We start from the raw sequence: 57227 nt of genomic DNA, 5'->3' as shown, positions 1-57227 counted from the left end.
CCTTCTGGAGCGGAACATCCACGCCGCGCGCATCCACGAAGGCGTGCCGACCCGCTTTGCCCTGATTCCTCGCCGCGGTCGGCCGGAGGATATCCGCTGGTTCGAAGCCTCGCCCACCTATGTGCTCCACTGGACCAACGCTTGGGAAGAGGGCGACGAGGTGATCTTGGAAGGATACTACCAAGACAAGCCCATGCCCGACCCGATCGAGGAAGCGGGCCAATACAGCCACATGATGGCCTATGTGGACGAGCATTCTTTCCAGAGCCGCCTGCACCGCTGGCGCTTTAACCTGAAGACGGGCGAGACGCGCGAAGAGCGCCTGTCCGACCGGATTGTCGAATTCGGCATGATCAATCCGGCCTATCTGATGGGGAAAAGCCGCTATATCTGGTCAACCACGACGCGGCCCGGCTGGTTCCTGTTCAACGGCTATGTCCGCCACGACACCGAAACGGGCGAGGAACAGGTGTTTGAGCTGCCCGAGGGCGTCTATGCCAGCGAAAGCCCGATGGTGCCGCGCAAAGGAAGTTTGTCCGAAGATGATGGTTACCTCGTCACCTTCCTGATCGACGACAATGCCGGAACATCTGAACTGGCCATTCTCGATGCCAGCGATGTCACCAAAGGCCCGATCTGCCGAGCGCGCCTGCCGCACAAGATCTCAAGCGGAGTGCACACCACCTGGGTCGAGCACGCACAGCTCAAAGCCGATGCGGCGTTCAAACGGGCGGAACTGGCGGCTTAGGTTTCGGCCTAGATCAAGCGCCGGACAAAGCGCCCCAGCACCGCCTCGCGCGGCACTTTGCCCGAAGGTTCGTCGCCGGTCGCGCTGCTCGACATGCCTTTGAGATGGACATTGCCCTTGCGCCCGACGGCGGTGACTTTCTTGACGATCCTGCCAAGATCAGGGTGATCCACAAGAACCACATCACCGCGCCGTATCGCTTTGGTCTTGCGGCGACGAAACAGGGCTATGCTACCCTCGGGCAGATTGAGCTCGATGCCTTTCCCGCGCACCCGGGCGATGCTGAAACCGAACAATGAAAAACTCCCCCCACCGAGCCTGTTTCAGCCCTTGAGTGCACGCATGCCAAAAACTCGCGCGCTCATCAATATTCTGCGTTCGACAATTTGACCCGAAATGCGATATTCTTGTCCGCGCCCTTTCCTTACGCCCGCACAGCCCCTATCCGCGCGGGGCGTCATTTATTCAAACGACCTGTTCAGACCAAAGAGAAGGACACTCACATGGCTTTCAACCTAATCGATCTTCCCTATGCCGATAGCGCGCTCGAACCGGCGATCTCGGCCAACACGCTTTCTTTCCATCACGGCAAGCATCACAAGGCTTACGTCGATAAGATGAACGCAGCGATTGCGGGCACCGATCACGACAATGCTTCGCTCGAAACCGTCGTTGCGGCTGCACGCGGATCGAATGCGGGCCTGTTCAACAACGCCGCGCAGACGTGGAACCACGCCTTTTACTGGCATTCGATGGCCGCGTCGGAAACCGCGCCCTCGGCAGACCTTGCTGCGAAGATCGATGCCGCTTTCGGTTCGATGGACGAGCTTAAGGCACAGCTCAAAGCACGCGGCGCAGGCCACTTCGCCAGTGGCTGGGTGTGGCTGGCTGAAAAGGACGGAGCGCTCAGCATCGAGGAAACCCACGACGGCGACACGCTGGCTGACAGCGGCTTCAACCCGCTGCTGACCATCGATGTGTGGGAGCACGCCTATTACCTCGACCACCAGAATGCGCGTCCGGCCTATCTCGACGCGGTTGTCGATGGAAAGATCAACTGGGCCTTCGCCAGCGAGAACCTCGCGCGCGGCAGCGCCTGGACCTATCCGGCCTGATCCTGACCGGACTTTGTTTGAAAGGCCCCGCCCCGCTCCATGCGCGGCGGGGCTTTTTCGTATCAGGCGCGCATATCCTTCGATGAACCCAGCGAGATATGCGAGGTGATGCTGGCGACCTGCGGCAATGTGCCCAGCGTGTCTGCGTGGAACGTCTTGTACTGGGCGAGGTCTGAGACTTCGACGCGCAGCAGATATTCGACCGAGCCGGTGATGTTGTGGCATTCGCGCACTTCGGGCGCTGCATCCATCGCCGCTTCGAAATTGCGCGCATCCTTGGCGAGCTGCGCGGCGAGGCCCACCATCACGAAGATCGTCACCGCCCCGCCCAGCTGGCTGCGATCCAGCACCGCGCGATAGCCGCGAATCAGGCCTGAGCGCTCCAGCTCCTGCACCCGTCTGAGACACGCCGATGGCGACAGACCAACCTTGCCTGCAAGGCTGGTGTTGGAGAGTCGCCCGTCGCGCTCAAGCTCATGCAATATCTTGCTGTCAATCCGGTCCATTTCCGCACGATATTGCAATAGAGCGCGCCGAACAACGCATTTTGCAAGGATATTCGCCGCAATTGGCCGTAGAATTGTGCACAACCAACAAATCAACGCAGAAAGCTCTCGCAAATGGCCACTCTCGCACCTTCCGACCATTCTGTTCTCAAGCCGCTCGCCGATTACGACATGTCGCAGGAACGCGGCTTTCTGTGCCGCTACGATGCAGGCAAGGTGACGTTTGACGGCGCTTGGGCCGACGCTGCGCGGGTTGCGCTGCAATTGCCGCAGGTGATGCCGTCGGGCGAAATCCGCGCTTTCCTGCGCGCCCACCTGCCCGATCCGCGTGAACTTGCCGATGTCTCGACGCTCAGCAACGAGCAGCTGCGCATGGCGACGGTGCATTACAGCTTTATGATCCAGGCCTATGTCTGGGGTGAGGCCGAGGTCGACAACCGCATCCCGGCCTGCATCGCAGTGCCGATGGTCGCGCTCGCCGACGCATTGGGACAGCAGCCGCTGCTGACCTATTCGACCTATGTGCTCGACAATTGGACGCTGATCGATCCGGCAAAGCCGCTCGCGCTCGACAATATCCGCATGATCCAGAACTTCCTCGGCGGAATGGATGAGGCGTGGTTCGTGCTGGTCCACGTCGCCATCGAAGCGCAGGCAGGCGCAGCGCTCGCGCGGTTCGAAGATGTGTGCGAAGCCGCTCACAATGATGATCCCGAGGCCGCCCAGCTTCAGCTCGAAGCCATGGCGGGCACCTGGAAACACATCAACGCCCTGTTCGACCGCATGCCCGAACGCTGCGATCCCTATATCTATTTCGAGCGTGTGCGCCCCTATATTCACGGCTGGCGCGACAATCCCGCGCTGCCCGACGGCGTGATCTACGAAGGCGTCGAGCGCTTCGGCGACGAGGCGCGCTCCTATCGCGGACAGACCGGCTCACAGAGCTCCATCGTGCCCAGCATGGACGCGCTGATGAATGTCGGTCACGCAAGCGATCCCTTGCGCGAATTCCTCGACCAGCTGCACGAATACCGCCCCGTCGGCCACCGCACTTTCGTCGACGACGCCCGCCGGTCGAGCGGGCTGCGCGGTTTCGTCCAAACCGTCGGCGCATCGGGCCTCACCGACGCCTACAACGCCAATATTCAGGCCGTTGCAGACTTCCGCACGCGCCACCTCGAATATGCGGCGAGCTACATCAACAAGCAGGGCAAGAAATCAGCCGGCAACGACACCGATGTCGGCACCGGAGGCACGCCCTTCATGCGCTATCTGAAAAAGCACCGCGACGAGACGGCAGCGAATTTGCTCTGATTCCCTTCGGGTCGCACCGAAGGCTCTAGGCCACGCGGCCTAGCTCCCATAGAGGAACATATTGACTGTCAGACGGCCCGCTTTCGGGTCGTCTGACAGCGCGGCTGCGTCGGGGATGATCCCCGAATGCAGCTGGCGGCCGCGATAGAGCGCTAGGCGGTCCGGCTGTGCCTCGACCGCGCCGATTTGCTCGAAACCGGGGGTGTCGGGGCCGGGATAGGCCAGCGGCGGCTCACCATACTCACGCGAATCCGCCTCCAGCGCGGCGGCATAGGTGGCCTCACGCTCGGACGTGATCGCTTCAAAGCCGGTGCGTTTGTGGCGGTAGAACGCTGTGCCCCCGCTCTCTGGCCCATCGAGATAATGCATGATCGCCACGCGGCCCGGATCGGAGTGGTCGTGATGCGGGATGCGCTGACGGGGTGAGAGCGCTTCGGGCGCGAGCGTCACCACCGAGAACGCCGCAACCTCGCACTGGATTGACTGGCGCAGACCAAAGACCTCGCCCATCACCTGCATCATCAGATCGCGGCGGATGTCGAGATAGGACGGGTCGGCGGGTGCACGAATGCCGGGGTAATCGACGCCTGCGGGATAATATCGCGACCGAACCCCCAGATCGCGCAGCCGCTCGGGCTGGCCGGTGAAATTGTCGATAATGACCAGCGGCTCGCCTTCATTGCCGATCCGCTGGACCGTGACTTTGGGTTCGGGTGGGTTCATTGCGGCCCCGCCCTATCCGCTCGCATGGTAAAAGTCATAGATTTTGCGCGCGACCGTATCGCTGACGCCGGGCGCGCGTTGCAGGTCTTCGAACGAGGCAGCGCGGACTTTGCCGGCGGTTCCGAAATGGAGCAGCAGCGCGCGCTTGCGGGCCGGGCCGATGCCGGGGATCTCGTCCAGCGGGCTCGCGGTGATCGCCTTGGAGCGCTTTGCCCGGTGCGCGCCGATGACATAGCGGTGAACCTCGTCGCGCAGCCGCTGGGCGTAGAACAGCACCGGCGAATTGGTCGGCAGCGTCTTTTCGCGGCCATCGGGGAAGTGGAAGACTTCGCGTCCCTCGCGTCCGTGATGCGGACCCTTGGCGATGCCGATGACGGGCAGGTCCTCGATGCCGAGTTCACCGAGCACTTCCATCACGCTCGACAGCTGGCCCTTGCCGCCATCGACCAGCACGAGATCGGGCCAGACGCCTTCTCGCGCTCGATCGGGATCGTCCTTCATCGCGCGGGTAAAGCGGCGCTCCATAACCTCGCGCATCATCGCGTAATCGTCATTGGTCTGCGCGGTCTTGATGTTGAACTTGCGATATTGCGACTTCTCGAAGCCTTCGGGGCTGGCGACCACCATCGCGCCCACAGCTTTCGCGCCCTGAATGTGGCTGTTGTCATAGACCTCGATCCGCTGGGGAGGCTCGCCCAGTTCAAGGAAGTCGGCCAGCTCGCGGTGGGTCTTCGCCTTGGTGCCGGTTTCGGCTAGCCGCCTCTCAAGCGCTTCGATGGCATTGCGGCTCGCCTGCTCCATCAGCTTGCGACGGTCGCCGCGCTGGGGGACGGAGAGCTTCACAATCCGGCCCACCACTTCGCTGAGCGCTGCCTCGACCAGCTCGCTTTCGGGCAGCATCCGGTCGACCAGGATGTTGGGCGGCGGGGGCACTTCTTCGTAGAATTGCAGGATCACATTGGAGAGCACCTGATCCTCCTCTACATCCTTTGTGTGGGTGGGGAAGAAGGCGCGGTGGCCCCAGTTTTGCCCGCCGCGAATGAAGAAGGCCTGCACCCCGATCTGGCCACCTTTTGACGCGAGCGCGAAGACATCGGCATCGCCCACGCCGCTGGCATTGATGGCTTGGCTGCCCTGAATAAAGGTCGCAGCCCTCAACCGGTCGCGCAGGATCGCAGCGGTTTCAAAGTCGAGCTCCTCCGCCGCTTTCGCCATCTGTTTTTCGAGATCGGCCTGCACCTGCCCTGATTTGCCCGCGAGGAAATCCTTCGCCTGATCGACCAGCGCGTCGTAATCACCCTCGCTGATCCGGCCCACACAAGGCCCCGAGCACCGCTTGATCTGATAGAGCAGGCAGGGCCGGTCGCGATTGTTGAAAAAGCTGTCTGTGCAAGACCTTAGCAGAAACAGTTTCTGAAGTGCATTAAGTGTGGTGTTGACGCTCCCGGCGCTCGCGAACGGCCCGTAATAGTTCCCCTTCGCCCGCCGCGCGCCGCGATGTTTGTGGATGCGCGGAAAGGCGTGGTCGGAGCGCAGCAGGATGAAAGGAAAGCTCTTATCATCGCGGAGCAACACGTTGAAAGCCGGGCGAAACCGCTTGATCAGCTGCGCTTCGAGCAGCAGCGCCTCGGCCTCTGAATTGGTGGTGATGATCTCCATGCTGCGGCATTGCGAGACCATCCGCTGAAGCCGTCCGGAAAGCTGCGCAACGTTGGTGTAATTCGCCACCCGCGCCTTCAGGCTTCGCGCCTTGCCGACATACAGAACGTCCCCGCGCGCATCACACATGCGGTAGACGCCGGGGATCGGCTTCAGGGTTTTCTGCACTTCGCGGATCGCAGTCACACCTGCCTCAAGGTTCGGCTGCGCGCTCGCGACAGTGTAGGCCGCGCGCTCCTCATTGAAGCGCTCGGCTCCTCTGGGGTCATGGGGAGTGCCGGCCGGGGTCTTGGACATGGTCAACAGATAGGGAGTGAACCGCGCGATTGGCAATGCAGGCGCACACGCCTATCGGCAGCAAAGTGGAACATTATGATGGAATAATTCTCGGCGGCGGCGCGGCTGGCCTGATGTGTGCGGCGCGTGCGGGCCAGCGCGGCCTGCGTGTAGTCGTGCTTGAGAAAGCCGAGAAGCCGGGCAAGAAGATCCTGATTTCGGGCGGCGGGCGGTGCAACTTCACCAATGTGCACACCAGCCCGGCGAACTTCCTCTCCGCCAATCCGCATTTCGCCAAGTCGGCGCTCGCCCGCTACACGCCGAAGGACTTCCTCGCGCTGGTCGAGAAACACGGGATCGAGTGGCATGAGAAGACGCTGGGCCAGCTATTTTGCGACGGGCGCGCGACGCAGATTGTCGAGATGCTGCTGGCTGAGTGCCCCGACACTGTCGATGTGATCTGCGGCGCGGAAGTCAGCGCGGTGATCAAGGAAGGCGACAGCTTTGCCGTCTCCGCCAGAGGTCGCCACTTCGCCGCGCCCGCTCTGGTGATCGCCACGGGCGGCCCCTCGATCCCGCAAATGGGCGCGACCGGATACGCCTACGACCTCGCGCGGCAATTCGGGCTGAAAGTGGTCGAGCCGCGCCCTGCCCTCGTACCCTTCACGCTGGGCGGAGAGGATGTGCTGTTCCGCGAGCTGTCAGGCGTTTCGGCACCCGTCCGCGCCGGAACCGGCAAGAGCAAGGCGAGCTTTGCAGAAGCGGCTTTATTCACCCATAAAGGCCTGTCCGGTCCCGCAATCCTGCAAGTGTCCTCCTATTGGCGCTCGGGCGAAGAGGTCGCGATCACCTTCCTCCCCGACGCCAGCGCTGACTGGCTTATCGACCTCAAACGCGCCAATCCCCGCGCCACTCTGCGCTCTGCCTTGCGCGACGTCCTGCCCGACCGGCTGGCGGACGCGCTGGCCGAACGCATCGGTATCGAGCGCGAATTTGGCAATGTGCCCGACAAGGTTCTTCGCGCCGCGGCAGAGCGGCTGGCCGACTGGCGCTTCACCCCCAACGGGACCGAGGGCTTTGCCAAGGCCGAAGTCACAATCGGCGGCATCTCGACAGCCGAGTTGTCGAGCCGGACGATGGAGGCGAAGAACGTCCGCGGCCTCTACGCAATTGGCGAAGCGGTGGACGTAACCGGCTGGCTGGGCGGCTACAATTTCCAATGGGCCTGGGCGAGCGGCGTCGCGGCCGGAGACTCGATCGCCGCGTAACAAAGTTGCGCATTATTACGGGACAAGTGCAACACTTACGCTTGCGTCAGGTTGTCACGCATTTGAAACATGCTTACGTCCCGATTGCAGAGCTCGAAAACGGGCCGAAGCTGTTGATCCTCAGCAGTCCTGCGGGAGAATACCTTGCGACAATTGCAAGGCATGGATTCCTCGTTCGTAGCGTTGGAATCGAAGAATTCGCCGATGCATATCGGCAGTGTGCTGATCTACAATCCGGCAACGGCACCGGGCGGTTTCGTCCGCTTTAAAGACATTCTCGATTTCATCGGATCACGCATGCAATTGTCCAAGACAATGCGGCAGCGTCTGGTGCGCGTTCCGTTCGACCTCGATTATCCGTATTGGATCGAGGATCCGGATTTCGATCTCGAATATCACGTCCGCCATGTTGCCTTGCCCAAACCGGGCGATTGGCGGCAATTGTGCATCCAGGCCGCGCGCATTCATGCCCGGCCGCTCGATCTCGAACGGCCGCCATGGGAGTTCACCGTGGTTGAGGGGCTGGACAATGTCCGCGGCTATCCAAAGGGCTGCTTTGCATTCGTCACCAAGGTCCACCACGCTGCGATCGACGGGATGAGCGGGATCGACCTGATGGAGGCGCTGCACACGCTCGCGTCCGACACGCCGCCGCCGAGCAAGCCTGACAATTGGAAGCCCGAGAAAGTGCCGAACCCGGTCGAGCTGCTGGGCAAGAGCTATGTCAACGCGCTGCTCAACCCGCTCAAACAGGCGCAAGTGGCCGCGCAAGCTGTCCCCGGCATCGCCAATGCGATCAAGGGGCTGGTGACCAAGCAGTTCAAGGTCAGCAGCGACATGGTGCCGCCGCGCACCCGCTTTAACCGCTCGATTTCCTCGCATCGCGTGATCGAAGGGCGCACATTCGACCTCAAAGAATTCAAGTCGATCCGCGCGCTTGTGCCAGAGGCGAAGGTCAATGACGTCGCGATTGCGGTGATCGGCGGCGCACTCAACAAATATCTCACCGCCAAGGACGACCTGCCCAAAGGCACGATGACCGCGATGGCTCCGATCTCGGTCCGATCGGGCGATGAAAAGGGCGATATGGGCAACCAGGTTTCGGCCATGGTCGCACCGCTCGGCTCGCATATCGCCGATCCGAAAGAGCGGCTGGCCTATGTCTACGGCCAGACGAGCAATTCCAAGGCGATGACAGGCGCAATCGGCGCGCGCACCATGACCGAGGTGAGCAAGGTCAATCCGGCGCTCTACATGGCACTGGGCGCACAATTGTTCAGCCGCGTCAGCCTTGCCCACAGGGTGATGCCGTTCAACACGGTCGTGACCAATGTTCCCGGCCCGCCGGTCCATATCTATTCGAGCGGCGCGCGGCTTGAAAGCATGGCGCTCTCGCTGATCTGTCTGACCGACGGATTGGGCCTCGCCCATGTCGTGCAGTCCTATGTCGGGGAAGCCTATATCAGCTTCACCGCCTGCCGCGACATCATGCCCGACCCGGAATTCTACGCGGAATGCTTGCAGGAGAGTTTCGACGAGCTGCTGGCAGCCGCAAAGGCGCAGGGAACGAAAGCGCCTGCAGGAAAGGCGGCTCCGAAGAAAGCGGCTCCGAAAAAGGCTGCGGCCAAGAAAGCGCTAGCCAAGAAAGCGCCAGCCAAGAAGGCACCGGCGAAGAAGGCACCGGCGAAGAAAGCTCCGGCCAAGAAGCCGGCAGCCAAGAAAACCAGAACCAAAACAAAAACCCCGAGGGAGAGCAAATAGTGGCGAGTATCGCAGCAGAGGCAGGACCGGATATGTCAGAATCTGGCAGAGCCCCCATGCGCGGACCAAGGCGCATCTTCACCCTCACTGAAGGGCGCGCCATGTTCGAGCTGGGTGCGTTTTTTGCGACGCGTCCGCTGCTCGGCACCCTCCCCAAGGGTGACGGCCACTCGGTCCTGTGCCTGCCCGGTTTCATGGCCACCAACAGCTCGACTGCGCCGATGCGCGGCCTGCTCAATCAGCTGGGATATGACGCCCACGGCTGGGATTCAGGCCGCAACCTGCGGGTCGATAACGAGCTGGTGGAGCGGCTCGAAAGCCAGATCACCCGCCTTTACGAGGCCAGTGGCCGCAAGGTCTCGCTGGTCGGCTGGAGCCTTGGCGGTGTGATCGCGCGCGAGCTGGCAAAGCTCCATCCTGACAAGGCGCGGCTTGTCATCAGCCTCGGCAGCCCGATCACCAATGATCGCAACGTGTCCAATGCGCGCAAATTGTTCGAGATGCTCAACGGCGCGCAGCCTGAGCCGCAACGCGAGGGCCGCTTCCTTGCGCTAGGCGAAGCGCCGCCTGTGCCAACCACTTCGGTGCTGACCAAGACTGACGGGATCGTCCATTGGCGCGGCAGTGTGCAAGAGGACACGCATGATGAATGCGAGAACATCCTCGTCCATGCGAGCCATTGCGGCCTCGGCGTGAACCCCAGCGTGATGGTGGCACTGGCAGACCGGCTGGCGCAGGATGAAGGCGCATGGAAGCCCTTCAAAGCGAAGGCTTCGCACCGCTGGATGTTCCCGCGCTTTACGCCGGATTGACGCTCAGAACAGCTTGCGCAGTTCAATCCCGACATAGCGCCCGACCGGATCGATCAGGAACGGTTGGTAGGGGATCGGCGTGTCGCCGCTCTCATCCGTCACGCGGCGGCGCGCGTCGAAAATATTGTCCGCGCGCAGCGAGATTCGGGTGTTCTTCAGCGCGCCCTCATTCGATCCGATGAGCTGCCCCAGTTCGGAAAACACGCGCAGGTTGAAGGTCGCCAGATCGTCAATGAACAGGTCGCTTGCCCCCGGCTGACCCGACCCGTCGAGCCGCGCTTCGCCGACATATTGCGCCGACAAACGCGCGCCTATCCCCGAACCGAAAATCCCCGCACTGAGCCGCGAAGAGTGCCGCGCGAGCCCGAAGGCTCCCGTCCCCTGCCCGTCCAGCTGGTCGAGCGGCGCAAGGCCCGGCGCGATCAGGATCTGGTTATCCAGCTCGATCGCGTGGTTTAGCGAGATGAAATAGCGGAAGCCGCGAAAATTGCGCCGTTGCAAAGGGTTAAAGCCAGGTGGCGGGCTGCCCGATGCTGGGCTCGTTCCTTGCTCGCCGCCTCGACCAGCCCCGCCCCTGCTGGCAGGATCACGGCTGCAAATCCGCTCACGCGCCTGCTCCAGCCGCTCGGGATCGACACTGCCATCTTCACCGCGCACACGGTTGAGCAACCGCTCGATCCGCGAGGGATCCATGCCGGGGATGATCGCGCTCACATCCTCGCCATTCTGCACCGCTTCGACGAGACGCGTGAGCACCTCCATCCCGTCATCGGCGCAGACCTGTTCGCGCAATTGCTGGAACGCGGCGCGTTGTTCTGGGCTTGGTGGGCCGCCCGGTCTGCCGCCTGCGCGAGGTCCACTGCGCGTCGGTCGATCTGCTCGCGCTACACCTCCACGCGCGCCTTGTTCCTGAGGGTTGCCCGCACCGATCGACCCGCGAATGAACAACCCGATATTGAGCCGCTCGGCGCGCGTCTCGGCAAAAGTTACCGAGCGCTGGTCAATCGCGACCAGAGTCCCGCTCGCATTGCGCGTGACTCGATCGGGAAATGCCGCCTCGATCTCGGGCGTGATCTGGGGAAAGCCGCTGGTCACATCGTCAGAGCGATTGCGGACATATTCGAAATTTACCCGCGCGCGGCTCCAGAACGGCAGCTGCCAGTTGGCGGCAAATTTCCAGTCGCGCTGCGTCTCGGCCAGCAGGCTCGGATTGCCGCCGCTCGTCACCGTAGCCAGCACCGTCTCGCCATTGGTGAAGTCGAAAACGGGGGTGTTCAGCGTGACGATTTCAGGACTGCCGAGCGCGCTGAGACCGGGAGCGACCTCCCGCATGATATAGGTCGCGGACAGGTTCAGGCTATCGAATGGCGACCAGTTCAGGCCGATTGTGTAGTCGCCCAAAGTCCCGAAGTCGGAAAGCCGTTGCAAGCCGACCTGTGTGCTCAGCGAAAAGCTGCCCAGCGCATCGGCAAAGCCTGTGCGTCGGCTGGTGATCGGGATGACGAGGTTCACGCCCGTAGACAGGTCGCCGCGCGTCAGATCGACCGGCAAGGGGTTGCGCGTGTCCGAACTGCGAATGTTCGACCAGTCATAGCCCAGATCGAACGTGGCAAGCAGCTCGCCAGCAGGCAGCCGTGCAATCGGCCCCCTGAGCGTCGTGAGCGTCTGCGCGCTCAGCCCGCGCTGGCTCGCAATGTCGACCCCGGCATCGACGGTTTGAGGCAGCGCCCCGTCCAGCGGCAGCGTTCCCGCTAGTGCTTGCGCCTGCAAGTCAGCCGTGTCGAAACGGCGGTCGATGGTCTGCGTGTTCTCTGAAAGCCCAGCGTTGAACGTGCTGGTGAGACGGAAGGCGTTGACCACTCTGGTCAGTGATCCGGAAGTGTTGAAGATGTCCTCTGCGGTGCGCTGTTCCAGTGGAGACTGCTCGCCAATTGTCCTGAGCACGCTGTCACCCGCGGGATCGGTCAACACCACCGTATTTAGGCCTCGCAGGCTCAGGCGGTCTGTGCGCGTGTAATTGGCATTGGCCGACACGGACGTGCCGCTGTCGATGAAAGCTTTGGCCCAGCTGATATTGGCCTCGAGCGAGCGCGCATCGGCGACGAGGCTGCGGAATTCGGCCTGATCGGGGTCGCCCGCGACGTCCGAAACCGAAACGGGGGTCTGGATGATATCGCGCTCATCCTCGGTCAGCAGCGAATTGTCCGACGCCTCCAAGTTGACGTTGATCCGCGCGCCATCGGCGATCTGGAGGAAACCCAGCTCTTGCTCGCTGCGGTAGAACCCGCCGCGCGACGGACCTTCCAATGCCAGCTCCACCTCGGCATTGCGGTAATTGTCTTTCAGAATCAGGTTCATCACGCGGCGATCGGGCGGAAATCCGAAACGCTGGGCGACTTCCTCGGGAAACACCTCGACCCTCTCGAGAGCCTCGGGAGGATAATTGGAAAATTCGCGGAAAGAGCCGACGCGAATGCCGTTTATCAGGATCACCGGCCGGCCACCGCCGCCGCGACCTCGCGCAGAACCGGATTGCTCGGTCAGCTGGGTGACAAGGTCGGCAATCGAAGTGACGCCTTCAGCCGCAATATCCTCTGCGCCAAGCTCCAGCAACGGGGCCTGCTCCACATCGAGCTGCCCGCGAAGCCGCTCTCCGCGCACAACGATTGTGCCTTCGCTAGTGTCGGATTGGACGTCCTCGGCCTCGCCCGTCCCTTGCGCAAAAGCGGGCTGCCCGCCGATTGCGGCGGCGCAGACGCTGACCAAAAGCGCGATCCGGGGGAGGAGGTGGCGGGGCATTCAATCCCCTTTCGGGGCTAGTGATTGGATGTGCAAGCGCCTGAATTGTATCGCTTTGCACCGCAATGGGTTTAAGTGGCAAAGTGTGGGATAGGTGCGACGGTCCGATCCCGAGTGCGTGCATGCTCTCTCAGCGCCCTTTCCTTTTCCTCTCGCCATCGCTAAACGGCGCGCCCAGAGCGATAAATATATGCGGTGCAATACCTAATCACCGCGCGAAATTTTAAAGGAAATACATGGCCAAGGAAGAACTTCTCGAAATGCGCGGGCGCGTCGTCGAGCTGCTGCCCAATGCGATGTTCCGGGTAGAGCTTGAAAACGGCCACGAAGTGCTGGGTCACACAGCGGGCAAGATGCGCAAAAACCGCATCCGCGTGCTGGTCGGTGACGAAGTGTTGTGCGAGCTGACGCCGTATGACCTGACCAAGGCACGCATCACCTACCGCTTTATGCCCGGCCGTGGCGGACCCGGTCAGGGCCCCGGCCCTTCATAAGCTGACGCGCCGATGAGCGCGCTTCATCTCACCCTTGCTTCTGCCAGCCCGCGTCGCCGCGACCTGCTCGCGCGTCTGGGTGTGGAGCCCGATGCCGTCACCCCTGCTGATATTGACGAGAGCCCGCTCAAGGACGAGCGCCCGCGCGACTATGCGCTGCGGATGGGGCGTGAGAAAGCGCTGGCGGTAGAGGCTTCGGGCTTTGTGCTCGCGGGCGACACCGTGGTCGCCGCCGGACGCCGCATCCTGCCCAAGACCGAGGACGAGGCCGAAGCGCGCGCCTGCCTCAAGCTGCTGTCCGGACGCCGCCACACCGTCCTGACCAGCGTAGTCCTGCGCGCTCCCGATGGCACTGTGCGCGAGCGGCTCAACGAGAACACCGTGCGTTTCAAGAACCTCTCCGAAGAGGAAATCGCTGCCTATCTCGCCAGCGGCGAATGGCGCGGCAAGGCTGGCGGCTATGCGATCCAAGGCGCAGCCGAAGGCCTCGTCCAGTGGATCAAGGGCAGCCATTCGGGCGTAATGGGCCTGCCGCTGTTTGAAACACGGGCGCTGCTGAAATCGGCGGGGTTCGACATTGGCTGAGTGGGTCTACGAGGAAAGCTTCGGAGAAAAGCGCGCACTGCTGATCGAAAATGATCAGGTGCTTGCCGCGAGAATGCATTGGCTCAGTTCGATCACAGCCGGTGCGATCATCATGGCGCGGGTGATCACCCGCCGACAGGGCTCACCGCGCGGCCTTTGCCGTTCGCCAGACGGTTTCGAGATCAATGTGAGCGACCTGCCCCCCGAAGCGAGCGAAGGCCGTGATGTCCGCATCATCATTCACCGTGAACCGATGGCGGAACGAGGGCGATTGAAACGGGCACAGGGGCGGCACTTTCACGAGAATGCACCGCCTTTGCCGCCAGCATCGGTCCTGGGCGAAGGCAAGGTTGTCAGAAAACTGCCGGACGGGCTTTGGGAAGACGTGTGGGCCGTCGCCAGCGAAGGCGAGCTGGCATTTGACGGCGGCAGTCTGGTCTTGAGCGTAACACCGGCAATGACGCTGATCGATATTGACGGGCAGGGTTCACCGCGCGAGCTTGCGCTTTCTGCGATCCCGGCAATCGCAAAAGCGCTGCGCTGGCTGAATATCGGCGGCTCTATCGGAGTGGATTTTCCGACGATTGCCGACAAAGCTGGCCGAAAAGAGGTCGATCAGGCGCTCGCGGCGGCACTGGCCGACTGGCGGCACGAGCGCACCGCGATGAACGGTTTTGGCTTTGTGCAGATCGTGTCGCGCATGGAAATGCCGTCGCTCCTGCACCGCTTGGAGAATTCTCGTGCCGAGGCGTGCGCGCGTTATCTTTTGCGGCAGGCGTCTCAGTTGGAAGGCGCGGGGAATATCCATATTTCGTGCAATCCCGCCGTGCGAAACGCGATGCCTGATGATTGGCTGATCGAACTGGGCGAGCTGGCCGGTCGCAATCCGGATGCGATCATGTTCGAAACCAATCGCACCCTTGCCCTTGACGCCGGACATGCCCAGTTAGTCGCTGCATGACAAAGCGTACAAAACCCTGTCCCATCTGCAAGAAACCGCGTGAGGAGGACTTTGCGCCGTTCTGCTCGCAAAGGTGCAAAGACCGCGATCTCGCGCAGTGGTTTGGCGATGGCTATTCGCTGCCCGGTGAGCGGGTAAACCCCGAGGAGATCGCGCAGCAGGAATGGGATCAGCTCGATTAGCGCCCAAATCGCGCTTTCCCCGGGTTTCACCCCCATTTCCCTCTTGCCAAGCGGAGCGCGCTTCGCCATAGCGCCGCTCTCATTTGCTCGCCGGAGTTGCTAAAAGCTCCGTCGCCGCAGCGAATGCCCGGGTAGCTCAGGGGTAGAGCAGCGGATTGAAAATCCGCGTGTCGGTGGTTCGATTCCGCCCCCGGGCACCATTCGCTGACATGCAAATCCTTATTGGGGTAAATCGACGCATGACCCGCCGCACCAAAATCTACGAAGGCAAGGCCAAGGTTCTTTACGAAGGCCCTGAACCCGGCACGATCATTCAATATTTCAAGGATGACGCCACCGCCTTCAACGCGGAGAAAAAGGGCACGATCAACGGCAAGGGCGTGATCAACAATCGCATCAGCGAGCATGTGTTCACCCGCCTTTCGCATATCGGCATCCCAACGCACTTCATCCGCCGCCTGAATATGCGCGAGCAGTTGGTCCGGCAGGTCGAGATCATCCCAATCGAAGTGGTCGTGCGCAATGTCGCGGCAGGTTCGATTTGCAAGCGGCTGGGCCTGGAAGAAGGTGAACCGCTGCCGCACACTCTGATCGAGTATTATTACAAGGACGACGCGCTGGGCGACCCGCTGATCTCCGAAGAACACATCGCCTGCTTCAACTGGGCGAGCCATGAGGAAATGCACGACATTTCGAGCATGGCGATCCGCGTCAACGATTTCATGTGCGGCATGTTTGCAGGCATCGGCATCCGTCTGGTGGACTTCAAGCTGGAGTTCGGCCGCCTGTTCGATGGCGATTACAGCCGCGTGATATTGGCGGACGAGATCAGCCCCGATGGCTGCCGTTTGTGGGACATGGAATCGGGCGAAAAGCTCGACAAGGACCGCTTCCGCCGCGATCTGGGCGGCGAAGAGGAGGCCTACCGCGAAGTCGCCCGCCGCCTCGGCCTGCTGCAGGGCGAGGACAATGGCCCCGGCGAAGTGCTCGACATGTCGAGCCACCGGTCACGCCTGCGCGGCACTCCGCCCAAGAAGTAATCCGCTCTGCAGGTTGTTCAAGCGCATCCAGTTAGTTCTGGACCTGCGCGCAGCTTTGCCTATCCTCGAATTCTCGGGCTTCGGGGGGACAGCCAATGATGCGAGCGGTGCGAGTATGGGCGGTTTTTGCCGCGCTGCTGCTCGCCCTGCCCTCTGCAGTCTCGGCGCAGAAGGTCGCGCTGGTCATCGCCAATTCGGATTACGAACACACCTCGCAGCTTGCCAACCCTTCAGGCGATGCGGCGCTGGTCGCGGGTGCCTTGCGCGAGGCCGGGTTCGATACGGTTGAAATCGCCGAAAACCTCGCGCGCGGCGAGTTCATGGAGCGCCTGCGCGCCTTTCGCGATCTGGCTGACGGCGCGGATGCAGCGCTGGTCTATTATGCCGGTCACGGTGTCGAGAGCGACGGGCGCAACTGGTTGGTGCCCACTGACGCGGCGCTGCAAGCAGAGCGCGACATGCCGTTCGAAGCGGTCGAGCTCGAACGTATTCTCGATACGCTTTATGGCGCGAGCCTGCGGATCGTGGTGCTCGATGCATGCCGCAACAACCCGTTCGCCAATCGCTGGCAAGGCGAAAACCGTGATGTCGCGCGCGGTCTCGCCCCGTTTGAAACCGACGATATGCTGGTGATCTATGCTGCCGCACCGGGTGCGTTTGCCTTTGACGGAGCGGATGGCAATTCGCCCTTCGCGCTCGCACTGGCACGGCGGATCGTGCAGCCGGGACTGCCGGTGCAGATGCTGGGCGGGATGGTGCGCGACGATGTGCTGGCCGCAACCGATGGCGACCAGCGCCCGTTTATCTCGGCCTCGATGACAGGCCGCCCGCTCTTTCTGGTCGATGGCCCTGACACGCAGCTGGCGTGGCTGACCAGCCTCTATGCCGAGGGAGGCGAGACCGCAGGCGATGCTCCTGCGCTAGTCGATTACAGTGAGATGGTTGCCTCACTCGATACCACGCGCAGCGTTGCGGCCGAAGACAGCGCATCGCTCGACGAGCATGTCTGGTTGGAAACGCTCAAACTCGACAATGTGGAGGCCTATCGCGCCTATCTCGCCGAGTTCCCGCAAGGCGCCTATGCCCGCTTTGCCGAGGCGAATATCGCGCAATTGCTCGACCCGACCGCGACCGGCGGAGAGATCAACAGCGAGACGCCGTGGATCATCTCGCTCGGGGCCGCCCTGCCCGATCGCTATGCCGTGGATCTCGGCGCCTCCATGCCGATCGACGGGGTGTGGCGCATTTCGACCAATGATCGCCGCCTGAGGATCGAGCGCGGGCGCGCCTTTGCCGTCGATGGCTGGAACCATGCGCTGCTGTTCCGCGTCGAGCCCGAGCAGGTCACGATGGTCGATATTCGGCGCGACGAGCCGGGGCTCTATCTGGGCCGCGACATCCTGCTTAATGGCGATGCGCGGATGAGCCTGCGCGCCGATGGCAATCTGGATGTGCGCGTGGGCACTTTCCCCTTTCCGGTGCATTTCGTGCTGATCCGCGAGGCGCTCGACGATCCGCAGGCGCTCAGCGCTGAAATGCCCGATTAAGCGGCTTCGCCACCTTGTTCTCACCGCGTTCCTAGGGCAGCAATGATGGTTATGGATTTCCCGAAAATGCGGCTGACCGCCGGTCTTCTCTTCGCCATTTCGTGCCTTGCATCCTGTGCGACGCTCGACGCTGGCGGCGCTCCCGATCAAGTCGTTGAGGTTGCGGCCGCGCCAGCCGAACAGCCGGTCTGGTATTTCGAGCAAAGCGATCTGCCCGTTGATCCGGATTATACATTTGGCCAGCTCGACAACGGAATGCGCTACATCCTGCGCCAGAATGCCACCCCCGAAGGAACTGCTCTGGTGCGGATGCGGATCCATTCGGGATCGCTTGCCGAGACGGAAGAAGAGCGCGGATTGTCGCACTTCCTCGAACATATGGCCTTCAACGGATCGACCAACATTCCCGAAGGCGAAATGGTCAAACTGCTCGAGCGCGAAGGGCTGGCCTTTGGCGCGGACACCAATGCCTCAACCGGCTTTGAAACAATCACCTACATGCTCAACTTGCCGCGCAATGAAGAGGAATTGCTCGATACCGCGCTGATGCTGATGCGCGAAACCGCCAGCGAGTTGACCATTGCCGAAGATGCAGTCGAGCGCGAGCGCGGTGTGGTGCTGGCCGAACGGCGCGACCGCCGCAATTTTGCGCAGGCCGCGCGCGAGGACGGTTTCGCGTTCACGACTCCGGGCGCGCGATACGTTGATCGCCTGCCGATCGGCACGCTCGAAGCGCTCGAAAACGCCTCGGCTGCCCAATTGCGAGCGCTTTACGAGCGGACCTACACCCCTTCCAACACCGTGCTGGTGATCGTCGGCGACTTTCCGGTCGAGGTGATGGAGGCGGCCTTGCGTGAGCGGTTCACTGACTGGCAGGCCGCTCACGCCCCTGCCGAGCCTGCAACCGGCCCGGTCGACATCACTCGCAGCGGGCTGACCGACATCTACACCGACCCGGCTTTGTCGGAGAGTGTAACGATCACCGTGCTCGGCCCATGGACCGACCGTCCAGACAGTAGCGCCAATCGCCGCCGCAACCTGGAGCGCTCGATTGCCTACAGCATCATCTCGCGCCGCCTCACCCGGCTTGCCCGCGCAGAAGATGCGCCTTTCCGTCAGGCTAGATATGGCAGAGGTGACATTTTCGAGGACGCGAGCACCAACTCGATCACGATTGCCAGCGAAGACGGCGAATGGCGCAAAGGGCTGCTCGCCGCAGTGCGCGAGGTCAACCAGGCGCTGACCTATGGCTTCACACAGGCCGAATTGGACGAACAGCTCGCCAACACCCGCACAGCGCTTGAGAACCGCGTCTCGGGGGCCGAAACCCGCAGCAATACGGCGTTTGCCGGTAGCGCGCTGCGGCTTGCATCGGATGATGTCGTGCCGACGACGCCGCAATACACGCTTGAACAATTTGAATCCTATGCAGGCGAGATAACGCCGGCGTCGATCTTTGCTCTGCTGCGCGAAGAGGCCTTGCCGCTCAACGCACCGCTGATCCGTTTTCAGGGCCGCAATGCTCCCGAAGGCGGAGAGGAAGCTTTGCGCAGCGCTTTCACAGAAGCCATGGCGCTGCCGATTGCGCCGCCGCAAGACACCGGCGCAGTCGAATTTGCATACGCCGATTTCGGCGAGCCGGGCGAAGTGGTGTCGGACACGCGCGAGGAGCGGCTTGGCCTGCGCCTCATCACCTTTGCCAACGGCGTGCGGCTGACACTCAAGCAGACGGATATTCGCGAAGACCGTGTGAGTTTCCGCGTGCTTGTCGATGGCGGCAATCTCCTGAATACGCGTGAGAACCCGCTCAATACCTATCTGGTTGGATCGCTTTCTGCGGGAGGTCTAGGCCAGCACAGCCTCGACGAATTGCAGAGCATCATGGCCGGGCGCAGTGTCGCGCTGCGCGTTTCGAACACTTCCGATGCGTTCAGCTTTGCCGGAGGCACGACCCCGCGCGATCTCAATTTGCAGTTGCAGCTCATCACCGCCGGCCTGACCGATCCGGGTTATCGTCCCGAAGGGGTCGAGCAGTTCCGGCGGGGAATCGAGAACTTCTTTATGTCGATGGGCTCAACTCCCGCGAGCGCCTATGGCACGCAGCAGGGAGCAATCCTGTCAGACAATGATCCGCGTTTCAGCCTGCAAAGCAAGGATGCTTTCTTCGCGCTCGACTATGGGCAATTGCGCGATGTGATCGCGGACCGCTTCGCAAGCGGAGCCATCGAAGTGGCGCTGGTGGGCGACATTGACGAAGACACCGCGATTTCCGCAGTCGCCGCAACGCTCGGCGCTCTAGACATGCGCGAAGCCGATTTCCTGCCGCGTGAAGAGGCTCGCACCCGCTCCTTCACCCAGACACGCGGTGAACGCATCATCCGTCACACGGGCGAGGCGGATCAGGCATGGGTGCGCATGGTCTGGCCAACCCGCGATGACAGTGACTTCACCGAAACGATGGAGCTGGCGCTGCTGGGCCGAGTCGTCCGGCTCGAACTGACCGAAAGGCTGCGCGAAGATCTGGGCCAGGCCTATTCGACGCAAGCGAGCAATTCATCGAGCCGGACCTATCCCGGCTACGGGGTGTTCACTATTTCCGCTCCGGTTGCGACCGAAGAGGTCGAGACGGTGCGCGGCGTTATGCGCGATCTCATCGAGGAATTGCGCAGCGAACCGGTCGATCCCGATCTTATCGATCGCGCGCGCCAGCCGATGCTCGAAGCCTATGACAATTCGCTCAAATCGCTGGGCGGGTGGATGAGCCTTGCCACGCGGGCGCAAAGCCAGCCTGAACGGCTCGACCGGTGGTTTGCCGGTCCTGACACGCTGCGCGCGGTGACGCCGGAAGACCTGCTCGACGCAGCTCGCCGCTACCTTGAACCCGATTCCGCAGTCGAGTTTCTGGTGTTGCCTGAGGAAGAAACCGAGGAAGATGACGGTTGATTGTCGCAGGGCAGCGATTGCACCTTGGCGCAACCACGCTATAGGCTCGCGCTAATCCAACACAAAGCAGGACCAAAGCGCCCATGAAAGTTCGCATCCTAGTCCGTCTCAAACCCGGCGTGCTCGATCCGCAGGGCCGCGCGGTGCATCACTCGCTCGGCAGCCTCGGTTTCGAAGGGGTCGAGGATGTGCGCATTGGCCGCATGATCGAGATGGATGTCGCTGACGGAACAAGCGACGAGGCTCTCACCAAAATGTGCGAGCAACTGCTCGCCAATATGGTGATCGAGGATTACGCCATCGAAAAAATGGACGGCGTGAAGGAGCACGCCTGATGGGTTTTAACGCCGCTGTCGTCACCTTCCCCGGCTCCAATTGCGACCGCGACATGGCGGTGGCGATAGAGGCGGTAACAGGCACTCCCGCTCTCAGGGTCTGGCACGGCGATGCAGACCTGCCCGACCGGCTCGACTTCATCGCGCTGCCGGGCGGGTTCTCCTACGGTGACTATCTACGCTCTGGCGCGATGGCAGCCAAAAGCCCGATCCTGCGCGCAGTTGTTTCCGCAGCCGAGCGCGGCGTTCCGGTTCTCGGCGTGTGCAACGGCTTTCAGGTGCTCACGGAAAGCGGGTTGCTGCCCGGCGCGCTGATGCGCAATGCGGGGCAGACCTTTGTGTGCCGCACGGTCGAACTCGAAGTCGCCAACACGACCTCACCCTTCACCAGCACGTTCGACGCCGATACGCGCCTGCGCATTCCGGTCGCGCATCATGATGGCAATTACTTCGCGGACGAGGCGACATTGGACCAGCTTGAGAGCGAAGACCGCGTGGCCTTCCGCTATGCTGAAAACCCCAATGGATCGCGCCGCGACATTGCCGGTGTGCTCAGCGCCAATGGCCGCGTTCTTGGCATGATGCCGCACCCCGAACGCGCAATGGAACCTGCCGCGCACAGCAATATGGGCGGCGCAGACGGACGCGCGATATTCGAGAATGTCGTGAAGAGCCTGGTCGCAGCCTAAAGCAGCCGATCAGGCGCGCAAGCGATTGGCTTCCTCGCTGAACAGGCGGATTGCTTCCTCATTCGACATCGGGCGGCCGAAATAGAAGCCCTGAATCTTGTCGCAACCCAGATTGCGGATCAGTTCAGCCTCATCCGCATCCTCGACCCCTTCGGCGGTCGTGGTCATGTTCATGCTCTTCGCCATCGCCACAACGGCGTTGATGATCGCCAGGCTCTCATTCGAGCCCTGCGCGGCCCCTTGGACAAAGGTTCGGTCGACCTTGATCGTGGAGAAGCGCAGCTTGCGCAGGTAGCCGAGCGAGGAATAGCCGGTGCCGAAATCATCGAGAGCGATCGAACAGCCCAGCGCCATCGCCTGTTCAAGCGCATTACGCGCCACACTGGCATCGCGTAGGAAGATGCTTTCGGTCACCTCGATCTCAAGCCGGTCTGGCCGCAGACCGCTGGCCGAGAGCGATTCGACGACGTCCTGATGGAAATCGGGTTCGAGCAGCTGCTCAGGTGAGACGTTGACATTGACCTTGACGTGGTCAGGCCAGTTGCGCGCCTCGAAGCAGGCCTGACGCAGCACCCATTTGCCAATCGGCACAATCAGGCGCGTGTCTTCCGCTAGCGGAATGAACTTGCCCGGGCTGACAAAGCCGTGGTCCGAACTGTTCCAGCGAACAAGCGCTTCAAAGCTGACAATGCTCTCGCTTCGCGCATCGACGACCGGCTGATAATGCAGCACGAATTCATCGAGGCCGAGCGCCTTGCGCAGCGAAACCTCGAGCTGGCGACGTTCCTCTGCCGATGCGTGAAGCACAGGTTCGAACCGGCAATGTTCACCGCCCCCTGCATCTTTGGCGCGATACAGCGCGAGGTCGGCGTTGCGCATCAGTTCTTCGACGGTCTTGCCATCTCGCGGACCGATTGCCGAGCCGACGCTGGCACCGACATAGAGCGTGTGCTGTTCGACCTGATAGGATTCTGACAGCGTATTGATGACTTTCTGCGCAAGCGACTGCATCACGCCCAGATCGCTGGCATCGCGGATGACAATCGCAAATTCGTCTCCGCCAAGACGCCCGACCAGCGCGTTCTCGCCCATCAGCGCCTGAAGCCGTGCAGAAACCTGCGCGAGCAATTTGTCGCCGGTTACATGGCCGAGCGAATCGTTCACCGATTTGAAGCGGTCGAGATCGACCATCAGCAACGCGCAGCGCGTGCGCCACTTCGCCGAATATTCGAGCGCCTCGCCCAATGCCTCGGTCAGCATCAAGCGGTTTGGCAGCGAAGTGAGCGTGTCGTAACGCGCGAGATAGGCGATCTTTTCAGAGGAGGCGCGCTGCTCGGTTACATCCGAACCGACACCGCGGAATCCGGTAAACTTGCCGCGCTCGTCTCGAATGGGAGTGCCAGAAAGCTCCCACCAGCGCTCTTCGCCCTTGATTGAAACCTGGACGAACAGGTTGGAGAAATTCTCGCGGTTGCGCAGCCGCTCGGCAAGCTCGTGCAGGCTCGTTGGCAGTGTACCGTCCTTCCAGCCGGGACCGGCAATGCATTCGAGCAGCGGGCGACCTTCGATCTCGGCTTCGTGATCGCCAAGCGCAAAAGCGAAACGGGGACTGACCGAGCGCATCCGGCGCTGCGTGTCGACCTCCCACAGCCAGTCAGCCTCGTTCTCTTCAAACTCGCGCAGCAGGAGCGAGACGACCTCTTCCTTTTCGGTGATCGCCTCTTCGGCAATCCGCGCGGCGAGGAATGCACGGCCAACCTCGATTGTTCCCAGCATAGTCATGACAGTGAAGATCAGCATGGAACCGGCAATCGCCCAGCTCTCATGCAGCATGAAATGCGTGGCAGAGCCGCCTCCGACAATTCCCGCAAAAATCATAATGCTAAGCGGTGATGTCGTGTAGAAATAGATCGAACCAGCGATCACCGTCAGGAGGATGATCAGTAACGCCATCGCCTCTTCACCGGTGCCAAGGGCAGAAAACTGTAGGACTGCCAGCGTCCAAAGAACACCAGACAAGACCGCCGTGCTCAGATGGTTGGCAAACTCGCGATTGGTGATCTTTCTGCTTTCAGCATCGGCAAGTTTGCGATCAATCATAGTGCCGCGAAAGTGGACAGATGCGAGCGCCAGCAACCAGAGGCCAACCCAGATCGGCCCGACGCTGTCGAGATACATATAGGCGACGATGAGGCCCATAATCGCATGGGCATAGGCGCGGTAGAATGTCAGCCTTGCGACCGCTGCATATTGCAATCCGCGCAGGCGCGACCATTCGAGATCGCCCTTGTCTGAAAAGCCAAGGACGGTCGCGATCGGCAATTGCTGGCTGATTGCCGCAGGAGTATTGGATTTTCTATCGCTCACAACGGCGCAGATTAACCGCGAAAGGTTAGCTCGCGGTAAAGTTCTGACACAAAATTTCGCGTTCCGGCAGGCGCATTTTACCTCGGGAAAAGCCGATTATTCAACCGTTACCGATTTGGCCAGATTTCGCGGTTGATCCACATCTGTGCCCTTAACCACTGCGACGTGGTAAGCCAGCAATTGCACAGGGATCGCATAGACCAACGGCGCGATCAGCGGGTGGACAACCGGCATTTCGATTGTGGCGAGGCAGCCCTCGCCCGCATCGGCGATACCCTGAGCGTCGGAAATCAGCACAACTTTGCCGCCGCGCGCGCGCACTTCTTCCATGTTGGAGACGGTCTTTTCAAACAGCGGCCCCGAAGGCGCGATCACCACCACAGGCACATCGTCATCGATCAGTGCAATCGGGCCGTGCTTCATCTCGCCAGAGGCATAGCCTTCGGCATGGATATAGCTGATTTCCTTGAGCTTTAAGGCGCCCTCTAGCGCCAGCGGAAAGTCCTGACCGCGCCCCAGGTAGAGCACATCACGCGCCGGAGCGATGAGCGGCGCGATTTCAGCGATGTCGTCATCATGGTTGAGCGCTTCGTTCAAAGCGGCAGGCGCTTCGAGAAGGTGAGCGACCACTTCCTTCTCTTCCTCGCGCGAAAGTCTGCCCTTTTTCACCGCCATATGCGCCGCCAGAGCGGCCAGAACGGCCAGCTGGCAGGTGAAGGCCTTGGTCGAGGCAACTCCAATTTCGGGGCCCGCATGGGTGGGCAAGAGCAGATCCGCCTCGCGCGCCATCGAGCTGGTCGGAACATTGACGACAACGCCGATAACCTGCCCCGCTTCCTTGCAATGGCGCAAGGCGGCGAGTGTGTCTGCCGTCTCTCCGCTTTGCGAGATGAACAGCGCAAGGCCGCCCTCCTCGAGCACAGGATCGCGGTAACGGAACTCCGATGCGACATCGATATCGACCGGCACGCGCGCAAATTGCTCAAACCAGTATTTTGCAACGAGGCCAGCGTAATAGGACGTTCCGCAGGCGACGATGGTCAGGCGCTTGATCGCCGAAATGTCGAAATCGAATTGGGGGAGAGCAACCGAATTATCCTCACGCCGCAGATAGGAGCCGAGCGTTTGCGCAACCACGGTTGGCTGCTCGAATATCTCTTTCTGCATGAAGTGGCGGTAATTGCCCTTCTCCACCGCCGCTGCCGAAGCGCCCGAGGGCTGGATCGGGCGTGTGACCGGGTTGTTTTGCGCGTCAAAGACCTGCGCCTTTGTCCGCCCGACAACCACCCAGTCGCCCTCTTCGAGATAGGTGATGCGCTGTGTCAGCGGGGCCAATGCAAGCGCGTCGGACCCCAGGAACATCTCGTCCTCGCCGTAACCCACCACCAAAGGCGAGCCGAGCCGAGCGCCGACCAGCAGATCGGGATATTGGCGGAACGTGATCGCCAATGCGAAGGCACCGCGAAGGCGCGGCAGCACTTCTTGCACAGCGTCGAGCGGGTCTAGTCCGCGCTCGATCTGGGCCGAAACCATATGCGCGACGACTTCGCTGTCGGTTTCGCTTTCGAATGTGCGCCCATTTGCGGCCAGTTCGGCGCGCAATTCCTTGAAGTTTTCGATGATGCCATTGTGAACGATGGCAACCTCGCCGGTGGCATGGGGGTGCGCATTCGCGGCGGTGGGGGCGCCATGCGTGGCCCAGCGCGTATGCGCGATGCCAACCGTGCCGGGCGCGGGATCATTCTCCAGCACGCCCACGAGGTTAAGCAGCTTGCCCTCCGCGCGGCGGCGCACCAACTCGCCATCGTGCATGGTGCAGATGCCGGCGCTGTCATAGCCGCGATATTCCATCCGCCGTAGGCCATCGACCAACCGGTCGGACACAGCGTTCGAGCTAACAATGCCGATAATGCCGCACATATTTAAGCAAATTCCCTCTGTTTCACTCGCCAGCCGTTAACCGTGAAAAGTTGAATAAGACTTGAAGCGCTTGCTGTCGCCTATCGTCAGCTCCGTTCTGGCACTGGTGACGGTTTGGCCTGCGGTTTCAGCCCGTCGCGCCATAGGTAAAGTCCGGCGGCAATAATCAAACCTGCGCCCAGCAATGTGAGCCCGTCCGGCACCTCGTCGAAGAATATCCAGCCCAGAATGACCACCACCAGCATCTGGACATAGATCGCCGGAGCGACCTGCGCCGCGCCTGCCCGGCTGGTGCCGATATAGGCAAGCCAGTGCGCGGTGCTGGCAGTTGCAGCGACAATTGCGCATCGCAGGACCACGTCCCAGCTTGGCCAGTCAAAATCGAGCGCGGTGATGCCCGACAGTTTCGCTCCTGACGAAATCAGGATCAGGATCGGCGCGCAGAATGCCGCCACAAAGACCTGCATCGACAGCGCGCTGCCTTGCCCCGCACTGGCGCGATTGGAGATCATCAGCAGCGCAAAGAACACCGCCGAGACAAGCGGCAAGAGCGCTCCCCAGCCGAGCAGTGCGAGATTGGGCCGCAAGATGATCGCCACCCCGGCGAGCGCCACCAGCGAGATCAGATAGACCTTGCCGCGCACTTTCTCTCCCAGCAGCGGGCCTGCCAGGATTTGCGTGAGGATGGGCGAAAGGAACGCTATCGCCATCGCCTCTGCCATGGGCATGATGTAGAGCGCCGAGAAGAAGCAGACTGACGCAAAAGCAAGGCAGGCCCCGCGTGCAATCTGCAACGGCCAGTTGCGTGCGACAAAGGCTCCGCGCCCCTCCTGCCGCCACAACAGCGCCGATAAAACCAGCGCGCCGATGCTGAACCGCAGGGCGGCAACCGCATAAGCAGGCCACTCGCCCGCCATGCTCTTTACCACCGCATCGCCGCAAGAAAGCACGGCAAATCCGGTCACCGCATAGGCAACACCGCTGCGTTCACTCGGGGTCATCGAAGCAGGCTCACAATCGCAATCATGCGCGCGCCGTGGGCCAAGCTTTTGCAAAAGGCAAGCCACCTCGCTCACGCCCTCACTCACTCGCCAGAATTCATGGTTTACGATTGCTTAAGAGCCTCTGGCTAACACCGCTTTCAAAGGGCGTCACTTTGCGCGTCCGAGGGGCCCTTACGATCTAATGACAAAACTCATCATCCAGATACCCTGCCTCAACGAGGCCGAAGTGCTGCCTGCGACGCTGGCCAAGCTGCCGCGCAGCCTGCCGGGGATCGACGTAATCGAATATTGCATCATTGATGATGGCAGCTCTGACGACACTTCGGGCGTAGCCAAGCGTTGGGGTGTGCATCACATCGTGCGCCACCGCCGCAATCGCGGCCTTGCCGAAGCATTCCGCAACGGGGTCGACAGATGCCTTGCCGAAGGCGCGGACATCATCGTCAACACCGATGCGGACGGCCAATATGAAGGCGAGGACATCGCCAAGATCGTCGCGCCTGTCGCAGCGGGTGAAGCAGATATCTGCATCGGCGACCGTTCCGTCAGCAACAACGCGCATTTCGGCGCAGGCAAGCGCATGCTCCAGCGTCTCGGCAGCTATGTCGTGCGCACGCTCTCAGCTACCGACATCACCGATGCCGTCAGCGGTTTCCGCGCAATCAGCCGCGATGCTGCCCAGCGCATCAATATCACCACCGACTTCAGCTACACGACCGACATGCTGATCCAGGCGGGGCGCAAGCGGCTTGCGATCACATCGGTGCCAATCCGCACCCATGCCGCAACGCGCCCCTCGCGCCTGTTCAAGTCGATCCCGCGCTTTATTCAGCAAACCGGCGTGACGATCCTGCGCGCCTATACGACTTTCAATTCGCTGCGGGTCTTTGTCGGCCTCGGCATGCTGGCGACTCTGATCGGGCTCGTTCCGATTGGCCGTTTCCTGTGGTTCTATGTGACCGGTGACGGCGATGGGCATATCCAGTCGCTGGTGATCGGCGGCGCTCTTCTGACAGTCGGCGTGCTAGTCGCGACTTTGGGCATTCTGGCGGATCTGATCGCGACAAACCGCAAACTGCTCGAAGCCAATATGCTCAAGCTGCGCCGGATCGAGGAAAAGCTGGCGGAGCGCGATGCCGTGCAAGCGGCCGCCGAACCGGAACAACCTGACGAGCCTGCCCGCAAGGCTGGCTGAGGCAAAAGATGAGCCGCATGGACGCCATCGAAGTCCCCCTGACAAACACCACCGCCAAAGACCATTCGCGTCTGGCGATCATCGCGCTCGCGGTGATTGCGGTGCTGCAAGTGCTGTTTGCACTCGACCGCACGATCAACTGGGACGAGTTTTATTTCTACGGCCAGATCGCCGATTTTACCCAAGGCGAGGCGCTCAAGCCGCTTCAGACACTCCACGTCCAGCTTTTCGCCTGGCTCCCCGGATCGGCGACCACCGGCGTCGACGGGATCGTTATCGGGCGGCTCGTCATGCTCGCCTGCGCCTTTGCCACGGCGGGCTGCGTTGCCCTGATCGCGGGTAAGTTTGCACGGCGTGAATATGCGCTCACCGCAGCGCTTGTGTGGCTTGCGGCGGGTTTCACCATGCAGCACGGCTGGTCATTCCGCACTGATCCGCTCGCCGCCATTGGAGTCGCAGCTTCGCTCGCGGTTCTGGCGCGCGCGAGGCTCTCACCCCTTTGGATCGTGCTGGGTGGAGCGTTGATCGGCGTCGCGGGGATGTTCAGCCTCAAGGCGATCCTGTTCGCTCCGGCCTTTGCAGGATTGGCATGGCTGCGCTGGTCCGAAGCCCGCTTCAGCACCGGCTACGCAATGCGCATAGCGGCGATCCCGCTCGCTGGGATCGCCACTTTCGCCGCGCTCTATCTGTGGCATGGCTCAGCGCTCGGCAATGGCGATGCATCAACCGGCACTGCCTATGCGAGCAGCGTCGGCGGTGACATGCTGTTTGCCGGTTGGCCGATCTATCTCCACTTCGCGATCAAGGCCGCGATCCTTTCGATCGCCGCTCTGGGCGCGATCATTGTCACCATCTCGACCTTGGGCACGCGCCGCCGGGACGAGGCGATTGCGCTGGTGGGTCTCATCGCCCCGCTCGCCGCTTTGCTGATCTACCGCAACACTTTGCCCTATTTCTATCCCATGATGCTCGCTCCGGTAATCGCCGCCAGCGTTGTCGGTATCGCCGCAATTGCCGAGCGTTATGGCTTGCGCCTGTTCATTCTCTACACCGCGATCAGCGGCTGCGTTGTGTGGATCGTTGACGGTTCGAGCCGTCAGGACGAGCAGCGCGAGATCCAGCTCGCAGCGGACGCAATTTTCGATGAACCGGTCGGCTATTTTGATTTTCCCGACATGCTCCCGCAGCACCGCAAGGCCAACGGATTCCTCACCAGTTGGGGGATCGAAAGCCTCTATCGCGGCGGGCCCGGCTATTATCGAGCCATCCTTGAGAACGAGACAGTGCCGCTGGTCCTCACCGCCGATCCCGAGCAGAATGCGAACCTGCTTGCGATCATGGAGGAAGGCGAGAACCAGCGCTTTTTCCACGCCGAAGAACGCGACGTGTTGCGCGCGACCTATCGCCATTTCTGGGGGCCGTTCTGGCTGGCAGGCCGCGAGGTTGCGGCGGGCCACTCTGAGCGGGTGGAGGTGTTGGTGCCCGGACCCTACACCGTAACGGGCGGCCCGATTTTGATCGATGGAAACGAGCGCCCCCAAGGTATGGTGATCACGCTGAGGCGCGGCTTTATCGAGCTTGCCAATCCGGGCGAGGCGCCGGCGGGCATCATCTGGGGCGAGCGGCTGGAGCGACCCGACATGCCAGTGCCAGAGCGCCCATACTGGCGCGGATTCTGATAGATGACCGCGATGCCAACCGATCTTCCCACGCGCTCTGCCGACAGAGACACAAACGTGCGGGTGCTGTTCATCACCCGCAAATGGGGGCCTGCCGTGGGCGGGATGGAGACCTATTGCGAGCGCCTTACCGAAGAGCTTGCCAAGCATCGCCCGGTTGATGTGATCGCGCTTGAAGGCCGCGCCAATGGTCAGCCGCCGAGCGCCGCGTCATTGCTCTTCTTTCCTTTTACAGTGCTTCGCCGCCTGATCGGGCAAAGCGAAAAGCCTGGAATCGTCCATATTGGCGATATGGCGATCTGGCCGCTGGCGCTGATGGCGTGGCTGTTCTTTCCCGCGGCGAAAATGGTGATCTCCGCCCATGGGACCGATGTGTCCTATGGAGCGCGCGGAGGCATTCGCGGCTCGCTCTACAATCTATATCTCGCTTTGGGTGCGCGGCTGCTCGCAAAGGCGCGCGTCATCGCCAATTCGCGCGCAACCCGCAATCGGCTCAAACAGATCAACTGGAACTGTTCGGCCGTGGTCCCGCTTGCGACCGATCTACGCGGCGAGCCATCGGCCGACTACGACGCCAGGCAGCTTGTGTTTGCTGGCCGCCTGATCCGCCAAAAGGGGCTGAGCTGGTTCGTTGCCGAGGTGCTCCCACTGCTACCCGCAGACATCCGCCTGACCGTGATCGGCACGCGCTGGGACAGCAGCGAAGAGTCCGCGCTCGAACATCCCGGAGTCGAGTTTCTCGGGCCTCTCCCGCAAGCCGAACTCGCGCGCCACTTTGCGCAGGCTGCCTGCGTTGTGATCCCCAATGTTGAGCGCTCCAATGGCGAGTTTGAGGGTTTTGGCCTGATCGCTCCCGAAGCGGCGAGCGCAGGCGGCGTCGTTCTCGCCGCGGCGACGGGAGGCCTCAAGGATGCGGTGATCGACGGTGAAACCGGCTTTCAAATCGCTCCGGGCGATCCGCAAAGCTGGGTGAGCAAGATCACCGAAGTGCTTGATTGGAGCGCTAAAAAGCGCAGCACCTTCCTCGCCCGATCTCAAACCAAGGCGCAAAGTCACTATACCTGGAGCCGTGTCGCGGCTGAGACTGCCGAGGCCTATTCCAGCTAACCGCGCTTGCGATTGCGCAGCGACTTTAGCGCCGTCCCCGGATCGCTCAGCACAGCGCGCGCGAGATAGGGCAAGTGCCTCCGCGCGTGCCAAGCAAACGCCGTAATGGCCTTTGGTGAAGACAGAGCTCCACCGCGCGACAAAGCAGCATCAGCGAGCAGGCCTGCCGTGGTTTTGCGCAGCCAATCGTAATGCGAGCCTATCTCGTCATGCTCGACCATGGCGTCCGCTCCCGCAATGGCAGCTTGGATTGTCGGCACATCGGCTTTCGCGTTGTAGGAGAAGAGCGCGATCAACGGTTCAAGCTTGGCGGCGACATCAGAGGGCAACCTTGCGACAAGGTTCGCCCGTCCGATCTGTGCACAATTCTGCGCCTGCTCATGCCGCTTTGCATGCGTGATCGCGCCGACGTGACGACGATATTGGATCAGGACATCAGGCAGTCGCCGCGTCGGTCCGATCTTCGCCAGCCTGCTCCACAGATCGAAGTCCTGCGCAGTTCGATAGGTCTCATCATAGCGGATTGGCACTCGGCCATCAGGGCAGCGCCTGAAGAAATAGGTGGGATGCGGCGCGGGCGGGTTCCAGCCAAGCAGCCAGCGCACTTGCCAATCATCCAGCGGATCATCGACCGTACCGATTTCGCGGCCCTCCCCGTCAATCATGGCCCAGCCGGACGTGATGCCAACATATTCTGGATGCTCGCGCATACAAGCGAGCTGCACTTCGAGCCGGTTAGGAAAACACACATCATCGGCGTCGATCCGCGCGATGTATTCACCCTTTGCCTCAGCAAGCCCGAGATTGAGCGATTTTGTGAGGCCAATATTGCTCGCATTGGTGAGGATACGAATGCGCGGATCGGCCTTGGTAGCCGCCGCCAGCATAGCCGCCGATCCATCGCTCGACGCGTCATCGACAATCAGAAATTCGTAATCGGCAAAGGTCTGCGCTGCGACGCTCGCCAAAGTCTCTGCCAGAAACTGCTCGCCATTATGGACGGCCATCAAAACGGTGACGGCAGGCATTACTGGGCCTCGACCTCGACCAGATAGAGCGCGCGGTAGCCTTCATGGGTGGAATCGATCACCACTTTCGAGCCATCGCGCGACCAGCGCGGGTGCAGGTCGCAGCGCCATTCGTCCTGATAGCTCTTGTCAGCCCAAAGCCGCCCCAATTCGCGCCGTTCGTCTGCGTCCTTGTCGAGCACGAACAGCGTCTGCTCGCCATAGAGATCGGGGTATGTGTCTGTGACCCACGTGCCGCTTTCATGGTGGAGGCTGGGATGCCCATCAACGCCGGGCATGGCCTGCGATAACGCGCTCAAAGACCCATCACGGCAATCGAAGACGACATAGTTCGACGCGATGCCCTTGTTCGATGTGTAGGCGATCCGGTCTTCGTCCAGCCACCAATAATGCGACGCGCGCCCGTCAAGCGGCACGCGGATCAAACCGCTGCCATCGCAATTGCCGACAAAGGCATCGACCGTCCATGTGTGCGCATCCAAGGGGTCAGGCAAACGCTTGTAAAGAACAGTAAAACGGGTGGCTCTAGGACTCAGCAAAGCGGCGTTGAGATAGTGATATTGACCAAGGTTTGCGCCTTCCACTTCCCGCGCGAAGCGGGGCAGCGAATAGGCCAGTTCAGCCTTGCCTGATGCAAGATCCACCAGCGTCACTCCATCGCCATCCGGCATGTTTTCGCGGCGATAAGGATCATCGAGCAGCGGGTAGCCATAGCCCGGCCGGCAATTCGCCAGCCGTCCGAAATTGAGCGATAACCCGACGCCTTGCTGCTCATTCGCATCGAAAAGCGGCACATCGCTTTGCTTGCGAATGCCCCCGCCCTCATCAACGAGGCAGTGCGCAGGCGCACCTTCGAACATCGCGTTAAAGGCGAGTGTGCGCGGCCCTGCACTGTCCCACCATCGCAGCCGCGCGCCCATCTGCCAGCACCAGAGATGCGTTTCGGCCAGCGCGTTCCAATCGCCCGTTTCAATATCGAACCAGCCTATCGCGGCTGCTTCTTTACCCGTCAGAGCCGTTCGCGCAGCGCCTGAGGCATGGGCGAGAACCGCCTTGCCATCTTGGGAAACCGGCTGGATTTCATAATATCCTGCAAAGGTCTCATGCCCTGCCACGCGATATTCGCGCGCATCGGGCGCTTTGGGCAGTTTACCGCGTGCTGCCCGCGCCGCGCGCAGCACCGGCGGCAGTATCTGCGTTTTCAATCCCCGACGCACTGGTCGCGGGATCATCATTGCAATTGTAGAGAGCATCGCTTGGGCCATGGGCCTCTTTAACTCGCCATTTACCAAGATTTCCTAAATGCTGCTGACGCATACAAAGGACCCGGTCGAACCAACATGTCGAGCACAGCCAAATCCCCCGATTCCCTATACGGAACCGACTTTCATGCAGACCGCGATGCGCGCACCCGCGCTTCGGCTCGTCTGGTCCTTGGCAAACTCAAAGAGTGGATCGATCCGGAAAGCGCCTGCGACGTGGGCTGCGGCGTGGGCACGTGGCTCGCCGCTGCGCAAGAGGTCGGGATCGAACATGTTCAGGGCTTTGAAGGGCCATGGGCCAAGACCGCGAACCTCGTCCTCGCAGAAGAGCAGGTGAGCTTTCAGAACCTTGAAGACAAGGTTGCAATGGATCGCCGATATGACCTCGTGATCTCGCTCGAAGTGGCCGAACATCTCGCACCCAACCGCGCAGCCGCCTTTGTCGCCGATTTGTGCGCGCTGGGCGACTGCGTGCTGTTTTCTGCCGCGATCCCGATGCAAGGCGGCACTGGCCACATCAACGAACAATGGCAGAGCTATTGGGCCGAGCATTTCGGCGCGCAGGGCTTTACCGCCTTCGATCCGCTGCGCCCGATGATCTGGGCCGATGGGGACATCGCGTTCTGGTATCGCCAGAACATGCTGGTCTATGCGCGCGAAGGTTCCGATGCGGCTGCCAAACTTGCTGCGCAGGGATTTGGTGCACCTGCCATGCTCGACCTGGTCCATCCCGACCAATATCTGCACGCAGAGGCCGCCCAACCCGCGCGGGCAATCTCGCGCAAGGTAAAGCAGGTCTTTGGCCGCGCCTAAGCGCCTTCCTGCTGCGAGACGATCCGGGCTGTAACCCAGCCATAGGCTGACCAGACCAGCTCGAAAGCGATATGGGCAAAGCCGATCCCGATCAGGCCCCAGCTCCCGATCGTCGATCCCAGAACGATAAAGAACGCGGCTGTTCCCGCAATAACAGACCCCAAGAAGCGCCCCCCTTGCCCATAGGCAATCAGCAGGGGCATCAGGGTTACGCCTGAAAGATAGAGCCCGCGCGCGGCGAACAGGATGATCGTGATGGTCGCCGCCGCGGCGAATTCGCTACCAAAAGCGATTGTGAGGACAGGCTCTGCCAGCACATACATGATCGCCGCCAGCGCCAGACCCGCAGCGCAAGCCAGCCCGGCAATCTTCGCGGCATAGGACAGGGCCTGCTGCCTCTCTCCTCTTGCGGCAAAGCGTGAGATCGGTGCGCTTGCCACTTGCTGAAGCGGCCGCCCCAGCTGACCGACCAGATTGGCGAGGTTCTTGGCGGCGCGCAGCAGGCCAGCGGCTGCCGGGCCGAGCACCGCGCCAGCCACGATGACATCACCCTCTTGGCTCAACATACGAATTCCGAAAGTCGCATTGGTCTGCCAAAGGATCGGCCAGAAACCCTGCGAGGACGCGATGGCCTCGCGCGCATTGGCCGAGCGGATTTCTCCCACCCCGTCCGCTCGCAGCGAAACAATCGCCCAGAGGAGAAAGACGATATTGGCAAGCGCCTCTCCAATCAGCCACGCCCACAGAAACATCTGCGCATCGCCTCCGCTTACCCACGCAAACAGCGAGCCGGCCAGAATTGCCAAGGAAGTCACCACAGGCCGAAGGCCGATTGCGCCGAACCGGTCAAAGCAGCGCAGGCTTGCCTCGATCGCTCCGAAAGCGCGGGTGGAAATGACGAGGCAATAGGCCGCTGCTAGCGGCAGCCAAGCGTCCTCAATCCCGATAATCGGGGCGATCAGTGGTAAGCCGAGCACGGCAACAATCACCGCCAGCACCGCCGTGCCAAAATCAATGCTCAGCCCGGCTTTCACCAATCCGCGCAGCTTTGCGTCGTCACCCGCTTCCTGCGCTTCGGCAAGGAAACGGGTGAGCACATTGACCGACTGAAAGTTGAACACGCCGTCGACCACACGGACATAGGCTTGAATCAAAATGAGAATCCCGAGCGCTGCGAGCTCAAGCGCCTGCGCGGCAATCGCAAAAATTGCCAGCTGCAACACCCCGTTGGCTGCGTTGCCGCTGACCAGTTTGCTCCAAGCGCCAAACAGTTTGTGCATTGGTGTGCTCGATCTTCCCCAAAGCGGCGCCAATCCGCTTGCGCTGCGTTCCAGCCGGTGAGGGCCTGCCGCAGCCCTAGCAGGCCGATCTGGCCAGCGCGATTGAGGGTGAGAAAAGTTTCCACTCGCAAGTTTCGCAGCCCTCGCCCGGCCCAGTTCGCGCTCGAAACACCCGTCCAATCACCGATACAACAGTTTACATAATGATTATCGCAGCTTGCTAAGGTGCGTAAGCGCGCTCTTGCGGCGAGATCATGCCATTTCGCCCACCCGATTTTGGGGAAAAATTAAGGTTTCCGATTTATTCACCAAACTTCGAGAGGCGCCGTTCGCGATAAAGCGCGATCAGGTGCATGGATTTTGATACGGCCTTGGGGGCTTGGTAATGAGCGCATTCGGTAAAAAGGGTGGCGCCGGCGGAATGAGGCCGGGCGCAAAGCCCGCTTTCGGCGTAGCTCGACCGATGAAGGGTGGCTCGCCTAAGGGCGAGGATGAAACCGGCGGCGAACAATTCCCGCCGCTGCCCGCAGACGGTGCAAAAGATTCTCCCAGCCCTGCTCCCGCTAAGAAGAAGTCGAGCAACTCGACCTCGGATGCGATGGACCGGCTGACCGAACGCATGAACTCGACCAATGCCGCCGAAGCGGAAGCTGGCGGGTTCGAGGCAAGTGTCCACAAGATCAAAGAACAGGTGCTCCCGCGCCTGCTCGAACGGGTCGATCCCGAAGCCGCTGCAACGCTGACCAAGGATGAGCTGTCGGAAGAATTCCGTCCGATCATCATGGAAGTGTTGGCCGAGCTGAAAGTCACGCTCAACCGCCGCGAGCAATTCGCGCTGGAAAAAGTGCTGATCGACGAGCTGCTGGGCTTTGGTCCGCTCGAAGAACTGCTCAACGATCCGGACGTGTCGGACATCATGGTCAACGGCCCGGACCAGACCTATATCGAGAAAAAGGGTAAGCTCACCATCGCACCAATCCGGTTCCGCGATGAACAGCACCTCTTCCAGATCGCCCAGCGCATCGTGAACCAGGTCGGTCGCCGCGTTGACCAGACCACGCCGCTTGCCGATGCCCGTTTGAAAGACGGCTCTCGTGTGAACGTCATCGTGCCCCCGCTTTCGCTGCGCGGCACTGCGATCTCCATTCGTAAGTTCTCCGAAAAACCGATCACGCTCGACATGCTCAAAGAGTTTGGCTCGATGAGCGAGAAGATGTGTACCGCGCTAAAGATCGCGGGCGCATGCCGGATGAACGTCGTTATTTCTGGCGGTACAGGTTCGGGTAAAACGACCATGCTCAACGCCCTGTCGAAAATGATCGACCCGGGCGAGCGTGTGCTGACAATCGAGGACGCCGCGGAACTTCGCCTGCAACAGCCGCACTGGCTGCCACTTGAAACGCGTCCGCCTAACCTTGAAGGGCAAGGCGCGATTACGATTGGCGACCTTGTGAAGAACGCCCTGCGTATGCGTCCCGACCGGATCATCCTGGGTGAGATTCGCGGCGCCGAATGTTTCGACCTTCTCGCCGCGATGAACACGGGCCACGATGGTTCGATGTGTACGCTTCACGCCAACAGCCCGCGCGAGTGCCTTGGCCGTATGGAAAACATGATCCTGATGGGCGACATCAAGATCCCGAAGGAAGCTATTTCGCGCCAGATCGCAGAATCGGTCGACCTGATCGTTCAGGTGAAACGTCTGCGCGACGGCTCACGCCGCACCACCGACATCACCGAGGTGATCGGGATGGAAGGCGATGTGATCGTGACCCAGAACCTGTTCAAGTTCGAATATCTCGACGAGAGCGAAGACGGCAAGATCATGGGCGAATTCCGCTCATCGGGTCTGCGTCCCTATACGCTGGAGAAAGCTCGCCAATTTGGCTTTGATCAGGCGTATCTTGAGGCGTGCTTGTAGCTTTGTGATTTCCTGCGAAAGCAGGAAACCAGATCGCGACAGTCCCAACTGGACTCCTGCTTTCGCAGGAGATCAGCGGATCACAAATTCCCCAATACAACTGGCAGGCTCGTCACGAGGAAGCCGCCTCCGATAACCGCGCTCGCCAAGAATAGCGGCGTCCATGGCACCCAGCCGACCTTCTCAAGCCGTTCGACCGAGCGGCGGTGATTGCGCAGGCGCTCCATCACCAGACAAAACCCGGCGAAAAGCCAACAGGAAAGGCCTGCAATAGCAAGCCACACAGCGTCGCTGGCAAAGGCAAGTTGGCGGAGCAATTCCATGATGCGCCACCATGTAGTGCGCAGTCGGGCTTGCGCAAACCCGCATCGCCTCTAAAGCCCGCCAAATGGATGGCTCCGTCGCCCGCCCCCGCCCATTTTTGGCACTCGCCATTCGGCTCATGACAGCCGTGGTTTTTGCGACAATGTCCATGCTTGTGAAACTCGCGGGCGAGCGCGGCGTACATCTGGCCGAATTGGTGTTCTGGCGGCAGGCCATAACGCTCGCTCTCGTCGTCTTGACGCTTGCAATCCTAGGTAAGCTGGCAAGCGTGCGGACACAGCGGGTGGGTGCGCATGCCCGCCGCGCAATATTCGGCATCGCAGGCATGTTTTTCGTATACGGGGCAGTCATGTTGTTGCCGCTGGCTGAGGCAACCGCAATCAGTTTCACCGCGCCGTTCTTCGCAGTGCTGCTTTCCGTAATCCTGTTCGGTGAGAAAATCGGCAAATACCGCTGGGGCGCGGTCGCGCTTGGCTTTGCCGGAGTGCTGTTTCTGACACAGCCTGCCTTCGGATTGGGCGATGCAGGCTCAATCAATCCGTTCGGGGCGGCAGTGGGGCTCGTTGCCGCTTTTCTGGTCTCCGTCATCAGCTTTCAGGTTCAGGATCTGAACAAGACCGAGACGCCTTGGTCGATCGTTTTCTGGTTCGTGCTGCTGACAACGCCAGTCATGGCGCTTGCACTACCCTTCGTCATCCAGCCGCATGACGCCGAGACATGGGCGATCATCATCGCAATAGCGGTTGCCGGTGCGCTTGCCCAAATTTTGCTCACATCATCGCTTAGATTCGGGTCAGCGGGAGTGATTCTGCTGATGGATTACACCAGCCTGCTCTGGGCGACATGGTATGGCTGGACCATTTTTGATCGCACGCCGCCCGCGACTTTGTGGATCGGCGCTCCGCTTATCATCGGTGCGGGGCTGCTCATCGCATGGCGCGAGCGTCAACTGGCGGTGGCGCGCCAAAAGACAGAGACTGTTCAGCCTTAAATGCGCTATGTGCGTAATATGCAGAAAGGAAACACCATGATCCGCAAGACGATTTTCGTGAGCGCTCTGGCCGCTCTCACGCTGAGCGCCACTGCGTGCAACACCGTTCAGGGGCTAGGCCGCGACATTGAATCGGTGGGCCGCGAAGGCGAGGAAGTCATCAGCTACGCGCCTGAAACGGGCGAACAGGACGCTCAGGCTGTCCGGTAAACCAGCATCAGGTTGTTAGCAGGCATTTCGTACCGGGCGCTGCGGGTGAAACCGTGCTCGCTTGCGAGCGTGTCCACTTTTTCAGCATCGCGGATTCCCCAGCGCGGATCGCGAGCGCGAAGGCTGGCGTCGAATTGCAAGTTTGACGGTGCGGGCTCAACCTGTTGCTCAAAATACGGGCCGTAAAGCACAAGCGGCAAATTCTTGCCGCTCAGGATTTGAGCAGCGCCGCGGAAGAGCCCGGCAGTCGCCTCCCAAGGGCTGATATGGACCATGTTGATGCACAAAATTGCATCAGCACGCTCCACCGGCCAGTTTGGCGAGGCTGCATCCAACTGCAGCGGCTTGCGCAGATTTACGCCCCCGCCTTCTCCATTATAATCAGCGTGATACGCCGCAATAGAGGCAAGCGCCTGCGGGTCAGGATCGCTCGGCTGCCATTCCAGCCCGCGCATATGCTCGGCAAAATAGAGCGCATGCTCGCCCGATCCGCTCGCCAATTCTAGAACCAACCCCCATTCGGGCAATTCTTGCTTCAGAATGCCAAGAATGGGCTCGCGATTGCGCAGAGCAGCAGGTGCGTGCCTCTTCGCGCCTTTGGCTTCCTCAAGATAGGCCATGGATTAGTTGCAGCCAGCAAGGTTCCCTATCAGGAAACCTGCCGGTCCTGCCCTTCCCAATAGGGTGCGCGCAATTGACGCCGCAGGATCTTGCCGGATGCATTGCGCGGCATTTCGGGGATCAGATCGACGCTCTTGGGAACCTTGAACGGCGCAATCCGCTCGCGCGTATAGGCGATCAATTCACCCGCATCGATTGTCTCACCCGGCTTGCACACGATGCAGGCCTTGACCTCTTCACCCCAGCGCTCGGACGGGATGCCAATGACTGCCACCTCGGCGACTGCCGGATGACCGAAAATCGCGTTCTCGACTTCAGCGGGATAGACGTTCTCGCCGCCCGAGATGATCATGTCCTTGATGCGGTCCTGGATATAGACATAGCCGTCTGCATCCATGATCCCCGCATCGCCGGTATGGAGCCAGCCATCTGCGTCAATCGTGCTCGAAGTTGCCTCGGGCAGTTTCCAGTAACCCGCTGTGTTCGAGGGTGATTTGATGCAAATCTCACCAATCTCGCCGCGCGGGCATTCGCTGTTGTCGGAGCCGCGAATTTCGATCTCGACCCCCGGAACCGCCTTACCCGCAGAGCGCATTCGCTCATTGCCGGCAAGGTCGTGATCTTCGGGTGGGAGGAGCGATACGGTGCCCGTTGTCTCGGTCATTCCATAAACCTGCAGGAAGCCGGTTTGCGGCATGGTGCCGACCGCTTGCTTGAGCAGTTCCAACGGCATCGGAGCAGCGCCGTACATCATGTAGCGCAGGTTGGAGAAGTCCGTCTCAGCCGCGCGTGGGTGCTGCACCACCATCTGGATCGCAGCGGGGACAAGGAACAGGATCGTCGCCCCACCCTCGATCGCTTCAAGCACACCAACGGGAGTAAATTCGGGTTGGATCAGAATGCGAATGCCGTTGGCGACGCCGTTGGGCGCGGAGCCGGTGCCGCCAATATGCGCGCAGGGCATGACCATCAGGATGCAATCGTCGGCATCAAGATTTTGCCAAGGCATCTGCTCGTCCAGCCCCGGCTTGCGCAGGCTAAAGAGGTTGCGATTGGACAGCTGCACGCCCTTGGGATTGCCAGTCGTGCCTGAGGTATAAAGCTGCAAAACTGGCGCGTCGGGATCAACAGCTTCGTAGGCGGCAGGCTCAAGCGCACTCACTTCGCCCATCATTGCATCGGCTGTGACGATATGCGGGCCGTTATCCATAGCATCCGCAACACCGCGTGCCGTGTCGTAAAATTCATCGCCGGTTACGACCAGCTTCGCGCCGGTATCGCCAATGATGTAGCCGATCTCGGGCGGGGCAAGCCTCCACCCGATTGGCGCCATCACCGCGCCCATCCGCGCCGCGGCATAGAGCAGCAGGAAGTAGCGGTCCGAATTCTTGCCCAGCCACGCAATCCTGTCACCACTGGCGACCCCATGAGATTGCAGGAAGGCGATGATCTGGCGGCTTAGCCGTTCCGCATCGGCATAGGAGGTGCGGCGTCCGCCCTCTTCCAGAGCAATCCCGCCGGGCCGCTCGCGTGCCCAATGCGGCAGGAATTCGTCAAATGTGACAAAGTCGTGATGCGCCAGTTTCGCCATATTCGCGGCCCCTATTGCCAACCTGTAATTGGGTGCAGGTTAAGCACGCGAGCAAGTTGCCGTCTAGAGAATTGCGTTTACGAGAAACGCCCCTGACGCCGCGCCGCCGGCTCACGGACCAACAGCCAGATCCCCAGCCCGACCGGTCCGAAAAGGAAGGTTGCCAGCAGGATAGGCGCCTGAAGAATCCTCGAGAAGTCCTTGGAATCGGCATCTCGCGCGATCCAAAGGCCGACAAACAGGTCAAAGGCAAGATAATGCACCCAGCCGAGCGTCAGGCCGGGATCGCTGGAGAAAAGAGTGCGCACACCGTCAATGCTCGAAAAATCCCCGCCTTCGCTGCCGGGAATGATGCCGCTCAGCAGACCGCCAATGATGAATGTGTAGAGCAGGCACAACAATCCCACGCCAAGGTAGAGCAGCGCAGAAAGCAGCGCTGGCCATCGGGGAAGCAGTATCAGCGCGGCCCACGCCGCAATGGCAAACATGTTTGCCGCGCTAAAAACGATATTCCAGTCCATCGCAGTCACTCCACAGGATCGTGTGCCTTGGCCCGCCATTCGCGCGCGGCTCGCTTCATCGCCTCGTTATCATGGGTGAAGCGTCCGGCAGCCTTGCGCAAGGCAAGACCCAGCGCGGCCTCGGCCACCATATCGGCATCGACCGACCGGTACATGCCCCACTTTTCAGGGATCAGCGGATCGATAAGCGGGCTTGCAATGCGCGCGAGAGCTTCCATCGGCCGCATATCATCCTCACGCCGTCCGCGAAGCAGGCCGGGGCGCAGGATATCGAGCCGTTTGAATCCGAGTTTCGAAAGCTCGTTTTCAGTTTCGCCTTTGACGCGCAGGTAGAAGTTCTTGGAGCTCGCATCTGCGCCCGCCGAGCTGATCAGCACCAGATTGGCGATCCCGGCTTCGCGCGCAGCCTTCGCAGTTGCCAGCACCAGATCGTGATCGACTGCCCGAAAAGCCGCCTCATCACGGCCTGCTTTCTTCCATGTCGTGCCCAGCGCGCAGATCAGCGAAGGTGGGCGGACCGCTTCGAGCACTTCGCCCCATTTTGCAGGTTCGGCGACAAACATCTCGACCCGCGCTCCCTTGGGCATGGTCATTTCGCGCCGTGCGATCCCGACAATGCGGGCTTCATCGCCTGCGCTGGAGACTTCGATCAGACGCCTGCCGATAAGGCCGGTCGCCCCGACCAAACCGATACGCACAGGGGGTTTTGGCGAGCCGGCATAATCAGACATTAGTCAATCCCATTGGCCGTTCGCCATAGATCGCCTCGCACGATTGGATCGCGTAGGAATCGCTCATTCCCGCGATGAAATCGGCGATCACGCGGGCGCGGCCAGGGTCGCTTTCGGGCAAGCGCGCGCGCCATTCGTCAGGCATCAGCGAGGCATCTTGTGAATAGGCTGCATAAAGCCGCGCGATCACGTCGCGGGCGCGCTCCGCCGCGCTGACCTGTTCGGGGTGGTAGTAAAGTTTGTCATACATGAAACGCTTGAGCGTCCGCTCATGTTCAGTCATTTCCAGCGAAAATCCCGCCAGTTGCCGCCCCGCATCGCGAACTTCGCTGACACTTGAAAAGCCCTTGATATTGGCGCGTGTTTGTTCAAGCACATCATTCACCATCAGCCCGATCTGCCCACGCACCAACTCGCGCAGCTGGCGGTCACGCGGGGCATTGGGAAAGCGCTTTTCGACGGCGCGCCACTGATCTGCGAGAAAATCGAGCTGGAGCAGATCGTCAGGCTCGAGAAAACCTGCGCGCAATCCATCATCGATGTCGTGATTGTCATAGGCGATATCGTCAGACACAGCGGCAATCTGCGCTTCGAGCGAGGGCCACGTGCCAAGATTGAGCGGAAAGGCATCGTCCAGCTCTGCCAGTGCCCAATTGGGAGCGCTGACCGGCCCGTTATGCTTGGCCAGCCCCTCAAGCAGGTCCCATGTCAGGTTTAGGCCTTCGTGATCGGGATAGGGGCTTTCCAGCCGCATCACCGTGCGAAGGGCCTGCGCGTTATGATCAAAGCCGCCATGGCGCTGCATCGCCTCTGACAGGGCCGCCTCTCCGGCATGACCGAAGGGTGGATGGCCAAGGTCATGCGCGAGGCAGAGCGCTTCGGTGAGGTCTTCATCCAGACCGAGCGCGCGGGCCAGCACACGGCCGATCTGCGCGACTTCGAGGCTGTGGGTTAGCCGCGTGCGGTAATGGTCGCCATCGGGCGCAATAAAGACCTGCGTTTTGGATTTGAGCCGCCGGAAGCTCATCGAATGGATAATGCGGTCACGGTCGCGCTGGAAATCGCTGCGCGGCCCGCGCGTTTCGCCCGAACCAGCAGAAGGCGCGCCTGCAAGCGGCGAAACAGCTCCCGCATTGGCAAACTCACGCCCGCCATGGGCATCCGGGTCGGCGGCGTATGGGGCGCGGTTGGTCACGGCTCCCCGCTTAGGTCAGCACACACATGCGCTCAACGGGAACAGAACGGCAACCGATGCGGATTGCAGTGGACAGAGGGCAAACCGGCGCAAGCTGCGTCCGCGACCATGCAAAGGGAGAGAAAAAATGGGACCGCTTACCGGGTGCAATGGGGGGGTGGTAAGCGGTCCCAAGAGCCAATGGCTCCTGGGTCATCGGTGCGACCCGAAGACCCGGAATTTGCCGGTTACTTTTAAGTGGCAAATCCTTGGCGGCTAATTAAGTGGATCGAAGTTAAGTTGCACCCCGTGCAATTCGGCCATGCGGTAAGGCGTTCCGGTAAAGGGGCGAGTTGCAGACTAACCCACCAACTCCTGTTCAAGGATCCAGTCAGCCGCCGCCTCGCAATGGATGCGGGTTGAGTCAAACACCGGCAGAACATTGGCATCGACGTCGACGACGAGGTCGAGTTCTGTGCATGCGAGGACAATTGAATCAGCCCCCTCCTGCGCCTTGTTGGTGATGATCGTCTTCATCGCGCGCTGGGCATCGCGGGTGACTTTGCCAACCATCAGCTCGTCATAGATGATGCGGTCGAGCGTCTCGACATTGACTATGTTGGGCGGAAGCAGATCAATCCCGTGAGCGACCAGACGCTTGCGGTAAAAGCTCTCCGTCATAACGTTGCGCGTGCCGATAAGAGCCGCGTTCTTGGAGCCCGCCCGCTTAAGCGCGCGCCCGACATATTCGGCGATGTGCAGGATCGGTATTCCGACCGCATCGGCGACATCGTCATAGAGCTTGTGCATCGAATTGGCGCCGATAATCAGCGCCTCGGCCCCTGCCCCTTCGAGCCGCTTGGCGCTTTCGGAAAGGATGCCACTGGCACGCTGCCAGTCCTTGTCCTCGCGCAAAGCGTAAAGCTGACAGAAATCGAGGCTCTCGATCAGCATGGGCGCGCTGGCCATCGGGGCCGCGCGGCGTTGCACGATGCGGTTGATCCGATCGTAATAGATGCCGGTCGAAACCCAGCTCATTCCGCCGATCAGTCCCAGTTTCCGCAAGTTCTGCCCCTTGTTTTCAAGAAATCGCTGCACGCAATATGTAGCGATGATGCCGTCCGCACGTCCATAGGGCGCGAACAACCAATCTAATTAGCCGCTTGCCTAGTAAATTCCGGGTTAAAGCGCAGGCCCTGACCCCGCCGGTTCGTCCGCTGTTTGGAACGCTTCGGCGAGCCAGCCATCGACATCGGCAATACTGGCCTCTGGAGCCTCTTCCTGCGGCAAGTGACCGATGCCGGAATAGATCACCAAAGTGCTTGCCGGCAGATGCGTGTCAAACCAGGTCGCCGCGTCGACAGAGATCAGCGCATCCTCATCGCCCCACATCACCAATGTCGGTGCAGTGATGCCTGCGACATCCTCTGCCGAAAACGGTGTCCGGTCGCCCGTGAATCGATGCAAAGTCGCGGTGCGGTTGCCCGGATAGCGCAGCAATTCCCAATAGCGATCAATCGCCTCGTCCGTCACAACATCCTGATTGCTGACGCTTTGCTCAAGCGACTGCGCGACCAGCGAGCGCGGGGTGATATGTTCCATCACGCGGTTGAGCACCGGCGTGCGCGCAATAGTGAAGCCGATATTGCCCTTGCTCTCGCGCTGGATATCAGCGCCGCCCGCATCGACAAGGATCAAGCCATCGACCCGATCAGGATGAGCCAAGGCATAAGCCACGGTGTGAGCGCCACCCATCGAATTGCCGCCAAGGATAAAGCTCTCAAGCCCCAGCGCATCGGCCACTTCGTCTATGTCCGAAACGAAATTGCCGAGCGAATAGTCATGCTCCGGGTCAGGGCCAGTAAGACCGTGTCCGACCTGATCAAAGCGAATGAGCCGGTGCGTGTCGGATAGGCCATCGACCCAGGGCTGCCAGGTGTGAAGGTCCGCCGACGAACCATGCAGCAGGATAATCGGTTGCGCGTCCCTTGGCCCTTCATCGCGAAGATGCACAATCACGCCGTCCCCGATCTCGACAAATTGCGAAGGCTCGCCGCCATACTTGGAGCGCATTTCATCCGGGTCAGTGTCGGGCACGCGGAAGACAAAGAATGCGACAACCAGCAGCGCGACAAGCACGCCAAGAATGCGCCAGACCCACTTCATTGATCCATCTCCCTGATCCAGTCGCGCATCAATTCGACTGCTTCTCCGTCAACGGTCGAACGCCCCAATTCGGGCATCGCCACACCCGGCTCGGTCGAATTCATCCGGTGGACGAGGATCGATTGGTCGGGATCGCCCGGTGCGATGGAGACGAGAAAACCGCCCGCCCCACGTCCGGCAGCCACCGGCGGTTTGCGCACACCGATCGCGAAAGCATCGTCCTGCTCCCACCGCAAGTCGAGTCCGGAGTTCGAAGCCCCTGCGCCGGGCCTGTGGCAATGCGCGCAATTCACATCGAGATAGGCGCGCGCCAATGCATCGGTGCTGGCTTCGGCATCACCCCAAACCGGCATGATCCGAGAGACTTCGGGCGCATGGTCGAGCTGTCCCCGCTCAACCAATTGCGCCAGCAAAGTGGGAGAGAGATTGCGCGCCTTGGGGCCGATTGGCACCACTGCATCATCAAGGCCGTGGCAGGATTTGCACTGGTTCTTGTTCGGAATGCGGTAGCTGATTTCTTCGCCATCCGCGGTTGTGATCGGCAGCCGCCCACCGGCAAGTGCCAGCCGGGCTTCGCTCTGCTCGTCGTTCCAGCGATAGGGCAGCGCGATCCAGCCATCGGCGCGGTGCAGCAGAACGCGGGTTTCGATATAGCGCTGCTCATCGCCCTCGCCGAAAGCGAAGGTCTTTATGATCGCACTGCCAACCGGAAATTGCAGCAGGCCGTCGCCGTCAGTTCCGATCCGCGCGCCCTCGGGCACGTAGAGGAAACGCAACTTGTCCGCCCCGTCCGAATAGAGCGGAGTGTTGAGCTCATAGGGGATGACACCGGGAGTGGGCGTGCGGGCGTTGCTGTCCTGAAAGAACTGGAATTCGTCCAGTGTTCTCGGGAACCCGCTTTCCAGAACAGCACCGTCGTGCACCGGCATCGGCTCGATGACATTTGCGTGCGCGCTCAGCGAAAGGGCCAATGCCCCCGCTGCCAGCCCCAGAAAGGCGAACGAACGCCTCACCTGATCCGGTCATCCAGTTCTGCCGGAGCGCCAATGCCGCTGCGGTCAAATTCACCCTCCGGCGCGGGCACATCTAGTGGTGCAGGCCGTGCAGCGGTTTCAGCAGTGCCCGGCTCGGTCAGGTTGAGCGACCAGCCGGGAGTGCCGGCAATCGCGTAGAGACTGCCCAGCCCATCCCACATGACCGGCGGAAGCGAGCCGCCAAACGCCGCGACCAGCATCTCGCCGCCGTCAAGCTGCGGATCATCTCCGCCGCGGCCATAAATGTTGTCGCCCACCACCACGTTGAGCGGGAACGGCTGGTAGCGCTCGTCCTCCCATGGCTGCGTGTAAGCAATCACCATGATCGGCGCGGTCGGGTTCTCGTCGATGATATTGTTCTCGATCAACACACCGTCATTGGCCATCACCATAATCCCCGTGCCGCGCCGTACACCGGCGACGATATTGCCGGGAGGGGCAAAGTTTGCGGTGTCATTGGCGACCACAAGATTGTTCGCCACGATGACATTGCCCCCGCCCATCACCGGAAGGCCGGGAAGGTCAAAGACAAGAATGCCACCAGTATTGCGGGTGGCGATATTGTGCTCGACCAGCGCATTGCGGCTGTTCTCGATCTCGATACCGGCGACATTCGCCTCGGCAATCGAGTTGCGCACGGTGATCTGGTCCGACTGTCCGACATAAATGCCCGCATCAGAGGCTCCGGTGACTTTGGCCCCGTCGACCAGCACGCCGGTGCTTTCGACCGGATAGATCCCATAAGCGCCATTGGTCGGGTCAGGCCCGTTGGTCCATGTCACGCGGATGCGGTAATAAACGATGTTGTCCGCACCCTTGGACTTTATCCCGTCGCCTTTAGGATTCTCGAGCGCAAAATCGCGCAATGTCACGTTGTCGGAGGTGACGAGCAGGCCCTCGCCCGATCCCTCTTGCGCGGTGAAATCGAGCACGGTGCCGTCCATGCCAGCGCCGCGCACAGTGACGCCATCGACATCGAGGCTGAGCCCGTCAGTTAGCGTGTAGCGCCCCGCTTCGAGAACGATCTCGTCGCCCGGCTCGGCAAGGATCAGCGCCTCTTGCAAGCGCTCCTGCGCGCCTTCGCCCGGCGTGATTGTGTGGGTCTCGGCCCAAACGGGCGCAGCGGATGCCAGCAGGATGGCTGCGGCGGTCAGTCTGATCATTTTCGAGTGTCTCCCTCTTCGGCAGACATAGTGCGCAGGAGAGGGGGCTATTGCAAGCTTGGCGGCACGCAAATTGTCAGCGGCCGAACATCTCCAGCCCGACTTCGATCCCGCACCGGCCACCAACGCGCGCAAGCTGCGCGACCGCCTCATCGTCATCAACGCGGCGGAGGCGCTCAAGAGCAGCGCTCATGGATTGCGGCACGCGGTCCTCGCCTTCCTCTGCGGCGAGGCGCTCCAGCTTCTTCAGTTGGATGATGCTTAGCCGGTCGACCATGCGCGGCGCCATGCAGTCTGCGATATTGGCGGGCACACCATTGGCCAGCAGCGCCTGCTCGACCCGCGCCTCTGTCACCTGCTCCAACAGACCATCATCGCGCAGAGTGAAATAGGCGCCAACTCCGATGGCAAGCACGATCAGCAGGAGGATCAGTTTTCGCATCGCAGACTAGTCCAGCGCCTTGACGATCTCTTCGACCATCTTCTTGGCATCCGACAGCAACATGACGGTCTGGTTCATATAGAACACGTCGTTGTCGACACCGGCATAGCCGACCCCGCCCATCGAGCGCTTGATGAAGAAGACCTGCTTGGCCTTGTCCACGTCGAACACCGGCATCCCGTAAATCGGCGAGCTTTTGTCGGTCTTCGCCGCCGGGTTCACCACGTCATTCGCGCCGATGATGAAGGCAACATCGGTCTGCGCAAATTCGGAGTTGATGTCCTCCAGCTCGAACACTTCGTCATAGGGCACGTTGGCTTCGGCGAGCAGCACATTCATGTGCCCCGGCATCCGGCCCGCGACGGGGTGGATCGCATATTTGACCTCGACGCCCTTTTCTTTGAGGTTGTCAGCCATCTCGCGCAGGATGTGCTGAGCCTGCGCCACCGCCATGCCGTAGCCGGGGATGATGATGACCTTCTCGGCCTGCTCCAGCATGAAGGCGGCGTCTTCGGCGCTGCCCTGCTTGTAGGGCCGCTGTTCGCGCGCTTCGCCATCTGCGCCAGAACCGCCATCGGCTCCAAAGCCGCCCGCGATCACGCTGATGAAACTGCGGTTCATCGCCCGGCACATGATGTAGCTCAGGATCGCTCCAGAAGAACCGACCAGCGCACCCGTGATGATCATCGCGCTGTTGCCCAGCGTGAAGCCCATCGCCGCTGCGGCCCAGCCCGAGTAGCTGTTCAGCATCGACACCACGACCGGCATATCCGCGCCGCCGATGGGTATGATAAGGAGGAAGCCGATGGCGAAGGCGAGCAAAGTCACCCACACGATCAGCATGCCCTCACCCGGGCCGCCAGCGCCCGAAAGCGCATAGGCCGCGATCAATCCGATGATCGCAGTCAAAGTGCCAAGGTTGATGACATGACGCAGCGGCAGCAAGATCGGCGAACCGCTCATCCGGCCTGACAGTTTAAGGAAGGCGATAACCGATCCCGAGAAGGTGATCGCACCGATGGCGATGCCCAGACCCAGCTCGATCCGGCTGACGACAAGGATCTGTCCCGCCTCATCGAGAATGCCGAATGCGCCCGGATTAAGCCATGCGGCGAGGCCCACCACGACTGCTGCAAGGCCGACGAGCGAGTGGAAGCCCGCAACCAATTCCGGCATCGCCGTCATGGCGATCCGCCGCGCAATGGTCACACCGATGATTGCGCCAAGGAAGATCGCAATGCCGATCTCGACAAGGTTGGTGCCGTGCATCACCAGCGTCGTGATGAGCGCCAGCGCCATGCCGATCATGCCATTGCGATTGCCCGCACGGCTGGTCGCCGGACTGGAAAGCCCGCGCAATGCTAGAATGAAAAACACGCCCGCCGCCAGATAGGCGAGCATGGCCCAAGCGGGGGTGCCAGCGGCGCCGTCTGCTGCACCTGCAAGAATGGAGAAAGTCATCTGCTTACTTCTCCTTCTTCTTGTACATCGCCAGCATCCGCTCAGTCACGGCAAAGCCGCCAAAGATGTTGATGCTCGCCATCACAATGCCCGCAAGGCCGAGATACTTCGCAACCGGACTGGTCGCCTCCGCCGCCGCAATCAGCGCGCCGACGATAATCACCGAGGAAATCGCATTGGTCACCGCCATAAGCGGCGTGTGCAAAGCGGGCGTAACCGACCAGACCACGTAGTATCCGACGAAACACGCCAGCACGAAGATCGAGAGGATTGAGATGAAGTCCATTTATTCGATATCCGTCATAGTGGTTGCCGAAAGTCGCTCTCGCTCAAGATCGACCAGAAGCTTTTCTGCTGAAACAATGGTTGATTCTACCGCAAACATTAGCTCGCGCGCAGCATCAGCATCATCACACTTCATTTGTGGTGGCGGCATCTGATAGGGTCGGCGTACGGTCGAAAGTGCACCTGGCCAGATCACTCTGATGCGCGCTTCCAAGTTCTTCAGCCTGCTATTGAGCTGCCGATACTGGGAGTTAGGATCGTCAAAGGTCCTACGCTCTTCTAGCGCACAAAGTCGGTCGCCTAGATACCTCGCCAGGATCCTTGCACGCCAATATTGATCAAAGATTGGATCAAACCGCTCATCACCAACCCAAGACGGGCCTCCCTCAGGCGTACTCGCCTCTAACGGCTCAGTGCCCGCCATTGCAAGCAAAGCCAACAGGGGCAAAAGCAACCTCCTCACCCCTTCAGCCTCTCACTCACAACCGCGCCGTCTTTCGTCAGGCGCACGGCCTCGCCGATCTCTTCGTCGAGCACCGGCTTGCCCGCTTCCTTGTCCCAGAAGGCGGAGAGGAAGTTGTAGTGGTTGCGCGCGAACAGCGCCGATGTGTCGGCGGCGAGATGCGCTGGGGTGTTGGCATAGCCGATGATTTTGACGCCGTGCCTTTCGACCACTTCGTCTGGCTTGGAGCCTTCGACATTGCCGCCCTGCGCAACCGCGAGGTCGTAAATCACGCTGCCGGGTTTCATCGTCGCGATCTGCGCATCGGTGATGAGTACCGGCGCAGCGCGGCCGGGGATCAGCGCTGTCGTTATGACGATATCCTGCTTGGCGATGTGTTCGCTGACGAGCTTGGCTTGGGCTGCCTTATACTCATCGCTCATCTCGGTCGCGTAGCCGCCCGAACCTTCGCCTTCGATTCCCTCGACCTCGGTGACAAAGATCGCTTTCGCGCCGAGGCTTTCGATCTGTTCCTTGGTCGCGGAGCGGACATCGGTTGCCGAGACTTGCGCGCCCAGCCTGCGCGCGGTCGCAATCGCCTGAAGCCCTGCAACGCCCACACCCATGATAAAGCACTTCGCCGCTTGGACAGTGCCCGCGGCGGTCATCATCATCGGGAAGGCGCGGCCATAGGTGTCAGCAGCGTTTAGAACGGCTTTGTAGCCTGCGAGGTTGGACTGGCTGGAGAGCACGTCCATCGACTGCGCGCGGGTGATACGCGGCATGAACTCCATCGACAGCGCTTCATAACCTGCCTTGGCATAGGCTTTGACCAGATCGCCCTTTTGGAACGGGTCGAACAGGGCCGCGACCCATGCGCCCTTTTTCGCGCCATCCAGCAGCGCCACTTCGGGTGCCTGAATGCCAAGCACGATGTCGGCATCCTTGACCGTCGCAGCGAGATCGCCAGTGCTCGCGCCTGCCTCGGCAAAGGCATTGTCGGCAATCGAAGCGTGCGCACCCGCACCGCTTTCCACCGCGACTTCATTGCCTAATGCGATGAATTTCTTCACCGTTTCGGGCGTGGCAGCGACGCGGGTTTCGCCCTCGGCGCGCTCTCTCACTACAGCGATTTTCACCAGTTGGCCGGCTTATTCAGCGATCAGCGCGATGATCAGCAGTGTCACAATCGCAAGCAGCGGCACGATCCATTTCAGCGACCCCATGAAGCTATCATAGGTCGAACGTGCGTCGTCCATGTCGTGAACACTCATCAATTTTTCCCCTTAAGAAAACGGATCTGAAGTCGAATTTTCTGCCCCGGCGCACATCCGCCGAAAGGCTGGCTTGCGCAACACGTATCTAAGCAAGCGGGCGATCTCAAGCCACCATTGTACCAGTGCCACAAGTAAACAGCCCAAAAGACAGATCATCAGCCTTAATACCGTCTTTACCCGCCCCCTTTATGCAGATTTGACGCTCAACCAACAGGATCATGCATAATCGATGGCAAAGGTGGATCAAATCACTGATTCTGCGCAAGAAGTGCAGGCCGAAACGCGCATCGTCATGCTGATTGATGATGAGCCTGCGCAGAGCCGCCTTATCTCCGCTATCGCTGCGCGCGAAGGTTGGCGCACAGTTGTCGCCAGCGATGCTGAAACCGCGATTGCTATGCTTGGCACGCGCGAGGGGATGCAGCTTTCCGCGATCCTGCTCGATCAATGGGTTCCCGGCGATGATGCCTGCTCGCTGATTGCCGAGCTCAAGGAGCGCCGCCCCGCCCTTCCGATCCTGATGCTCACCACCAGCGCATCTCCGCTGCTTGCGGTAGAGGCCATGCGCGCTGGCGCGAGCGACTATCTGGTCAAGCCGGTATCTCCCGACCGCCTGATGGATGCGCTGCGCAGCGTGACCACCCGCGAAACTCCGCGTGATGAACTTGCTCCGCTGACCGAGAAGATGTCAGCAACTCTCGACTTTGACGCGATGATCGGCACCGCGCCGACATTCCGCACCGCGCTTGCCCAAGCGGCCAAGGCTGCGCGTGGGCATGGCCATTCGCTGATCATCGGCGAAAGCGGAACCGGCAAAGAGATGCTGATGCGCGCGATGCATGCCGCATCGCCGCGCTCCAAAGACTCGCTGCGAATCGTCAACGTCGCCAGCGTCCCGCCTAACTCAATTGAATCGGTTCTGTTCGGGCACGAGCCCAATGCATTTCCGGGCGCTTTTGACCGCCAAATCGGCGCGCTCCAGCATTGCGACGGCGGGACTCTTGTGCTCGACGAAGTCGACCGGCTGAGCATCGCTGTGCAGCAGCGGCTTGCCGAAGCCCTCGAGACCAAGATCATACGTCCGGTCGGCGCTACCCACGGCTTCCGCGTCGATGTGCGCATACTTTCCGCCAGCAATGCCGATCTTGGTGAGTTGGTAGCAGGCGGCGTGTTTGAAGCGCAGCTGGCAAAGCAGCTTTCGGGAACGCGCATCTCGCTGCCACCGCTACGCGAGCGGACCGGCGACATCTCGGCGCTCACCCGCCACTTCCTCCAGCGGATTGGTGAGCAGCCGGGCCTGACCCAGCTCACCATTTCCGACACCGCACTGGCATTGCTCGCCGCGTTCGAATGGCCGGGCAATGTGCGCCAGCTTCAGTCGGTCCTGTTCCGCGCCGCGGTCTATTGCGAGGGCGACACGCTGACCGCAGACAGCTTCCCCCAGCTTTCCGAAATGCTCGGCGAGATGGACGCCGCCGGAAGCAATTCGCATCTCCACGAAGGTGTTGGCGTCATGCTCTACACCGAAGATGGCAATCTGCGCCCGCTCGAAGAGATCGAGGCCGACGTGATCCGCCTTGCAATCGGCCATTATCGCGGCCGGATGACAGAGGTTGCGCGGCGACTCGGCATCGGTCGTTCAACGCTCTATCGCAAGCTCTCAGACCTCGGAATCGACAACGCTGCGTAGTCGGGCCGCTTGATCGGGCAGCTTGATCACTAGCCGCAAGCGCTCTAGCGCGCTGGGCATGAGTGATATCAAAGACTTTCAGGGGCGCATCGCGCTCGTCACCGGCGCCGCTTCGGGTATCGGAGCGGCTTGCGCCAAGCTGCTCGATGCGCGCGGGGCGGCCAAGCTGTTCCTTGTCGACGTGGATGCAGCGGGCCTCGAAGCGCTCGATCTGTCTTGCCAGGTCGAGCATGTGGTTGGCAGCGTTGCCGACGAAGCGCTGTGGGCTAGCCTCGAACCGCGCCTCGCGGGTCTCGACCATGCCATTGCCAATGCGGGGATCGCGTCGGGCGGGTCGCTGACGGAGATCAGCTTTGCCGACTGGCGCCGCGTGCTCGATGTCAATCTCGATGGCGCTTACCTGACGCTCGCCGCTGCAATGCGCGCGATGGAGGCCGGAGGCAAAGGTGGTAGTGCTGTCATCACCTCATCCTCTACCGCTGTGAAAGCCGTGCCCGGTATCGGGCCCTATGGCGTCTCCAAAGCAGCGGTCGCGCATATGGCGCGCATTGCCGCACTTGAAGGCGCACCCAAGAACATCCGCGTCAACGCGATCGCTCCCGGCGGAGTGGACACCAACATCTGGGACAGTTCCGAAGCCTTCCGCGACGCCGCCGCCAAGCATGGGCGCGACGTCGCGATCAAGGGCATGGCCGCCGGAACCCCCAATGGCCGCTTCGCCAGCTCCGAAGAGATCGCGGGAACGATCCTCTACATGCTCTCCGACGCCGGATCGAACATGACAGGCCATGTCCTCGTCTCCGACGGCGGGTTCACGCTTTAGCCGTTACCAGCCGACCGTTTCGGTCACGCGCACTTCGCCCGCGCCGCTGCCATCGCGGACCGACCCTGCACCCAGCAGGCTCATCGTGAAGGTGCGCGCGGCCCAGTCGATCTCGACCATTCCGAAGTTCTCTTCGGAGATGAAGTCGGTGAGGCGCTTGTCGTCCGGCTCGCGCGCGGTGTTCCGCTCGGTCGAGGAGAAGGAGTAGTTGAGCGAGGAGCTGGTCAGCTCCCACACGCGCTCGCCTTTCGTCTCGGGCGTGGCGTCGGAGTAGATCCCGCCCGCATGGCGGTCACCCGACAGCATCACCAGACCGCTTTCCGAACGGTTCGCCAGCATTACGTAAAGCCGCGCACGCTCCTGCGGCAGCGCCTCCCAGCTTTCATAGTCATGCGCGTCGGTGATGACCTGAATCGATGAGACGAGGATGCGCAGGTCCGCCGGTTTCGCCAGCTCCTGCTCCAGCCACGCCCACTGCGCATCGCCCAGCATCGTCTTCGCATCGTCGCTGCTAGGCTGGTAAGGCCCCAACGGCGCGCGGTCGAGCGTGTAGTCCATCGTCTCTAGGTCAGAACGGAAGAAGCGCGTGTCGAGCATGATGATCTGCGTGCGCTGGCCTTCGGGTCCGAACATGCGGCTTTCATAGACGCCGGGGCGCGCGCGGACCTCGTCCGAGGCTCCCCAGAACGTCTCGTAAATCGTCTCGGCCCATCCGCGATAGGCGAAGCTCGCCCCGCCATCGTTGAAGCCGTAATCGTGGTCGTCCCATGTGATCATCATTGGCACGGCGGCGCGGAATGCGGCGAGTTCAGGCGTCGCAGCCTGCACCGCATAGGCCTCGCGCAAGGTGGTGAGGCCGGCATCGCCGTCCCATCCCTGATCGCCGTAATTGTTGTCGCCGATGAACAGGAAGAGGTCGGGATCGTGCCCCGCGATCACACTCCAATAGTCCTGCGGGCGCAGCTGATGGTTGCAGCTTCCGAAGGCGATGCGGGTGAGCGTCGTGTCGGGCGCAAGGCTGACATTGGCAGGCGCGACCGGCAGGTCAACGCGCTGTTCGAGCCGCGCATAGTAGGCGGCCAGCAGGTCTTCGGCATACATCGGTACGTGGCCGTCATCGGCCATGTGATTCCCGTGCCCGCTGCCTTGCGCGTGGCCATCCGCCAGCAGCGGGGTTGCGACGAGAGCGGCGGCAGCGGTGCCGAATGCGAGGAGTGATAGAGCGCGCATGAGGGTTCTCCTGTTGGTCCTAAAGCGGGGGTAGCTGGGTGAAGTCGGTGAGCGCCGCGTCGCGCAATCCGCGCCATACATTGCGCGCCTGAACTGTCTCGGCAACGTCGTGGACGCGCAGGATGTGGACGCCCGCATCCATCCCCTTCGTCGCCAGCGCGAGTGATCCGCCGAGCCGTTTGTGCGCAGGGTCTTCGTTCGAGAGCGCGCCGATCATCCGCTTGCGACTGACGCCCAGCAGCAGCGGTGAACCGAGCGCGTGGAACAGCGGCAGTGCGTTGATGAGCGCGAGGTTGTCGGCCAGCGACTTGCCAAAGCCGATTCCGGGATCGAGCAGGATGCGCTCTTCTGCGATACCTCCCACAATCGCGCGCTCGCGCTGGGCCTTGAGCATGTCGAACACTTCGCTGACCACATCAGTGTAACGATCGCCCTCATGCAGATCGTCGCCCGTGCCGGGAGCGTGCATCAGCACCACCGGACAGCCGGTGTTGGCCACCAGTTCAAGGCTGCGCGGGTCGTAGCGCAAGGCAGAGACGTCGTTGGCCATATGCGCGCCCTTGGCCAGCGCGGCTTCGAGCACGCCAGCGCGCCGCGTATCGACACTGATCGCAGCGCCCATGCTCGCGCAGTACTCGACAGCGGGGACGACGCGTTCCAGCTCATCGCCTTCCCATGTCGCCGCGCCGCCGGGACGCGTGCTCTCTCCGCCAATGTCGATGATCGCCGCGCCTGCTTCGAGCATTGCGGCGGCGTGCGCGCGGCCTGCATCGGGCTTCTCCAGGAATTCGCCACCATCGCTGAAACTGTCGGGTGTGACGTTGAGCACACCCATGATCTGCGGCTGATCGAGCCGGATCGTGCGCTCACCCAGTTGCAGCGGTGCGTGGACGAGCTGGAGGTTGGCCCACTGGCGCTCGGCCTCTGCCGCCAGCGTGCCGCCGGGTTCGCCAAGCGCTTCGGCGGCTTCCTTGGTCCCGAAGGCGCGCCGGTGCGTTACCGCCGCGCCCTCTCGCACCACCAGCGCGAAGCGGCTGGCATAGACCATGCTGCCCGCCAACCGGATCGCCGCCCCGTCCTCAGCCTGCGGGCCAGATGCGAGCGCGATGGGATGGAGGTAGACCGAAGCGCTCATGCGCGCCCTCCCGCACCCATGTGACACCGTAACATGGACCGGATGTTACACGGTCCTGGGGAAGAAAAATGTGCCCACGATTTGCGCGCCTGTTTGAGGGCGAAATTGCGGGCCGGAGCGAAGGTGTGGGCGCGGTTCATGGCACCGCTTTAACGCGCTGATTGCCTGTAGGACAGCGCAAGATCAGCGAATTGCCCCGATCAAATCGCGATCAATCCTCGCTAGCCAGCCGGTAGAGGTCGCGCGCGGCGTCGATTGGTTTGACCTCTCCGCCATCTTCGTAATGCCAGAAGGTCCAGCCGTTGCAGGACGGCGCGCCTTGCAATTCTTTGCCGAGGCCGTGAATGCTGCCGACCTGCCCCTTGCAATCGAGCGAGCCATCGGCGCGCACTGTGGCGACCCAGCGGCGTTTCCTGTCGAAGACTTCGCTGCCCGGCTTGATCAGACCGTTCTCGACCACAGAGCCGAATGCCACGCGCGGGGCGGACTTCTTTGACTGCATCGTCGTGAGCGCGCTTTCATCGAGCGGTAGCTCCTTCTCGATCCGCTTCATCGCGACGCCGCGATAGAATTCCTCGCGCTC

The 57227-nt window shown here is 61.3% G+C and carries 53 protein-coding genes, 1 tRNA gene and 1 pseudogene (2 of these 55 running past the window's edge); 25 read left to right on the top strand and 30 right to left on the bottom strand.

Translation table 11 applies throughout. From position 1 onward, the window contains the following. Positions 1–748, top strand: the 3' portion of a protein-coding gene (locus Q0887_RS01605; RefSeq protein WP_299191785.1) for a carotenoid oxygenase family protein. The gene continues 746 nt to the left of window position 1, outside the view; the window shows 748 of its 1494 coding nt (coding positions 747–1494); its start codon lies beyond the left edge, outside the window; it ends in the stop codon at positions 746–748. An 8-nt stretch (positions 749–756) separates the two neighbouring features. Here the strand turns inward: Q0887_RS01605 and Q0887_RS01600 are convergent, their stop codons facing one another. Beyond that, the gene (locus Q0887_RS01600; RefSeq protein ID WP_299191783.1) at positions 757–1044 is read right to left on the bottom strand and encodes a S24/S26 family peptidase; all 288 of its coding nucleotides are present in this window, start codon (positions 1042–1044) and stop codon (positions 757–759) included. Between the two features lie 207 nt (positions 1045–1251). Here Q0887_RS01600 and Q0887_RS01595 point away from each other — a divergent pair, with 207 nt between their 5' ends. Next, positions 1252–1863, top strand: a complete 612-nt coding sequence (locus Q0887_RS01595; protein WP_299191781.1) for a superoxide dismutase — start codon at positions 1252–1254, stop codon at positions 1861–1863. Between the two features lie 62 nt (positions 1864–1925). On the opposite strand, the gene Q0887_RS01590 is transcribed toward Q0887_RS01595, so the two are convergent. Further along, positions 1926–2369, bottom strand: coding sequence for an Lrp/AsnC family transcriptional regulator (locus tag Q0887_RS01590; protein ID WP_299191780.1), 444 nt, complete (start codon positions 2367–2369; stop codon positions 1926–1928). A gap of 114 nt (positions 2370–2483) precedes the next feature. Between Q0887_RS01590 and Q0887_RS01585 the strand changes: the two genes are divergently transcribed. After that, complete coding sequence (locus Q0887_RS01585; protein WP_299191778.1) at positions 2484–3683, top strand: indoleamine 2,3-dioxygenase; 1200 nt, start codon at positions 2484–2486, stop codon at positions 3681–3683. Between the two features lie 39 nt (positions 3684–3722). Here Q0887_RS01585 and Q0887_RS01580 read toward each other — a convergent pair whose 3' ends face one another. Further along, positions 3723–4406, bottom strand: coding sequence for a DUF6445 family protein (locus tag Q0887_RS01580; protein ID WP_299191776.1), 684 nt, complete (start codon positions 4404–4406; stop codon positions 3723–3725). Positions 4407–4418: 12 nt separating this feature from the next. Next, positions 4419–6362, bottom strand: a complete 1944-nt coding sequence (gene uvrC / locus Q0887_RS01575; protein WP_299191774.1) for an excinuclease ABC subunit UvrC — start codon at positions 6360–6362, stop codon at positions 4419–4421. A gap of 35 nt (positions 6363–6397) precedes the next feature. Between uvrC and Q0887_RS01570 the strand changes: the two genes are divergently transcribed. The 3 genes from Q0887_RS01570 to Q0887_RS01560 all read left to right on the top strand — a co-directional run bounded on the left by Q0887_RS01570 (position 6398) and on the right by Q0887_RS01560 (position 10182). After that, positions 6398–7609, top strand: a complete 1212-nt coding sequence (locus Q0887_RS01570) for an NAD(P)/FAD-dependent oxidoreductase (protein ID WP_299191772.1) — start codon at positions 6398–6400, stop codon at positions 7607–7609. A 162-nt stretch (positions 7610–7771) separates the two neighbouring features. Next, positions 7772–9370, top strand: coding sequence for a wax ester/triacylglycerol synthase family O-acyltransferase (locus Q0887_RS01565; RefSeq protein ID WP_299195167.1), 1599 nt, complete (start codon positions 7772–7774; stop codon positions 9368–9370). Continuing rightward, positions 9370–10182 (top strand): alpha/beta hydrolase, encoded by an 813-nt coding sequence (locus Q0887_RS01560; RefSeq protein ID WP_299191770.1) that lies wholly within the window; start codon positions 9370–9372, stop codon positions 10180–10182. The genes Q0887_RS01565 and Q0887_RS01560 overlap by 1 nt, the downstream gene beginning before the upstream one ends. Positions 10183–10185: 3 nt before the next feature. Here the strand turns inward: Q0887_RS01560 and Q0887_RS01555 are convergent, their stop codons facing one another. Further along, complete coding sequence (locus Q0887_RS01555) at positions 10186–12981, bottom strand: hypothetical protein (protein WP_299191768.1); 2796 nt, start codon at positions 12979–12981, stop codon at positions 10186–10188. Between the two features lie 236 nt (positions 12982–13217). Here Q0887_RS01555 and infA point away from each other — a divergent pair, with 236 nt between their 5' ends. The 10 genes from infA (at position 13218) to purQ (ending at position 21757) form a co-directional block, all read left to right on the top strand. Continuing rightward, a complete protein-coding gene (gene infA, locus Q0887_RS01550; protein ID WP_299191767.1) occupies positions 13218–13475 on the top strand; it encodes a translation initiation factor IF-1 in 258 nt (85 codons plus the stop codon). Positions 13476–13487: 12 nt separating this feature from the next. Further along, positions 13488–14060, top strand: a complete 573-nt coding sequence (locus Q0887_RS01545; protein WP_299191765.1) for a nucleoside triphosphate pyrophosphatase — start codon at positions 13488–13490, stop codon at positions 14058–14060. Then, a complete protein-coding gene (locus Q0887_RS01540; protein ID WP_299191763.1) occupies positions 14053–15021 on the top strand; it encodes a ribonuclease E/G in 969 nt (322 codons plus the stop codon). Before Q0887_RS01545 ends, Q0887_RS01540 begins: the two co-directional genes overlap by 8 nt. After that, the gene (gene yacG, locus Q0887_RS01535) at positions 15018–15203 is read left to right on the top strand and encodes a DNA gyrase inhibitor YacG (protein ID WP_299191761.1); all 186 of its coding nucleotides are present in this window, start codon (positions 15018–15020) and stop codon (positions 15201–15203) included. Before Q0887_RS01540 ends, yacG begins: the two co-directional genes overlap by 4 nt. Before the next feature lie 125 nt (positions 15204–15328). Further along, a tRNA-Phe gene (locus tag Q0887_RS01530) sits at positions 15329–15403 on the top strand. A gap of 39 nt (positions 15404–15442) precedes the next feature. Continuing rightward, entirely contained in the window at positions 15443–16243 is an 801-nt protein-coding gene (purC, locus tag Q0887_RS01525) for a phosphoribosylaminoimidazolesuccinocarboxamide synthase (protein WP_299191760.1), read from the top strand. A 95-nt stretch (positions 16244–16338) separates the two neighbouring features. After that, a complete protein-coding gene (locus Q0887_RS01520; protein WP_299191758.1) occupies positions 16339–17790 on the top strand; it encodes a caspase family protein in 1452 nt (483 codons plus the stop codon). A 51-nt stretch (positions 17791–17841) separates the two neighbouring features. After that, the gene (locus Q0887_RS01515) at positions 17842–20733 is read left to right on the top strand and encodes an insulinase family protein (RefSeq protein WP_299191756.1); all 2892 of its coding nucleotides are present in this window, start codon (positions 17842–17844) and stop codon (positions 20731–20733) included. Positions 20734–20816: 83 nt separating this feature from the next. Then, positions 20817–21068 (top strand): phosphoribosylformylglycinamidine synthase subunit PurS, encoded by a 252-nt coding sequence (purS, locus tag Q0887_RS01510; protein WP_299191755.1) that lies wholly within the window; start codon positions 20817–20819, stop codon positions 21066–21068. Beyond that, positions 21068–21757, top strand: coding sequence for a phosphoribosylformylglycinamidine synthase subunit PurQ (gene purQ, locus Q0887_RS01505; RefSeq protein WP_299191753.1), 690 nt, complete (start codon positions 21068–21070; stop codon positions 21755–21757). Before purS ends, purQ begins: the two co-directional genes overlap by 1 nt. Positions 21758–21766: 9 nt before the next feature. On the opposite strand, the gene Q0887_RS01500 is transcribed toward purQ, so the two are convergent. The 3 genes from Q0887_RS01500 to Q0887_RS01490 all read right to left on the bottom strand — a co-directional run bounded on the left by Q0887_RS01500 (position 21767) and on the right by Q0887_RS01490 (position 27045). Beyond that, complete coding sequence (locus Q0887_RS01500; protein WP_299191751.1) at positions 21767–24124, bottom strand: GGDEF and EAL domain-containing protein; 2358 nt, start codon at positions 24122–24124, stop codon at positions 21767–21769. Positions 24125–24220: 96 nt separating this feature from the next. Further along, on the bottom strand, positions 24221–26044 hold the full coding sequence (gene glmS, locus Q0887_RS01495) for a glutamine--fructose-6-phosphate transaminase (isomerizing) (protein ID WP_299191750.1): 1824 nt from the start codon (positions 26042–26044) through the stop codon (positions 24221–24223). Positions 26045–26130: 86 nt separating this feature from the next. Then, positions 26131–27045, bottom strand: coding sequence for a DMT family transporter (locus Q0887_RS01490; RefSeq protein ID WP_299191749.1), 915 nt, complete (start codon positions 27043–27045; stop codon positions 26131–26133). A gap of 184 nt (positions 27046–27229) precedes the next feature. Here Q0887_RS01490 and Q0887_RS01485 point away from each other — a divergent pair, with 184 nt between their 5' ends. Genes Q0887_RS01485 through Q0887_RS01475 form a run of 3 tightly spaced genes read left to right on the top strand, consistent with a single transcriptional unit; the run spans position 27230 to position 31029 of the window. Next, a complete protein-coding gene (locus Q0887_RS01485; RefSeq protein ID WP_299191747.1) occupies positions 27230–28243 on the top strand; it encodes a glycosyltransferase family 2 protein in 1014 nt (337 codons plus the stop codon). An 8-nt stretch (positions 28244–28251) separates the two neighbouring features. Further along, complete coding sequence (locus Q0887_RS01480) at positions 28252–29922, top strand: hypothetical protein (protein ID WP_299191746.1); 1671 nt, start codon at positions 28252–28254, stop codon at positions 29920–29922. Positions 29923–29925: 3 nt separating this feature from the next. After that, positions 29926–31029, top strand: coding sequence for a glycosyltransferase family 4 protein (locus Q0887_RS01475; RefSeq protein WP_299191744.1), 1104 nt, complete (start codon positions 29926–29928; stop codon positions 31027–31029). On the opposite strand, the gene Q0887_RS01470 is transcribed toward Q0887_RS01475, so the two are convergent. Both Q0887_RS01470 and Q0887_RS01465 read right to left on the bottom strand, forming a co-directional pair. Continuing rightward, on the bottom strand, positions 31026–32057 hold the full coding sequence (locus Q0887_RS01470) for a glycosyltransferase family A protein (RefSeq protein WP_299191742.1): 1032 nt from the start codon (positions 32055–32057) through the stop codon (positions 31026–31028). The genes Q0887_RS01475 and Q0887_RS01470 overlap by 4 nt on opposite strands. Continuing rightward, entirely contained in the window at positions 32057–33262 is a 1206-nt protein-coding gene (locus Q0887_RS01465; protein ID WP_299191741.1) for a hypothetical protein, read from the bottom strand. Before Q0887_RS01465 ends, Q0887_RS01470 begins: the two co-directional genes overlap by 1 nt. A 135-nt stretch (positions 33263–33397) precedes the next feature. Here Q0887_RS01465 and Q0887_RS01460 point away from each other — a divergent pair, with 135 nt between their 5' ends. Then, positions 33398–34132, top strand: a complete 735-nt coding sequence (locus Q0887_RS01460; protein WP_299191739.1) for a methyltransferase domain-containing protein — start codon at positions 33398–33400, stop codon at positions 34130–34132. On the opposite strand, the gene Q0887_RS01455 is transcribed toward Q0887_RS01460, so the two are convergent. Then, positions 34129–35412, bottom strand: a complete 1284-nt coding sequence (locus tag Q0887_RS01455) for a hypothetical protein (RefSeq protein WP_299191737.1) — start codon at positions 35410–35412, stop codon at positions 34129–34131. The genes Q0887_RS01460 and Q0887_RS01455 overlap by 4 nt on opposite strands. A gap of 385 nt (positions 35413–35797) precedes the next feature. On the opposite strand from Q0887_RS01455, the gene Q0887_RS01450 reads away from it, so the two are divergent. Beyond that, positions 35798–37333: a CpaF family protein gene (locus tag Q0887_RS01450; protein WP_299191735.1), complete on the top strand. Its 1536-nt coding sequence runs from the start codon at positions 35798–35800 to the stop codon at positions 37331–37333. Between the two features lie 80 nt (positions 37334–37413). Here Q0887_RS01450 and Q0887_RS01445 read toward each other — a convergent pair whose 3' ends face one another. Further along, a complete protein-coding gene (locus Q0887_RS01445) occupies positions 37414–37656 on the bottom strand; it encodes a hypothetical protein (RefSeq protein WP_299191733.1) in 243 nt (80 codons plus the stop codon). A 65-nt stretch (positions 37657–37721) separates the two neighbouring features. Between Q0887_RS01445 and Q0887_RS01440 the strand changes: the two genes are divergently transcribed. Both Q0887_RS01440 and Q0887_RS01435 read left to right on the top strand, forming a co-directional pair. Further along, positions 37722–38648 (top strand): DMT family transporter, encoded by a 927-nt coding sequence (locus Q0887_RS01440; RefSeq protein WP_299191732.1) that lies wholly within the window; start codon positions 37722–37724, stop codon positions 38646–38648. Positions 38649–38684: 36 nt separating this feature from the next. Further along, positions 38685–38810: pseudogene (locus tag Q0887_RS01435) on the top strand (Entericidin EcnA/B family protein); the annotation flags it as partial. A gap of 32 nt (positions 38811–38842) precedes the next feature. Here Q0887_RS01435 and Q0887_RS01430 read toward each other — a convergent pair. The 15 genes from Q0887_RS01430 to Q0887_RS01360 form a co-directional block, all read right to left on the bottom strand. Then, complete coding sequence (locus tag Q0887_RS01430; protein ID WP_299191731.1) at positions 38843–39478, bottom strand: DUF938 domain-containing protein; 636 nt, start codon at positions 39476–39478, stop codon at positions 38843–38845. Between the two features lie 29 nt (positions 39479–39507). Continuing rightward, entirely contained in the window at positions 39508–41070 is a 1563-nt protein-coding gene (locus tag Q0887_RS01425; protein ID WP_299191729.1) for a fatty acid--CoA ligase, read from the bottom strand. A 77-nt stretch (positions 41071–41147) separates the two neighbouring features. Further along, complete coding sequence (locus Q0887_RS01420; protein ID WP_299191728.1) at positions 41148–41591, bottom strand: ABA4-like family protein; 444 nt, start codon at positions 41589–41591, stop codon at positions 41148–41150. 5 nt (positions 41592–41596) lie between these two features. Then, positions 41597–42322, bottom strand: a complete 726-nt coding sequence (locus tag Q0887_RS01415; RefSeq protein WP_299191726.1) for an NAD(P)H-binding protein — start codon at positions 42320–42322, stop codon at positions 41597–41599. Beyond that, positions 42315–43517: a deoxyguanosinetriphosphate triphosphohydrolase gene (locus Q0887_RS01410; protein WP_299191725.1), complete on the bottom strand. Its 1203-nt coding sequence runs from the start codon at positions 43515–43517 to the stop codon at positions 42315–42317. Before Q0887_RS01410 ends, Q0887_RS01415 begins: the two co-directional genes overlap by 8 nt. Before the next feature lie 339 nt (positions 43518–43856). Beyond that, positions 43857–44561, bottom strand: coding sequence for an amino acid racemase (locus tag Q0887_RS01405; protein ID WP_299191723.1), 705 nt, complete (start codon positions 44559–44561; stop codon positions 43857–43859). A gap of 117 nt (positions 44562–44678) precedes the next feature. After that, positions 44679–45662 (bottom strand): alpha/beta hydrolase, encoded by a 984-nt coding sequence (locus Q0887_RS01400; protein ID WP_299191720.1) that lies wholly within the window; start codon positions 45660–45662, stop codon positions 44679–44681. Next, a complete protein-coding gene (locus Q0887_RS01395; RefSeq protein ID WP_299191719.1) occupies positions 45659–46675 on the bottom strand; it encodes an SO2930 family diheme c-type cytochrome in 1017 nt (338 codons plus the stop codon). The genes Q0887_RS01400 and Q0887_RS01395 overlap by 4 nt, the downstream gene beginning before the upstream one ends. Beyond that, on the bottom strand, positions 46672–47859 hold the full coding sequence (locus Q0887_RS01390) for a parallel beta-helix domain-containing protein (RefSeq protein ID WP_299191717.1): 1188 nt from the start codon (positions 47857–47859) through the stop codon (positions 46672–46674). The genes Q0887_RS01395 and Q0887_RS01390 overlap by 4 nt, the downstream gene beginning before the upstream one ends. Before the next feature lie 76 nt (positions 47860–47935). Then, positions 47936–48301 carry a hypothetical protein gene (locus tag Q0887_RS01385; protein WP_299191715.1) on the bottom strand — a complete coding sequence of 122 codons (366 nt, stop codon included), beginning with the start codon at positions 48299–48301 and terminating at the stop codon, positions 47936–47938. Between the two features lie 6 nt (positions 48302–48307). Beyond that, complete coding sequence (locus Q0887_RS01380) at positions 48308–49702, bottom strand: NAD(P)(+) transhydrogenase (Re/Si-specific) subunit beta (protein WP_299195165.1); 1395 nt, start codon at positions 49700–49702, stop codon at positions 48308–48310. 64 nt (positions 49703–49766) lie between these two features. Further along, on the bottom strand, positions 49767–50048 hold the full coding sequence (locus Q0887_RS01375) for an NAD(P) transhydrogenase subunit alpha (RefSeq protein WP_299191713.1): 282 nt from the start codon (positions 50046–50048) through the stop codon (positions 49767–49769). After that, a complete protein-coding gene (locus Q0887_RS01370) occupies positions 50049–50495 on the bottom strand; it encodes a hypothetical protein (protein WP_299191711.1) in 447 nt (148 codons plus the stop codon). It lies immediately after the preceding gene. A gap of 11 nt (positions 50496–50506) precedes the next feature. Then, positions 50507–51628: an NAD(P) transhydrogenase subunit alpha gene (locus Q0887_RS01365; protein WP_299191709.1), complete on the bottom strand. Its 1122-nt coding sequence runs from the start codon at positions 51626–51628 to the stop codon at positions 50507–50509. A 12-nt stretch (positions 51629–51640) separates the two neighbouring features. Then, positions 51641–51763, bottom strand: a complete 123-nt coding sequence (locus Q0887_RS01360; RefSeq protein WP_299191707.1) for a hypothetical protein — start codon at positions 51761–51763, stop codon at positions 51641–51643. 232 nt (positions 51764–51995) lie between these two features. On the opposite strand from Q0887_RS01360, the gene Q0887_RS01355 reads away from it, so the two are divergent. Together Q0887_RS01355 and Q0887_RS01350 are read left to right on the top strand one after the other, a co-directional pair. Then, on the top strand, positions 51996–53456 hold the full coding sequence (locus Q0887_RS01355) for a sigma-54 dependent transcriptional regulator (RefSeq protein ID WP_299191705.1): 1461 nt from the start codon (positions 51996–51998) through the stop codon (positions 53454–53456). Between the two features lie 58 nt (positions 53457–53514). Next, positions 53515–54279 (top strand): SDR family oxidoreductase, encoded by a 765-nt coding sequence (locus Q0887_RS01350; protein ID WP_299191703.1) that lies wholly within the window; start codon positions 53515–53517, stop codon positions 54277–54279. Between the two features lie 3 nt (positions 54280–54282). On the opposite strand, the gene Q0887_RS01345 is transcribed toward Q0887_RS01350, so the two are convergent. The 3 genes from Q0887_RS01345 to Q0887_RS01335 all read right to left on the bottom strand — a co-directional run. Next, a complete protein-coding gene (locus Q0887_RS01345) occupies positions 54283–55509 on the bottom strand; it encodes an alkaline phosphatase D family protein (RefSeq protein ID WP_299191701.1) in 1227 nt (408 codons plus the stop codon). Positions 55510–55528: 19 nt separating this feature from the next. Then, positions 55529–56644, bottom strand: a complete 1116-nt coding sequence (gene folP, locus Q0887_RS01340) for a dihydropteroate synthase (RefSeq protein ID WP_299191700.1) — start codon at positions 56642–56644, stop codon at positions 55529–55531. A gap of 211 nt (positions 56645–56855) precedes the next feature. Then, positions 56856–57227 carry the end of a site-specific DNA-methyltransferase gene (locus tag Q0887_RS01335; protein WP_299191698.1) on the bottom strand. The gene runs 771 nt beyond the window's last position, so only the last 372 of its 1143 coding nucleotides appear in the window; its start codon lies beyond the right edge, outside the window — the gene reads right to left on this strand; the stop codon is at positions 56856–56858.

This window comes from uncultured Erythrobacter sp. (assembly GCF_947492365.1).
Classification (GTDB): domain Bacteria; phylum Pseudomonadota; class Alphaproteobacteria; order Sphingomonadales; family Sphingomonadaceae; genus Erythrobacter.
The sequence above is the reverse complement of the archived record's forward strand: the minus strand, read 5'-3'. Positions and strand labels throughout refer to the sequence as shown.

Excerpts from the sequence above, each read along its gene's own strand:
- Q0887_RS01595 (WP_299191781.1), top strand. The coding sequence starts at position 1,252 with ATGGCTTTCAACCTAATCGATCTTCCCTATGCCGATAGCGCGCTCGAA.
- Q0887_RS01590 (WP_299191780.1), bottom strand. The coding sequence starts at position 2,369 with ATGGACCGGATTGACAGCAAGATATTGCATGAGCTTGAGCGCGACGGG.
- Q0887_RS01585 (WP_299191778.1), top strand. The coding sequence starts at position 2,484 with ATGGCCACTCTCGCACCTTCCGACCATTCTGTTCTCAAGCCGCTCGCC.
- Q0887_RS01580 (WP_299191776.1), bottom strand. The coding sequence starts at position 4,406 with ATGAACCCACCCGAACCCAAAGTCACGGTCCAGCGGATCGGCAATGAA.
- uvrC (WP_299191774.1), bottom strand. The coding sequence starts at position 6,362 with ATGTCCAAGACCCCGGCCGGCACTCCCCATGACCCCAGAGGAGCCGAG.
- Q0887_RS01570 (WP_299191772.1), top strand. The coding sequence starts at position 6,398 with ATGCAGGCGCACACGCCTATCGGCAGCAAAGTGGAACATTATGATGGA.
- Q0887_RS01565 (WP_299195167.1), top strand. The coding sequence starts at position 7,772 with ATGGATTCCTCGTTCGTAGCGTTGGAATCGAAGAATTCGCCGATGCAT.
- Q0887_RS01555 (WP_299191768.1), bottom strand. The coding sequence starts at position 12,981 with ATGCCCCGCCACCTCCTCCCCCGGATCGCGCTTTTGGTCAGCGTCTGC.
- infA (WP_299191767.1), top strand. The coding sequence starts at position 13,218 with ATGGCCAAGGAAGAACTTCTCGAAATGCGCGGGCGCGTCGTCGAGCTG.
- Q0887_RS01545 (WP_299191765.1), top strand. The coding sequence starts at position 13,488 with ATGAGCGCGCTTCATCTCACCCTTGCTTCTGCCAGCCCGCGTCGCCGC.
- yacG (WP_299191761.1), top strand. The coding sequence starts at position 15,018 with ATGACAAAGCGTACAAAACCCTGTCCCATCTGCAAGAAACCGCGTGAG.
- purC (WP_299191760.1), top strand. The coding sequence starts at position 15,443 with ATGACCCGCCGCACCAAAATCTACGAAGGCAAGGCCAAGGTTCTTTAC.
- Q0887_RS01520 (WP_299191758.1), top strand. The coding sequence starts at position 16,339 with ATGATGCGAGCGGTGCGAGTATGGGCGGTTTTTGCCGCGCTGCTGCTC.
- Q0887_RS01515 (WP_299191756.1), top strand. The coding sequence starts at position 17,842 with ATGGATTTCCCGAAAATGCGGCTGACCGCCGGTCTTCTCTTCGCCATT.
- purS (WP_299191755.1), top strand. The coding sequence starts at position 20,817 with ATGAAAGTTCGCATCCTAGTCCGTCTCAAACCCGGCGTGCTCGATCCG.
- purQ (WP_299191753.1), top strand. The coding sequence starts at position 21,068 with ATGGGTTTTAACGCCGCTGTCGTCACCTTCCCCGGCTCCAATTGCGAC.
- glmS (WP_299191750.1), bottom strand. The coding sequence starts at position 26,044 with ATGTGCGGCATTATCGGCATTGTTAGCTCGAACGCTGTGTCCGACCGG.
- Q0887_RS01490 (WP_299191749.1), bottom strand. The coding sequence starts at position 27,045 with ATGACCCCGAGTGAACGCAGCGGTGTTGCCTATGCGGTGACCGGATTT.
- Q0887_RS01485 (WP_299191747.1), top strand. The coding sequence starts at position 27,230 with ATGACAAAACTCATCATCCAGATACCCTGCCTCAACGAGGCCGAAGTG.
- Q0887_RS01480 (WP_299191746.1), top strand. The coding sequence starts at position 28,252 with ATGAGCCGCATGGACGCCATCGAAGTCCCCCTGACAAACACCACCGCC.
- Q0887_RS01475 (WP_299191744.1), top strand. The coding sequence starts at position 29,926 with ATGACCGCGATGCCAACCGATCTTCCCACGCGCTCTGCCGACAGAGAC.
- Q0887_RS01470 (WP_299191742.1), bottom strand. The coding sequence starts at position 32,057 with ATGCCTGCCGTCACCGTTTTGATGGCCGTCCATAATGGCGAGCAGTTT.
- Q0887_RS01460 (WP_299191739.1), top strand. The coding sequence starts at position 33,398 with ATGTCGAGCACAGCCAAATCCCCCGATTCCCTATACGGAACCGACTTT.
- Q0887_RS01455 (WP_299191737.1), bottom strand. The coding sequence starts at position 35,412 with ATGCACAAACTGTTTGGCGCTTGGAGCAAACTGGTCAGCGGCAACGCA.
- Q0887_RS01450 (WP_299191735.1), top strand. The coding sequence starts at position 35,798 with ATGAGCGCATTCGGTAAAAAGGGTGGCGCCGGCGGAATGAGGCCGGGC.
- Q0887_RS01445 (WP_299191733.1), bottom strand. The coding sequence starts at position 37,656 with ATGGAATTGCTCCGCCAACTTGCCTTTGCCAGCGACGCTGTGTGGCTT.
- Q0887_RS01440 (WP_299191732.1), top strand. The coding sequence starts at position 37,722 with ATGGATGGCTCCGTCGCCCGCCCCCGCCCATTTTTGGCACTCGCCATT.
- Q0887_RS01430 (WP_299191731.1), bottom strand. The coding sequence starts at position 39,478 with ATGGCCTATCTTGAGGAAGCCAAAGGCGCGAAGAGGCACGCACCTGCT.
- Q0887_RS01425 (WP_299191729.1), bottom strand. The coding sequence starts at position 41,070 with ATGGCGAAACTGGCGCATCACGACTTTGTCACATTTGACGAATTCCTG.
- Q0887_RS01420 (WP_299191728.1), bottom strand. The coding sequence starts at position 41,591 with ATGGACTGGAATATCGTTTTTAGCGCGGCAAACATGTTTGCCATTGCG.
- Q0887_RS01415 (WP_299191726.1), bottom strand. The coding sequence starts at position 42,322 with ATGTCTGATTATGCCGGCTCGCCAAAACCCCCTGTGCGTATCGGTTTG.
- Q0887_RS01400 (WP_299191720.1), bottom strand. The coding sequence starts at position 45,662 with ATGAAGTGGGTCTGGCGCATTCTTGGCGTGCTTGTCGCGCTGCTGGTT.
- Q0887_RS01390 (WP_299191717.1), bottom strand. The coding sequence starts at position 47,859 with ATGATCAGACTGACCGCCGCAGCCATCCTGCTGGCATCCGCTGCGCCC.
- Q0887_RS01385 (WP_299191715.1), bottom strand. The coding sequence starts at position 48,301 with ATGCGAAAACTGATCCTCCTGCTGATCGTGCTTGCCATCGGAGTTGGC.
- Q0887_RS01380 (WP_299195165.1), bottom strand. The coding sequence starts at position 49,702 with ATGCTCGCCTATCTGGCGGCGGGCGTGTTTTTCATTCTAGCATTGCGC.
- Q0887_RS01375 (WP_299191713.1), bottom strand. The coding sequence starts at position 50,048 with ATGGACTTCATCTCAATCCTCTCGATCTTCGTGCTGGCGTGTTTCGTC.
- Q0887_RS01360 (WP_299191707.1), bottom strand. The coding sequence starts at position 51,763 with ATGAGTGTTCACGACATGGACGACGCACGTTCGACCTATGATAGCTTC.
- Q0887_RS01355 (WP_299191705.1), top strand. The coding sequence starts at position 51,996 with ATGGCAAAGGTGGATCAAATCACTGATTCTGCGCAAGAAGTGCAGGCC.
- Q0887_RS01350 (WP_299191703.1), top strand. The coding sequence starts at position 53,515 with ATGAGTGATATCAAAGACTTTCAGGGGCGCATCGCGCTCGTCACCGGC.
- Q0887_RS01345 (WP_299191701.1), bottom strand. The coding sequence starts at position 55,509 with ATGCGCGCTCTATCACTCCTCGCATTCGGCACCGCTGCCGCCGCTCTC.
- folP (WP_299191700.1), bottom strand. The coding sequence starts at position 56,644 with ATGAGCGCTTCGGTCTACCTCCATCCCATCGCGCTCGCATCTGGCCCG.